The organism is Sodalis sp. RH21, assembly GCF_047324175.1.
GTDB lineage: Bacteria > Pseudomonadota > Gammaproteobacteria > Enterobacterales > Enterobacteriaceae > Acerihabitans.
The window spans coordinates 3,396,177-3,452,199 of sequence record NZ_CP178732.1; the positions used below are offsets into that span (position 1 = coordinate 3,396,177).

General features: G+C 60.3%; 54 protein-coding genes (2 of these 54 only partly in view). 22 read left to right on the plus strand and 32 right to left on the minus strand.

Going from position 1 to position 56,023, the window contains the following annotated elements:
* Window positions 1-968: the 3' portion of an NAD(P)/FAD-dependent oxidoreductase gene (locus ACL2XP_RS15530; RefSeq protein WP_413733692.1), read on the plus strand. It extends 175 nt beyond the left edge of the window; 968 of the gene's 1,143 nt are visible here — the last part of the coding sequence; the start codon falls outside the window, past its left edge; its stop codon occupies window positions 966-968.
* Here ACL2XP_RS15530 and ACL2XP_RS15535 read toward each other — a convergent pair.
* The 14 genes from ACL2XP_RS15535 to nac form a co-directional block, all read right to left on the minus strand.
* Window positions 937-2,310 (minus strand): NAD(P)/FAD-dependent oxidoreductase, encoded by a 1,374-nt coding sequence (locus ACL2XP_RS15535; protein WP_413733694.1) that lies wholly within the window; start codon window positions 2,308-2,310, stop codon window positions 937-939. The genes ACL2XP_RS15530 and ACL2XP_RS15535 overlap by 32 nt on opposite strands.
* Complete coding sequence (locus ACL2XP_RS15540) at window positions 2,303-2,635, minus strand: (2Fe-2S)-binding protein (protein ID WP_413733696.1); 333 nt, start codon at window positions 2,633-2,635, stop codon at window positions 2,303-2,305. Before ACL2XP_RS15540 ends, ACL2XP_RS15535 begins: the two co-directional genes overlap by 8 nt.
* Window positions 2,625-3,773, minus strand: a complete 1,149-nt coding sequence (locus tag ACL2XP_RS15545) for an NAD(P)/FAD-dependent oxidoreductase (RefSeq protein WP_413733698.1) — start codon at window positions 3,771-3,773, stop codon at window positions 2,625-2,627. Before ACL2XP_RS15545 ends, ACL2XP_RS15540 begins: the two co-directional genes overlap by 11 nt.
* Before the next feature lie 9 nt (window positions 3,774-3,782).
* A complete protein-coding gene (locus tag ACL2XP_RS15550) occupies window positions 3,783-4,463 on the minus strand; it encodes an amino acid ABC transporter permease (protein ID WP_413733700.1) in 681 nt (226 codons plus the stop codon).
* 9 nt (window positions 4,464-4,472) lie between these two features.
* Window positions 4,473-4,832, minus strand: a complete 360-nt coding sequence (locus tag ACL2XP_RS15555; RefSeq protein ID WP_413733701.1) for a hypothetical protein — start codon at window positions 4,830-4,832, stop codon at window positions 4,473-4,475.
* A 1-nt stretch (window position 4,833) separates the two neighbouring features.
* Window positions 4,834-5,634, minus strand: a complete 801-nt coding sequence (locus ACL2XP_RS15560; RefSeq protein WP_413733702.1) for a transporter substrate-binding domain-containing protein — start codon at window positions 5,632-5,634, stop codon at window positions 4,834-4,836.
* A gap of 269 nt (window positions 5,635-5,903) precedes the next feature.
* The gene (locus ACL2XP_RS15565; protein WP_413733704.1) at window positions 5,904-8,201 is read right to left on the minus strand and encodes a molybdopterin-dependent oxidoreductase; all 2,298 of its coding nucleotides are present in this window, start codon (window positions 8,199-8,201) and stop codon (window positions 5,904-5,906) included.
* A gap of 339 nt (window positions 8,202-8,540) precedes the next feature.
* Window positions 8,541-9,278, minus strand: a complete 738-nt coding sequence (locus tag ACL2XP_RS15570) for an amino acid ABC transporter ATP-binding protein (protein WP_413733705.1) — start codon at window positions 9,276-9,278, stop codon at window positions 8,541-8,543.
* A 9-nt stretch (window positions 9,279-9,287) separates the two neighbouring features.
* The gene (locus tag ACL2XP_RS15575) at window positions 9,288-10,043 is read right to left on the minus strand and encodes an amino acid ABC transporter permease (protein WP_413733706.1); all 756 of its coding nucleotides are present in this window, start codon (window positions 10,041-10,043) and stop codon (window positions 9,288-9,290) included.
* Between the two features lie 4 nt (window positions 10,044-10,047).
* Window positions 10,048-10,743: an amino acid ABC transporter permease gene (locus ACL2XP_RS15580; RefSeq protein WP_413733708.1), complete on the minus strand. Its 696-nt coding sequence runs from the start codon at window positions 10,741-10,743 to the stop codon at window positions 10,048-10,050.
* 31 nt (window positions 10,744-10,774) lie between these two features.
* Window positions 10,775-11,527, minus strand: a complete 753-nt coding sequence (locus tag ACL2XP_RS15585) for an SDR family oxidoreductase (protein ID WP_413733710.1) — start codon at window positions 11,525-11,527, stop codon at window positions 10,775-10,777.
* A 119-nt stretch (window positions 11,528-11,646) separates the two neighbouring features.
* The gene (locus ACL2XP_RS15590; RefSeq protein WP_413733711.1) at window positions 11,647-12,444 is read right to left on the minus strand and encodes a LamB/YcsF family protein; all 798 of its coding nucleotides are present in this window, start codon (window positions 12,442-12,444) and stop codon (window positions 11,647-11,649) included.
* Window positions 12,441-12,881: an acetyl-CoA carboxylase biotin carboxyl carrier protein gene (locus tag ACL2XP_RS15595; RefSeq protein WP_413733713.1), complete on the minus strand. Its 441-nt coding sequence runs from the start codon at window positions 12,879-12,881 to the stop codon at window positions 12,441-12,443. Before ACL2XP_RS15595 ends, ACL2XP_RS15590 begins: the two co-directional genes overlap by 4 nt.
* A 184-nt stretch (window positions 12,882-13,065) precedes the next feature.
* Window positions 13,066-13,989, minus strand: coding sequence for a nitrogen assimilation transcriptional regulator NAC (gene nac, locus ACL2XP_RS15600; protein WP_413733715.1), 924 nt, complete (start codon window positions 13,987-13,989; stop codon window positions 13,066-13,068).
* A 391-nt stretch (window positions 13,990-14,380) separates the two neighbouring features.
* Here nac and ACL2XP_RS15605 point away from each other — a divergent pair, with 391 nt between their 5' ends.
* Complete coding sequence (locus tag ACL2XP_RS15605; RefSeq protein ID WP_413733716.1) at window positions 14,381-15,583, plus strand: pyridoxal phosphate-dependent aminotransferase; 1,203 nt, start codon at window positions 14,381-14,383, stop codon at window positions 15,581-15,583.
* Window positions 15,584-15,657: 74 nt separating this feature from the next.
* Here the strand turns inward: ACL2XP_RS15605 and ACL2XP_RS15610 are convergent, their stop codons facing one another.
* From ACL2XP_RS15610 to ACL2XP_RS15620, 3 genes are read right to left on the minus strand one after another with little or no spacing between them, the layout of a single operon-like run.
* Window positions 15,658-16,644, minus strand: a complete 987-nt coding sequence (locus ACL2XP_RS15610; RefSeq protein ID WP_413733717.1) for a biotin-dependent carboxyltransferase family protein — start codon at window positions 16,642-16,644, stop codon at window positions 15,658-15,660.
* On the minus strand, window positions 16,641-17,351 hold the full coding sequence (gene pxpB, locus ACL2XP_RS15615; RefSeq protein WP_413733718.1) for a 5-oxoprolinase subunit PxpB: 711 nt from the start codon (window positions 17,349-17,351) through the stop codon (window positions 16,641-16,643). The genes ACL2XP_RS15610 and pxpB overlap by 4 nt, the downstream gene beginning before the upstream one ends.
* A 3-nt stretch (window positions 17,352-17,354) precedes the next feature.
* Window positions 17,355-18,194 carry an ABC transporter substrate-binding protein gene (locus ACL2XP_RS15620; protein ID WP_413733719.1) on the minus strand — a complete coding sequence of 280 codons (840 nt, stop codon included), beginning with the start codon at window positions 18,192-18,194 and terminating at the stop codon, window positions 17,355-17,357.
* Between the two features lie 370 nt (window positions 18,195-18,564).
* On the opposite strand from ACL2XP_RS15620, the gene ACL2XP_RS15625 reads away from it, so the two are divergent.
* Window positions 18,565-19,485: a DMT family transporter gene (locus tag ACL2XP_RS15625; protein ID WP_413739176.1), complete on the plus strand. Its 921-nt coding sequence runs from the start codon at window positions 18,565-18,567 to the stop codon at window positions 19,483-19,485.
* 34 nt (window positions 19,486-19,519) lie between these two features.
* Here ACL2XP_RS15625 and murP read toward each other — a convergent pair whose 3' ends face one another.
* The gene (murP, locus tag ACL2XP_RS15630; protein ID WP_413739177.1) at window positions 19,520-20,965 is read right to left on the minus strand and encodes a PTS N-acetylmuramic acid transporter subunit IIBC; all 1,446 of its coding nucleotides are present in this window, start codon (window positions 20,963-20,965) and stop codon (window positions 19,520-19,522) included.
* Between the two features lie 231 nt (window positions 20,966-21,196).
* Between murP and ACL2XP_RS15635 the strand changes: the two genes are divergently transcribed.
* Window positions 21,197-22,252, plus strand: coding sequence for an alkene reductase (locus ACL2XP_RS15635; protein ID WP_413733721.1), 1,056 nt, complete (start codon window positions 21,197-21,199; stop codon window positions 22,250-22,252).
* A gap of 142 nt (window positions 22,253-22,394) precedes the next feature.
* On the opposite strand, the gene ACL2XP_RS15640 is transcribed toward ACL2XP_RS15635, so the two are convergent.
* Window positions 22,395-23,417, minus strand: a complete 1,023-nt coding sequence (locus tag ACL2XP_RS15640) for an LLM class flavin-dependent oxidoreductase (RefSeq protein ID WP_413733723.1) — start codon at window positions 23,415-23,417, stop codon at window positions 22,395-22,397.
* A 356-nt stretch (window positions 23,418-23,773) separates the two neighbouring features.
* On the opposite strand from ACL2XP_RS15640, the gene ACL2XP_RS15645 reads away from it, so the two are divergent.
* From ACL2XP_RS15645 to ACL2XP_RS15680, 8 genes are all read left to right on the plus strand, one after another.
* Window positions 23,774-24,343, plus strand: coding sequence for a DJ-1/PfpI family protein (locus ACL2XP_RS15645; protein ID WP_413733724.1), 570 nt, complete (start codon window positions 23,774-23,776; stop codon window positions 24,341-24,343).
* 205 nt (window positions 24,344-24,548) lie between these two features.
* Entirely contained in the window at window positions 24,549-25,535 is a 987-nt protein-coding gene (locus tag ACL2XP_RS15650; RefSeq protein WP_413733726.1) for an ABC transporter substrate-binding protein, read from the plus strand.
* Between the two features lie 33 nt (window positions 25,536-25,568).
* Window positions 25,569-26,399: an ABC transporter permease gene (locus ACL2XP_RS15655; protein WP_413739178.1), complete on the plus strand. Its 831-nt coding sequence runs from the start codon at window positions 25,569-25,571 to the stop codon at window positions 26,397-26,399.
* A complete protein-coding gene (locus ACL2XP_RS15660; protein ID WP_413733728.1) occupies window positions 26,399-27,160 on the plus strand; it encodes an ABC transporter ATP-binding protein in 762 nt (253 codons plus the stop codon). Before ACL2XP_RS15655 ends, ACL2XP_RS15660 begins: the two co-directional genes overlap by 1 nt.
* A 17-nt stretch (window positions 27,161-27,177) precedes the next feature.
* Window positions 27,178-28,506 (plus strand): histidinol dehydrogenase, encoded by a 1,329-nt coding sequence (hisD, locus tag ACL2XP_RS15665; RefSeq protein ID WP_413733730.1) that lies wholly within the window; start codon window positions 27,178-27,180, stop codon window positions 28,504-28,506.
* On the plus strand, window positions 28,499-29,800 hold the full coding sequence (locus ACL2XP_RS15670) for a hypothetical protein (RefSeq protein WP_413733731.1): 1,302 nt from the start codon (window positions 28,499-28,501) through the stop codon (window positions 29,798-29,800). Before hisD ends, ACL2XP_RS15670 begins: the two co-directional genes overlap by 8 nt.
* Window positions 29,797-30,762, plus strand: a complete 966-nt coding sequence (locus ACL2XP_RS15675; RefSeq protein WP_413733733.1) for a zinc-dependent alcohol dehydrogenase — start codon at window positions 29,797-29,799, stop codon at window positions 30,760-30,762. Before ACL2XP_RS15670 ends, ACL2XP_RS15675 begins: the two co-directional genes overlap by 4 nt.
* 27 nt (window positions 30,763-30,789) lie before the next feature.
* Complete coding sequence (locus ACL2XP_RS15680; protein ID WP_413733734.1) at window positions 30,790-31,557, plus strand: SDR family NAD(P)-dependent oxidoreductase; 768 nt, start codon at window positions 30,790-30,792, stop codon at window positions 31,555-31,557.
* Window positions 31,558-31,679: 122 nt separating this feature from the next.
* Here the strand turns inward: ACL2XP_RS15680 and ACL2XP_RS15685 are convergent, their stop codons facing one another.
* Window positions 31,680-32,813, minus strand: coding sequence for an alpha-hydroxy acid oxidase (locus ACL2XP_RS15685; RefSeq protein WP_413733735.1), 1,134 nt, complete (start codon window positions 32,811-32,813; stop codon window positions 31,680-31,682).
* Window positions 32,814-33,120: 307 nt separating this feature from the next.
* Here ACL2XP_RS15685 and hutC point away from each other — a divergent pair, with 307 nt between their 5' ends.
* The gene (gene hutC, locus ACL2XP_RS15690) at window positions 33,121-33,876 is read left to right on the plus strand and encodes a histidine utilization repressor (protein ID WP_413733737.1); all 756 of its coding nucleotides are present in this window, start codon (window positions 33,121-33,123) and stop codon (window positions 33,874-33,876) included.
* Between the two features lie 112 nt (window positions 33,877-33,988).
* On the opposite strand, the gene alkB is transcribed toward hutC, so the two are convergent.
* The 4 genes from alkB to dtnK form a co-directional block, all read right to left on the minus strand.
* Window positions 33,989-34,636, minus strand: a complete 648-nt coding sequence (gene alkB, locus ACL2XP_RS15695; protein WP_413733739.1) for a DNA oxidative demethylase AlkB — start codon at window positions 34,634-34,636, stop codon at window positions 33,989-33,991.
* 154 nt (window positions 34,637-34,790) lie between these two features.
* On the minus strand, window positions 34,791-35,567 hold the full coding sequence (locus tag ACL2XP_RS15700; protein ID WP_413733741.1) for a DeoR/GlpR family DNA-binding transcription regulator: 777 nt from the start codon (window positions 35,565-35,567) through the stop codon (window positions 34,791-34,793).
* Between the two features lie 54 nt (window positions 35,568-35,621).
* Window positions 35,622-36,602 carry a D-threonate 4-phosphate dehydrogenase gene (locus tag ACL2XP_RS15705; RefSeq protein ID WP_413733742.1) on the minus strand — a complete coding sequence of 327 codons (981 nt, stop codon included), beginning with the start codon at window positions 36,600-36,602 and terminating at the stop codon, window positions 35,622-35,624.
* Window positions 36,595-37,896 (minus strand): D-threonate kinase, encoded by a 1,302-nt coding sequence (gene dtnK / locus ACL2XP_RS15710; protein WP_413733743.1) that lies wholly within the window; start codon window positions 37,894-37,896, stop codon window positions 36,595-36,597. The genes ACL2XP_RS15705 and dtnK overlap by 8 nt, the downstream gene beginning before the upstream one ends.
* Before the next feature lie 236 nt (window positions 37,897-38,132).
* On the opposite strand from dtnK, the gene ACL2XP_RS15715 reads away from it, so the two are divergent.
* The 6 genes from ACL2XP_RS15715 to ACL2XP_RS15740 all read left to right on the plus strand — a co-directional run bounded on the left by ACL2XP_RS15715 (window position 38,133) and on the right by ACL2XP_RS15740 (window position 44,175).
* The gene (locus ACL2XP_RS15715; protein ID WP_413733745.1) at window positions 38,133-39,269 is read left to right on the plus strand and encodes an iron-containing alcohol dehydrogenase; all 1,137 of its coding nucleotides are present in this window, start codon (window positions 38,133-38,135) and stop codon (window positions 39,267-39,269) included.
* Between the two features lie 45 nt (window positions 39,270-39,314).
* A complete protein-coding gene (locus tag ACL2XP_RS15720; protein WP_413733746.1) occupies window positions 39,315-40,202 on the plus strand; it encodes a dihydrodipicolinate synthase family protein in 888 nt (295 codons plus the stop codon).
* Window positions 40,203-40,294: 92 nt separating this feature from the next.
* Complete coding sequence (locus tag ACL2XP_RS15725; RefSeq protein WP_413733747.1) at window positions 40,295-41,713, plus strand: sodium:solute symporter family protein; 1,419 nt, start codon at window positions 40,295-40,297, stop codon at window positions 41,711-41,713.
* Window positions 41,714-41,736: 23 nt separating this feature from the next.
* Window positions 41,737-42,963 carry a sialidase family protein gene (locus ACL2XP_RS15730; protein WP_413739180.1) on the plus strand — a complete coding sequence of 409 codons (1,227 nt, stop codon included), beginning with the start codon at window positions 41,737-41,739 and terminating at the stop codon, window positions 42,961-42,963.
* Window positions 42,960-43,442 (plus strand): YhcH/YjgK/YiaL family protein, encoded by a 483-nt coding sequence (locus ACL2XP_RS15735; protein ID WP_413733749.1) that lies wholly within the window; start codon window positions 42,960-42,962, stop codon window positions 43,440-43,442. The genes ACL2XP_RS15730 and ACL2XP_RS15735 overlap by 4 nt, the downstream gene beginning before the upstream one ends.
* A 34-nt stretch (window positions 43,443-43,476) precedes the next feature.
* Window positions 43,477-44,175, plus strand: a complete 699-nt coding sequence (locus ACL2XP_RS15740; protein ID WP_413733750.1) for an SDR family NAD(P)-dependent oxidoreductase — start codon at window positions 43,477-43,479, stop codon at window positions 44,173-44,175.
* Here ACL2XP_RS15740 and ACL2XP_RS15745 read toward each other — a convergent pair.
* Genes ACL2XP_RS15745 through ACL2XP_RS15770 form a run of 6 tightly spaced genes read right to left on the minus strand, consistent with a single transcriptional unit; the run spans window position 44,172 to window position 51,187 of the window.
* Window positions 44,172-45,818: a dipeptide ABC transporter ATP-binding protein gene (locus tag ACL2XP_RS15745; RefSeq protein ID WP_413733752.1), complete on the minus strand. Its 1,647-nt coding sequence runs from the start codon at window positions 45,816-45,818 to the stop codon at window positions 44,172-44,174. The genes ACL2XP_RS15740 and ACL2XP_RS15745 overlap by 4 nt on opposite strands.
* Window positions 45,818-46,636, minus strand: a complete 819-nt coding sequence (locus tag ACL2XP_RS15750) for an ABC transporter permease (protein ID WP_413733754.1) — start codon at window positions 46,634-46,636, stop codon at window positions 45,818-45,820. Before ACL2XP_RS15750 ends, ACL2XP_RS15745 begins: the two co-directional genes overlap by 1 nt.
* A complete protein-coding gene (locus ACL2XP_RS15755; RefSeq protein ID WP_413733755.1) occupies window positions 46,633-47,577 on the minus strand; it encodes an ABC transporter permease in 945 nt (314 codons plus the stop codon). Before ACL2XP_RS15755 ends, ACL2XP_RS15750 begins: the two co-directional genes overlap by 4 nt.
* A 15-nt stretch (window positions 47,578-47,592) precedes the next feature.
* The gene (locus tag ACL2XP_RS15760; protein WP_413733756.1) at window positions 47,593-49,149 is read right to left on the minus strand and encodes an ABC transporter substrate-binding protein; all 1,557 of its coding nucleotides are present in this window, start codon (window positions 49,147-49,149) and stop codon (window positions 47,593-47,595) included.
* 43 nt (window positions 49,150-49,192) lie between these two features.
* Entirely contained in the window at window positions 49,193-50,314 is a 1,122-nt protein-coding gene (locus ACL2XP_RS15765) for a C45 family autoproteolytic acyltransferase/hydolase (protein WP_413733757.1), read from the minus strand.
* Window positions 50,315-50,320: 6 nt separating this feature from the next.
* Window positions 50,321-51,187, minus strand: a complete 867-nt coding sequence (locus ACL2XP_RS15770) for an alpha/beta hydrolase family protein (RefSeq protein ID WP_413733758.1) — start codon at window positions 51,185-51,187, stop codon at window positions 50,321-50,323.
* 300 nt (window positions 51,188-51,487) lie between these two features.
* On the opposite strand from ACL2XP_RS15770, the gene ACL2XP_RS15775 reads away from it, so the two are divergent.
* Window positions 51,488-52,108 carry a GntR family transcriptional regulator gene (locus ACL2XP_RS15775; protein ID WP_413733759.1) on the plus strand — a complete coding sequence of 207 codons (621 nt, stop codon included), beginning with the start codon at window positions 51,488-51,490 and terminating at the stop codon, window positions 52,106-52,108.
* 91 nt (window positions 52,109-52,199) lie between these two features.
* Here ACL2XP_RS15775 and ACL2XP_RS15780 read toward each other — a convergent pair whose 3' ends face one another.
* Entirely contained in the window at window positions 52,200-53,141 is a 942-nt protein-coding gene (locus ACL2XP_RS15780; protein ID WP_413733760.1) for an aldo/keto reductase, read from the minus strand.
* Window positions 53,142-53,553: 412 nt separating this feature from the next.
* On the opposite strand from ACL2XP_RS15780, the gene ACL2XP_RS15785 reads away from it, so the two are divergent.
* The gene (locus tag ACL2XP_RS15785) at window positions 53,554-54,240 is read left to right on the plus strand and encodes a DUF1847 domain-containing protein (protein WP_413733761.1); all 687 of its coding nucleotides are present in this window, start codon (window positions 53,554-53,556) and stop codon (window positions 54,238-54,240) included.
* A gap of 78 nt (window positions 54,241-54,318) precedes the next feature.
* On the opposite strand, the gene ACL2XP_RS15790 is transcribed toward ACL2XP_RS15785, so the two are convergent.
* Window positions 54,319-55,317 carry a hypothetical protein gene (locus ACL2XP_RS15790; protein ID WP_413733763.1) on the minus strand — a complete coding sequence of 333 codons (999 nt, stop codon included), beginning with the start codon at window positions 55,315-55,317 and terminating at the stop codon, window positions 54,319-54,321.
* Window positions 55,318-55,457: 140 nt separating this feature from the next.
* On the opposite strand from ACL2XP_RS15790, the gene ACL2XP_RS15795 reads away from it, so the two are divergent.
* Window positions 55,458-56,023, plus strand: partial view of a LysR substrate-binding domain-containing protein gene (locus ACL2XP_RS15795; protein WP_413733765.1) — the 5' portion only. It continues 355 nt past the right edge of the window; 566 of the gene's 921 nt are visible here — the first part of the coding sequence; it begins with the start codon at window positions 55,458-55,460; its stop codon lies off the right edge, out of view.

The following is a 56,023-nucleotide window of genomic DNA, read 5'->3' on the forward strand; positions in this document are numbered from 1 at the left end:
TGCCCTACGCCCTGGAAGCCCAAGAGCTGTGGACGCGCATGAGCGCCCGGCTGGGCTATGATATGGGATATCGCCGCACCGGCGGACTGATCGTGGCGTTGACGGAGCAGGAAGCCGCGGGCCTGGAGGAAAAGACCCTGGCGCGGCGGGCCGTGGGCGTTGACGCGGAAATGATCGCCGGCGATCGCGCCCGGGCGATCGAGCCTTTGCTGTCACAATATATCCTGGCGGCCAGCTACGGTAAAACCGACGGCTATTCGGACAGCTTGCGCACCGGCCGGGCTTTTACCGGCAAACTGCGCCAGCTCGGCGTCAGCCTGTATGAGCACTGCGGGGTCGAACGCATAGCGCCGGTCCGTGACGGCTTTGTCATTGCCGGCGCAGGGGAAACCGTCTACGCCGGCCGGATATTGTTGGCCGCCGGCGCCTGGTTAAAAGAATTATTGTTAATGCTGGGGAGCGATCTGCCGGTAAGCTATCGCCTGAACCAGGCGCTGGTGCTCGATCGCATCGGCCATCGCCTGCGGGGGTTTATCGGCCACGCCTCGGGTTTGCTGACCTTGAAACAGTCCCATTCCGGCAAACTGTTGCTCGGCGGCGGATGGCCGGCGGAAGGCTGCGCGCAGGCAGGGGAATCGGTCATGCTCAGCGACAGTATTATCGGTAACCTGCGGCTGGCCCGGCGCATCTTGCCCGCCGTCGGCGCTACCTCGCTGCTGCGGGCCTGGTCGGGATTCGAGGCGGATATGCCCGATTTTTTACCGTTGGTGGGCGCGGTGCCCGGCGTGAAAAATGCCTTTGTCATCGGCTGTATCGGCGGCGGTTATACCCTCGGCCCGGTCATGGCGCAGCGCCTCTGCCAGCAGATACTTGAACGCGGCCCGGCGGATGCGGCGTTTGATCCCGCGCGCTTTTTACCCGCCGGGGTCCGGACGGTTACGGCTTGTCCGCCAGTTGCCCAAGGGTAAGCGGTTTTATCGGGAAACGCGCGCGCATCATCCCCACCGCGTCCGGCTCCGACCCGCTTTCCCGGGCCAGGGTTTCAGTGAGCGTCAGATGGCAAAACCGCCCCTGGCAGCGCCCCATGCCGCACCGACTGATGCTTTTAAATTCATTGATTCCCCGGCCCCCGGCGTTAACGTAATCGCGCACGGCGGCCAAGGTGACGTCCTCGCAGCGGCAGATCGTCGTATCGCCATGGACCGGGATACGCAGCTCCCGGGCCGGACGGTATAACACATCCAGAAACAGGCGCAGCCGCTGCCAGCGGCGCAGCCGGCGCTTGATCTCCTTGACCTCCCCGGCCTGCCGGGCGGGGTCGATGCGGTCAAGCCGCAGGGCGATGTCCAGCGCGGCTAATCGTCCGCCAAGCAGGGCCGCATCGGCGCCGGCAATCGCGGCCCCGTCGCCGGCGAGATAGATGCCGGGATGCCCCCGCAGCGCGCCGCATTCGTCGGTCTGCGCCTGCCAGCAAAGCTGGCGCCCGGACCAGCGGTGGGGCGCCCGCAAAGCCCGGGTCAGTTGGCTATCCGGTACCACGCCCTGATGCAGCAAGACCAGGTTCGCCGGCAACGTCAGCCGGCCGGCGCCGCGGGTAAAGCTAATATGGGAAACCCTCTCGTCGCCCAGCAGCGATAATCCGCTGGCGCCGGTATACACCGCCACGCCGGCACGTTTGATATCCCACTGGATTCGCATGCCCCGCAGCAGCGTCGGCCACTGGCTTAACGCGCCGAAAACATAGGGTGCGCCGCGCAGGTAATTGCCTGCCGGCGTGGTGTCCACCAGTGCCGCGATGTCCGCCCCGGCGTGCAACAGCTGTTGGGCCAGCAAATAAAGCAGCGGCCCGCAGCCCGCGAGCACGGCCGGTCCAACCGGCACCAGACGCTCGGTTTTAAGCAGCATCTGCGCCGCCCCGGCGCCCATAACGCCGGGCAACGTCCAGCCCGGTATGGGAACGGGCCGCTCCAGGGCGCCGGTGGCCACGATGATGCGCCGGGGCCGGAATTGCCGGCTACCCTCGCCCGTGCTGGCATGGACAGCAAGATCATCATCGACTTGCCATACCCGGGTGCCGCTGAGATAGCCGGCCCCGCTGGCCAAAAAAGCCTTTATCAGGGCCTGTCCGCTATCGGCGCCCCCCGGCGCTGTCGCATGCCTGCGGTAAATCCGTCCGCCGGGGCTTTCCTGTTCGTCCAACACCGTTACCGACAACCCATGTTCCCGGCAGCAAAGCGCGGCGCCGATGCCCGCCGGCCCGGCGCCGATAATCAGGACGTCCGGGGTCGATGACGCAGTAGCGTTATTCATTGCCGCGCTCCCGGTCAGCGGGCAGATTATCGCTGCGAATCGACATCCCCGCCGTCACCTTGGCCATGCATGACTGCACGGACGACCGGCCGTCAATCTCCACCAGGCACTCAAAACACGCGCCCATCATGCACCAGGGCGCGCGCGGCGAGCCATCCGCCGCCGTGACGCGAAAGCAGGCCACGCCTTGCTCCAGCAAGGCGGCGGCGACGGTCGCATCCGCCAATACGCTAAGCGGACGCTGATTAAACTCGATATTGACCCGGCGGCGCGGCAACGCCTGCGCCTGTGGGGTGATGGCTTTGAAAAGCGGCTTATCCGCCATGGGCCTGCTCCTGAAAAAGGCTGAATCGGTCGGCCAGAAACACGCCCTCGGCTAATAGCGGCGGCATGGGCCCGACGCCGGCAAACCAGGGCGCGATACCGTGGGCATGGATCGCCGCCAGCGTCACTGCGCTATGGCAGGTGGCGACAAAAGCCCCCGGATAACGAGCCGATTGCTGATAGATAGGCAGTTTGTCGGGAGTCATCACCCGCAGTGCCGCCCAAGTGCGCACCAGGGCGGCCTGCGCCAGGGAAGGGAAGGTTTCCACCCCGCGGCGCGCCAGCTTGCTGGTCGCTTCGGCGCTGGTGCGATCGTCGAACCCCGCGGCTTCTTCCGTGGACCCCAGCATCACCGTGCCATCCGCGGTTTGCCGCAGCTTATTCGTGGTTACGGGCAACAGCGGACGCACCCGTTCCGTTACCAGGACTTGTCCGCGCAATGGCGTGACGGGGGCGTAAAGCCCCAGTTGGCCGGCCAACCGGCGATTGCCTAATCCGGCGGCCAGCACGATCTTTTGCGCCGCCACCCGCACCTGGCCATTATCGGCGCTGAACCCTGAATCACCGCAGGCGATGCGCTGCACCGCCGCGCCGCGATAAATAGCGCCCCCCTGCCGGCGGATGGCGCAATGAAGGGCATAGAGTAATAGCAGCGGATTCACATCGGCATCCAGCGGGCAGAAACTGCCGCCGATAACCGCCGGGCCAATCAATGGAAACCTGGCGCGCAGGCCGGCGTTATCCAGCATCGTATAAGGGATGCCGGCCGTGGCGCCGAGCCCTTTTAGCAATTGCGCCCGCTGCGCGACTTCGGCGGCGGAGTAACCGAACCAGAAACCGCCGCTGTGCCGTAGCTCAAGGCCGATGCCGGTGCGGCGTGTCAACTCCGCGGCAAAGCGGGGCCACAGGGCGGCGGATGCGCGGGTCCAGGCCGCATAGGCGGGCTGGGACTCCCCTTTGCCCTGTACCCAGATTTGGCCGAAGTTGCCGCGCGATGCGCGAAAGGCCACATCCCCCTCATCCAGGACGGCAACCCGGATGCCCCGCCGGCCCATGCCGTAGGCGATGGCGGAACCCACCAGGCCGCCGCCGATAATCAGGCAATCCGCCGCCGGCTCGCCGCAGCTGTGCGCTTGCATAGTCTTACCTCATTCCTGCAGCGCCCGCCGAAAGCGGATCTCAAGAAACCGCGCGGTTAACGTCAGCGGCAGGATAATCATGACAAACAGGCCAGCGACCACGGTCAGCACCTCGATGGGCCGAAAGGTATTGATGCTGATTTGCTGTCCCACATACAAAATATCCGCCACGGCGATATATCCCACCAGCGCGGTATTTTTGATCACCAGCACGCATTGGCCGATAAGCGGGGGGAAGATTTGCCGAAAGGCCAGCGGCCCGATAATCCGCTTTAATACCTGGGTGCGGGTCATTCCCACGGAATAACCCGCTTCAATATATCCACGGTCGATGGACTGAATGCCGCCGCGGAATATTTCAGCAAAAAAAGCCGAGCTATACCATGCCAGCGCCAATACCGATGTCATAAAAGCCGAGGGCGATAGCCCGAACAGCAAGGGCAGGCAATAATACATCCAGACCAGCAGTACCAGTGAGGGAATCGATCTCGTGACCTCGACCAATACCGTTACCGGCACAGACAGCCACAGCGAACCCGACGTGCGCAGCAAGGCGAACAGAATGCCGAGGGCGATGCCCAACACCACGGTTAGACCGGATAACGAGAGGGTCAAATAAACCGCGTGGCGTAATAAGTCGCGATATTCCCAGACAACATTAAAATCCCATACGTATGCGCCGGAGTGCATAGCGGCATCCTATATCTGACGAGTGAAAGTGCGGTCTGTATGTTCCTGCTGCTGCCGATAGCGTCCGGCAAAAGCGCGGGTGCGTTCACGCGCCTCGGGGCCAAAAATATAATCAGGAGTGCCGCTGTCGTAAATCGAGCCCGCTTCGAGGAAAAAAATCCGATCGCAAATCTGGTGGGCAAAACCCATTTCATGGGTGACGATGATCATGGTTTGGCCCTCATCCGCCAGTGTCCGGATAACCTGCAGCACCTCGGTCACCAGTTCCGGATCGAGGGCGGAGGTGGGCTCATCCAATAACACAATCTTTGGCTGCAGCGCCAGCGGCCCTTCGATAACATTCTCCGGCACCGTGCCATGGGGTTCCATGCTATTTTGCCTCGGGATAAAGGTATTTATCCCAAATAAGCTTGAATTCGCCGTCGGCGCGGTAATAGTCAATGGCGATATTCAGCCATTCCTTTAGCTGGGTACTGCCTTTGCGCACCGCGAAATTCGACGGCGTTGCGATCGGGTCTTTCGGCATCACTATCGTGCCCTTGCCCTTGGCTTGCCGGTAAAGCTGCAAGATCGGCTCGCTGGAAACGATGGCATCCACCCGGCCGCTTTCCAATTCCATCACCATGGCGTCATACCCTTTGACCAGCGACCAAGTCACATCGGGTATTAACCTGCGCGCCGCGATGGTGGTCGCGCCCCCTTCTATGGCGGCGATGCGAAACTGCGGCTTATTGAGCGTCGCCCAGTGGGAATAGGCCTCCGCGGGTTCGTTGAGGGTGAGTAAGCCAATCTGGATATCCGTAACCGGTTTGGTGAAGTCAACCGCCAGGGCGCGCTGCGGGGTGGCGCCATAGGCGCCAATAATATCAAATCGGCCGGATTGCAGGCCGGCCGCCGCCGAGCCCCAATCGGTGGGAACATATTCAACTTTAACGCCGATGGAAGAAAATATCAGCTCGGAGATGTCAGGTATAATACCAACCCACTGTCCGCTTTTAAGATCCTTTTTATAATTAGGAAATGATTCCACCGCCCCTATTCTTACTACTTTATCTTTAATTATGCGATCAAAGTCATCATCCGCCTGGGCTCGCACCGGGATCGCCACTAACGCTAATACCAGGGCCAGCACATAGGGAAATATAAAACTTCCGCGCCGATCGGCAGCCATAAGCTATTCATCCTTAATTTATGGATTTATTATTTATAATAATCATCGCGTGTCAGGAATATTATAAAGCATGTTGACAGTATGAATATACAGCAAATAAAACGCTCATTTGAAATGTTTTTTTTAACTTTATTAAGCTAAATAATGATTTTATTAAGCCACGCCGGCACGGCGCGCCGACGGCACGCGGCGCGTCGCCTTTGGGAGGGGGATCGGCGATGATAATAGCGGCAAAAACGCAGGCGAGCGGTTGCGGCCCGGGACGGGGTTCAGCGGCGGATAATAGGCGGCGGCACAAAGGCCCGCACCGCGGGCAAGGGGTCATCATAGCGGACAAGATCAACTACCGCGATTTGCCCGATACAGCCCTGCCCCAGCGCCGAAGTGCCGATATCCAGGGTTAATACGTTGGGGTTGCCATGCACGCAAAAAGGAATGTCATCCCGCGGATCATAGGGATCAAACCATGCGCCGGTGGGCACCTGAATCACTCCCGGCATGATGGCTTCGCTGATATCGGCCGACGCCAATATCGCCCCGAGTCCGTTGAATATCTTGATAATGTCGCCCTGGCGCACCCCTTTGCCCGCCGCATCCAGCGGATGGATTTTACACACTTCGCGTCCGCGCCGCTTAGCGTCCCCGCTATGGCGGCCAAAATCCAGTTGGCTATGCAAGCGCGTGGCCGGCTGGTTGGCTATCAGATAAAACGGGTGGGTTTCATCGCACCGCAGCCGCGGCGCCAGCCATACCGGGTGGCCGGGGCAATCCGCATAACCGAAGCGGTCGATGGTGCTGGAGAAAATTTCAATCTTGCCGCTGGGCGTCGGCAGGGGATGGCCGGCGGGATCTGTGCGAAAATTACGCAGCAGCCTGCCGCCGTCTTTAATTTGCGGCAAATACAGCGAACCTTGCGCCCAGAACGTGTCGAAATCCGGCGCCGGCGCGCCGTGCGCCGCCAGCTTGTCCGCCATTTGCCCATAGAGTTGGCGCAGCCACTGCCCGCTGGTGCGGCCCTCGCTGAAGGCGGCCTCGGTGCCGAGGCGGCGGGCCAAATCGTTGAAAATATCGTAATCATCCCTGGCCTGGCCATAGGGTTCCCGCACTTGCTGCATGGCCACCAGTAAATTGTCCGTCGCCGTGCCGCCGATATCATCGCGCTCCAGCGTCAGGGTGCAGGGCAAGACGATATCCGCATGCCGCGCGGTCGGCGTCCAGTGTATTTCATGCACGACCAGCGTATCCAGGGTATTGAACGCGCGCCGCAATCGGCCCAGATCCTGGTGATGATGAAACGGATTGCCGCCGGCCCAATAGGCCAGCGCGATATGCGGATAGGTCAGCTTGTGGCCGTTATAGTCATACTGTTCGCCCGGATGAAGCAGCATATCCGCCACCCTGGCCACCGGAATATAGGTTTTAACCCCGTTGCGGCCCTGGGGAAACGCGGGAAAAGCGACGGCATTATGATGCTTGCCGTAGTGGCCGATGGCCCCCAGCGCATAATTATAACCGCCCCCCGGCAAACCCGGCTGCCCCAGCACGGCGGCCAGCGCCAGCCCGAGCCAGACCGGCTGTTCGCCGTGCTGCGCGCGCTGCAATGAATGCGCGACCGTCACCATCAGGCGTTTGCCCGCCAGGCGCTGCGCCAGCGCGGCGATATCCGCGGCCGGCACCTGACAGATATCCGCCGCCCAGGCCGGGGTTTTCGGCTGGCCGTCGGTATGGCCCAGCACATACTGTTCGAAGATGTCCCATCCTTCACAGTAACGCGCCAGGAACCCCCGGTCCGCCCAGCCGTTGACCACGATGTCATAAATCAGCGCCAGCATCAGCGCCGCATCGGTGCCGGGCACGATGGTATGCCATTCGGCGCGGGATTCCGCCGGCATATCGGATTGCAGCGGACTGAAGTAGATAAATTCCGCCCCCCTGGCCGCCGCCTGGCGCATAAAATCGCGCTCCGTATGGCGGCTGATGCCGCCGCTGGCCACCTGGGAGTTTTTCAGCGCCATCCCGCCGAACGACAGCACGATTTCGCTGTATTCGGCAATCTCTTCCCAGCTGACGCCCCGGCGCGCCACTTCATCCAGATCGCCGAGAATATGCGGCAATAAAACGGCGGAAGCCCCGGCGCTGTAACTGTTAACCGAGCGCACATAGCCGCCCAGCGAGGTATTGAGAAAGCGATGCACCTGGCTTTGCGCATGATGAAAGCGCCCGGCGCTGGACCAGCCGTAGGAGCCGCCGAAAATGGCCTCCGGACCGTACCGCCGCTGTACCCGGCGCAATTCCTGCGCCAACAGGTCGAGCACCTCGTCCCACTCCATTTCAATGTATTCGTCGTGCCCGCGCCGGCGATCGGGGCCCGGCCCATTCTCCAGCCAGCCGCGCCGTACCGCGGGTTTTGCTACCCTGCAGGGATGGTCAAGCGCATCGACAAAGTTGTCGATGAGACGATTGGGATTGGGATCGTCCGCAAAGGGTTTTACCGTCAGGCCCTGTTGACCTACGCTTGCGGTAAATACCCCCCAATGGGAACTGTGCATTTTTTCACGACGCGTCATAAGGCTCCATCACGGTGCGGCGAGCGGCTGTCAATTGGCCCGGAAGTAAGGTTAAAAGTATAAATCGCGGCAGCGCCCAGGCTACTGGCCGTTCATCCAATCCCTAGTCCCTATCCTAGTCCCGTACCATTTTTTCCAGGCTGACGCCACCAGCGGCAATAGGCGCCGGGACAGGTTTGTAACACAACATAAACAAAAAAAATTCATTACACAACATCAATCAAAAAGATCAATTTATCCTAAGCATATGACTTATTTGCACGTTCCCCGCCGTGGCCGACAAAAGAAACGCCGCAGCGACCCCGCCGCGGTGAAAGAGGATGCGCACGGCCTGGCGATTTAGTGCTGGCGTAAATCGCTGAGGAAACGCTTGGCGCGCTCATGCTGCGGATCGGTAAAAAATTGCTCGGGCGCGGCCTTTTCCAGAATTTGCCCCTGATCCATAAACCAGACGGTGTCCGCTACGTCGCGGGCAAAGTTCATTTCGTGCGTAACGCACATCATGGTCATCCCCTCCTGGGCCAGCCCGCGCATCACGTTTAGCACTTCACCCACCATTTCCGGGTCGAGCGCGGAAGTCGGTTCATCAAACAACATCACCGGCGGTTTCATGGCTAATGCGCGCGCTATCGCCACGCGCTGCTGCTGGCCGCCTGATAATTGCGCCGGATAGGCATCCGCCTTGTTTGATAATCCCACGCGCTCCAGCAACTCGCCCGCGTGGCTGCGCGCTTCGGTTCGCTTGATTCCCAGCACTTTCACCGGCGACATCATGATATTTTCGATCACCGACACATGCGGGAACAGATTGAAGCTCTGGAAAACAAAACCGATGCGTCTGCGCAAATGATTCAGGCGCATGCTGCTGCCGTGGATATCAATGCCGTCAAACAGGATTTGCCCTTGTTCAATGGGTTCAAGGCGATTAACGGTACGAATCAGCGTCGACTTTCCGGAGCCTGAAGGGCCGCACACCACCACCACTTCGCCGCTTTTGATTTCAGCGCTCAGATTGGTCAGCGCCTGATATTCGCCATACCACTTGTTGACCTGATGGAACAATATCATTGGTCTCATTCTCTTTCCTTATTGCGATTGAGTTTTGGTCAGCAGTATGCTTTTTGCCGCTATTGTCCCTTCAGGGGGACTATTACGGCGCTTGCGCGCAATACGCTCTTCGAGCTTATTGGCCACCCAGGTCAGACTGAAACAGATGAGGTAATAACTTATCGCCACAATCGCAAAGACCTGGAAAGGTTTAGTCAGTAATTGGTTATTCACCTGGTTGGCCGCATAGGTCAGTTCCGGGACATTAATTACGTAACCCAGGGTGCTGTCTTTAATAATGGAGACCAATTGGCTGACTAAGCTTGGCAGCGTGTTGTAAAGGGCCTGGGGTAAAATGACCAGGCGGAGAGCTTTCATATAACTCATGCCCAGCGCGCGCGAGGCTTCATATTGTCCGCCCGGTAAGGCCTGAATGCCGCCGCGGACGATCTCCGCAATGTAGGCGCTCTCATAAATAACCAGCGTACATAACATGGTCGAGAAGCCGCTAATATTATGGCCGATCAGCAGCGGCACACAGAAATAGGTCCAGAATACGACCATCAGCAACGGGATGCCGCGCAGCAGATACACCCAGCAGGCGGCGGGCCAACTCAGCCAGGGAAACGGCGACAGCCGGGCCAGGCCCAGCAATACGCCCAGCGGCAAAGCCAGCAGCACCGCCAAACACGAAATCAGCAAGGTACAAAGAAGGCCGCCCAATGCCCCGTTCGGATACTGCCCCATGAGAAACAACATTCCGTTATCATGCACAATGGTGAAGATATCAGACATGGGATTACCTCGCGTAGGCGCGCTGGAAACGACGGGCCAGCAACGCGCCGGCGGCCATCAACAACAGTGAAAAGAACAGATAGCCGGCGGATGCCACCAGGTAAGATTCAAATGTCCGGAAGGTCTTGTTTTCGATGTCGCGGGTGACATAGGTCAACTCGGCCACGCCAATCACCATCGCCAGGCTGGTATTTTTGAATAACAGCACCGTATGGTTAAGCAGCGATGGCAGCGCATTGCGAATGCCCTGCGGCAACACCACCGAACGCATCGCCCGGATATACCCCATGCCCAAGGACCGCGCGGCTTCGTTCTGGCCGTCGGGAATAGCGCGTAAACCGCTGCGGATATCCTCGGAAAAATAAGCCGCCTGGCACAGACCCAGGGCGAACATGGAGAAAATGAATTCGGCATCGAAATCATTGATCCACATCTGCACTGATTCCGGGAACAGCGTGGGTATGGCGAAATACCACATCATTAACTGAATCAGCGTCGGCACATTGCGATGGTATGAAACGTAAGCCTGCACGGCGAACACCGCCGCGCGTTTGTGAGTCAAGCGGATGACCACGAGCAGTAAGGCTATCAACATGGCCAACAGCCAGGAACCCAGCGCAAGCTTTAGGGTGACGACCGTACCGTCGATTATCATCTGCCCAAACTGGCCGGTCATGACGGCGCCAAAATCGAGTGTCATCGCGGATTCACCCCTCTAGGATTGACCATACTTATTGCGCGCGGTCGCCGGGACGCATGGTGGAAAGCCCCCCCGGCACCTGCAACGTCGGCGTAATCTCGATATTGCCGATATTGACCGCCACCGGGGCCGCCAGAGCAAAGGCGACGCAGTCGGCGATATCCTTGGCCTGCGGGAGCTCAAAACCATCGATAAAGCGGCGGCGTGCTTCCGCCTGGTCGCCCATCACGTTGCCAAAAATATCCGTTGCCACGCGGCCTGGGCAAATCTCGGTGATGCGGACGCGTTTGCCGTAGCAATCAACGCGCAATTGGCGAGAAAGCGCATGTACGCCCGCTTTGGTGGCGTGATAAATGGAGTTGCCATTGAAGTTATAAATCGCGGCAATCGAGGTAATATTGATAACGTGGCCGCAATCGCGGGCAACCATTCCCGGCACCAGCAGGCGGCAAAGATGCAAGACCGCGCGCAGATTGACATCCACCTGGGTATCGATGGCCTCTTCATCAGCATCCAAAATAGAACCCGGACGCGATACCCCGGCGTTATTGACCAGAATATCGACATCGATTTCCCGGCACAGGCGCGTCAGGGCGTCCAGATCGCCGACATCGATAGCGTGCGGGATACAGCCAGTGCGGGCGGCCAGCGCGGTGAGCTGCGCTGCGCGCCGTGCGAGAGCATGTACCGTGATGCCTTCCTGGCACAGGCGCTCGACAATGGCTTCACCCATCCCGGCGGATGCCCCGGTGACCAATGCGGTTTTGTAATCTGCGAACGGCATTTATCTCTCCTGTAAAGGCTTCGGCTCAGTTATTTTGCCGATTTGGATATGTCATCTGACTTTATCCAGTTATCCCCGACCGGCATAAGACATAAACGGTTTGAGGCGATAAGGGGGGCTTATAACACCGTGGTTTCCCCCGGCGGCAGGCTCAACTGCCGGGAAGGCGGCACCAGGGGGATGCCGAGTTCGGCGATAATATCGCGCAAGATATCAATCATGGCGATGGATTCAGGGGTATCGCCATGCACCAGAATCGAAGACGCATCAACGGGTAAAGTGGCGCCATCAATGCTTTGCACCGTACCTTGCGTCAGAAGCTGGCGCACCCGGGCGCGAACCCGGCTGGCATCATGGATAACCGCGCCCGGCTTTGACCGGCTGACCAGCAGGCCGTTGCTTTCATAGGCGCGATCGGCCAAAAAGGTACAAACCACCGGCAGATCCAGCCGGCGCGCCGCGCGTTCAACGGCATTTCCCGGCATGGTGCTGATGATCATGCGCGGGTCGAGATGCTTAACCGCCCGCAGCAGCACCTCTGCGAGCGCGTCATCCTCCGACACCATATTGCCCAGCGCGCCGTGAAAACTCATATGCGTCAGGGGATAGCGCGCGGCGCAAGCGAATGCCGACAGCGCGCCCAATTGATAGGTAACGTAATGGGCCATCACCGCCGGCTCGATTTGCATGCGCCGGCGGCCAAAACCCAGTAAATCGGGAAACCCCACATGCGCCCCCAAATCGACCTGGTTTTTCTTGGCCAGCGCCACCGTGTTGGCCATAATGACCGCATCGCCGGCGTGAAAACCGCAGGCGACATTGGCGGAGGTGATGCGCGCCATCAGGGCGGCGTCGTTCGCTATCTGGTAATCCCCGAAGCCCTCGCCGATATCGGCATTAAGATCTATGTATTTCATGCCGCCATCTCCGCGCTGCGTAACAGGATAATTTCGCTGCCGTATTCCACGCTGTCGCCTTGATCTACGGCCAGCGATTCAACCGTGCCGTCCACCGGACTGCGCAGCGGCAAATAGAGCAACCCGACTTTCAACAACGCCAGCATGGCGTTTTTTTGTACTTCGGCGCCCGGTGACGTAAACGGCAGTCCATTGGATGGATGATGCAATAACACGGTCCCCGGCATCGGGGCGCATAGCGCCGCGGTGGCGCCCACCGGCACCGGGTTCGCGTCAGTCACGATAGCCTCGCCAGGGAACGGTATGATTTGCGCGGCCGCCGGCGCATATTGCAGGCGGACATGATAATTGTTGCCGCTGAATTCGATACTTCCCAAGCCTGATGCGCGCATTTTTTGTGCGATTTGCCGTAAATCTTGTAACGCTTTTTTATCCATATTCATCTTTCACGGGTGGTCGAAGTGGGAATGCCCCTGCGTCATGACGACGGCAAAGCGTTCCGTCAGCCGGCATGCGGCCACAGCAAGAGTTAAGCGGCCCGGGCAGACGGTAATAACACTCTATCGTGCCATTCTCCGCCCCGGTAAGAGGGTTTAGCTTTGCGGTAATAAGGGGGACTTATTACCCCACTAACGTCAGCGGCCGGTTATCGACCGTGCGCTTTGACATTAATGCCAGCAGTATCTTTTTCACTTCTTCAGCGGGCTGCGACAGCGGCAGATGATCGGACATGCAAAATGAGAGGGATACCTGTACATCGGGATCAATGATTTTCGCCATCCAGGCATTGGCGGCCGGCAACATCATCCTGGCGGCGGACTCGGGCATGATCGTACAACCTAGCCCTGCTCCCAGGGCGGCATTCAACGTGGTCTGGGATTCAATTTCACATTTTACCCGATAGGCCAGCCCCGCATGGATAAAGGCATCGTCTACCGCTTTACGCATGATGTTATAGATGCGCGGCAAGAACAGGTCATAGCGCGCCACCTCGGCCAGGGTGATGGTTTTAGCCGCCTTGGCCAGCGGGTATGGGCAGACAAAACACAGATGTTCTTTCATCAGCGGCATGAAACGCAGGCCGTGAATCTCGCGATTGCCATAGATGACCGCCATGTCCATGCGGCCATTCATAATCAATTCGCTGAGCGTCGTGCCGAAGTTCTCGTTAAAATAGAGCACGATGCCCGGATGCCGGCGCTGCACCTCTTCCATCAGCGGCAGCGCCAGCTGCTGGGCCGCGGTGCCCGGCGCCAGGCCGACGGAAACGCTGCCGGAAAGCGCCAGCGCGGAGCCATCGACGTCGCTTTGCGCCTGATCGCATTGACGCAGAATCACCTGCGCATGGGTATACAGTATCTTCCCCGCTTCGGTGGGCGTCACGCCGCGCTTGGTGCGTATCAGCAGTTGCTGCTTAACCTCGCCTTCCAGCGTCGCTAGCTGCTGGCTCAGGGCTGGCTGGGCGATATGCAAAATATCGGCGGCTTGGGTCAGGCTGCCGACATCGACAATTTTAATGAAATACTTCAGCCGACGGAGATTCATATGCTCTTCCTACCAACAATACGCATAACCTGATTGAAGCAATATCAGTGCCAATACGCTGAATTCCGGCATAATCTTTTAAGATCCAAACATTTATGTTTAAAAAACAGTACGGCGGGCGCATAAATCCGTGGGGGCGCCATAAAAGGTAAAAAACCCGGTGCGCACTGTTTGGGTGCAAAAAAACGTAACAAGCCGTTATCTTCAGATATTGTTTTGTGTTATGCCGCCACAACAAAGCGCTATTGGATTGTTTACCCCTTTCGTCATTACTCTTCTCCTGGACACCGCGTCTTCGCGCTAATTATCACTGACTCACGCCGCTGTTTGGTCTACATGCGCCGGTTACATGGCGGCGGTCTGTTACTCTGACTTTTGGAATCCCAGGACCATGCCTGATATCGCCGATCGCTTAAAGAATGTTGCCGTTTCCGCCTCCGTCGCCATGACCCAAAAGGCGCGGGATCTTGCTGCCCAAGGCATACGTGTCGTCGGCCTCTCCACCGGCGAGCCTGACTTTCCGACACCGGGACATGCGATAGAAGCCGCCTATGCCGCGGCACTCGCCGGCGATACGCGCTACCCGCCCACCGATGGCACGCCGGCGCTGCGCGCCGCTATCCAGCGCAAATTCAAACGTGATAATCATCTGGACTACGACATTAGCCAGATCCTGACGGCGGGCGGCGCCAAGCAGATAATCTTTAATGCGATCCTGGCCACCATCAATCCCGGCGATGAAGTGGTGATCCCCACCCCGTCCTGGATTAGCTATGCCGACATCGTCAAATTCGCCGGCGGTATCCCCGTCCCCGTAGCGTGTTCGCAAGCCAATGGGTTTAAGCCTTATCCCGCCGATTTAGAGGCGGCGATTACGCCTAAGACCAAGTGGCTGCTGCTTAATTATCCCAGCAATCCCACGGGTTCGGTCGCCACCCGCGCCGAGATTCAGGGGATCGCCGACGTTATGCTGCGTTATCCGCAAGTGTGGATAATGACCGACGATATCTACGAACATTTGATTTACGACGGCGTCGCGTTTTACACGCTGGCCGAAGTTGAACCGCGCCTTTTTGATCGGGTATTGACGGTCAACGGCGTATCAAAGGCCTATTCCATGACCGGCTGGCGTCTTGGCTTTTGCGGCGGGCCGCAAGACTTGATCAAAGCCATGAGCAACGTCAATACGCAAAACAGCGGCGGCGTCACGACCTTGACCCAGGCGGCGGCCGTAGCGGTGCTTGACGGGCCGCAAGATTTGCTGAAAGAACGGGCGGAAATTTACCGCCGGCGCCGTGATTATGTGCTGGAACGTCTGACCTCGGTGGAAGGGCTTAGCTGCCATAAACCCCAGGGCGCGTTTTATCTTTTCATTAATATCGCCGCGTTTATCGGCAAGACCAGCCCGGGCGGACGTCCGATTATCCATGATGCGGACTTCGTGATGGCGCTGATTGAAGAGCAGCATGTGGTGACCGTCCAGGGCGCGGCTTATGGCATGAGCCCCTATTTCCGCCTGTCCTACGCCACCAGTATGGCAATGTTGCAAGAGGGATGCGACCGGATCGCGGCTTTCTGCGCCGGCATTCATTGAGGATCAAACCATGCCCGCCACGGCCGTATCGACGCCCTGGTTAACTGCGCCGGCGTCAATCCGCGCCGTACGGGTCAAAGACCGGCGGCTTTTTTCAGAGGCGGACAACTGTTATGCAGGCGCATAAGCCAGCGGCCGATCTCTCCTGCGACGCTAATCGCCTCGCGCGCATCGCTTTTAATCAGCTGGATATACTGGCCGGGCTGGACTTGGCCAAGGCGCCATAAATCCTCTTCGATGATGCCTGCAATCTTTGGATAGCCCCCGGCGGTATTCGCATCGCTGAGCTGGATGATCGGTTCGCCCGCCGGCGGAACTTGCACGATTCCCGGCACCAGGCCATAGGAGCGCATCTCGATAATCTTTGATGGCATAATCGGCTCGCCGGACAAGCGGTAGCCGGTGCGGTTACTTTGCCGGGAAACCCGCCATAGCTGTTGCCAGAAGCGGTCGTGATCGTCGCGGAAGAGTTCGTATTCCCCCGAGGGAATGGCCCGCAGCTGGATAACCCCGCCGGAAGTACAGGGAAAGGCCCCCGCCATGGCGACCGCAGGCGGTTCGATACCCATGCCGCTTTCGGGCAAGGGCAACGCCGGTGTTTGACCAAAAGGCAAACGATCCCCCGGTTGCAGCGAACGTCCCTGGTGGCCGCCAAAGGCGCCGCGCAACGCGGTGCTGCGCGACCCCATCACCAGCGGCACATCGATGCCGCCAGCCACGCAGAGATAGCCGCGGGCGCCGTTGCGGGGAAAATTGATTTCCAGCTCCTGCCCCGGTTTCACGCGGCAGCCCCACCAAGGCGGCAGCGCCTCGCCATCGAGGTATGCGCGACAATCGGCTCCGGTCAGGGCAATGCCGGCGTCCGTCAAAAAACGAACCCGGAAGGGAAACAGCTGGATTTCCAGGCAAGCGGCATTCTCGTCATTGCCCAGCAAAATATTGCCCGCCCGCAGGGCCAGCGAATCCATTACCCCGCTCACCGACACCCCCATATGGCGATATCCGCAGCGTCCTAAATCCTGGACGGTATTCAGCGCACCGGTTTTGATAATTTCAATCACAGCTCAATCCTTTCGGGTAAAAACCGCACGTTGTCCCCCGGAGCCATCAATGCCGGGTGCTCCGCCCATGGATCAAAAACCGTTAATTCGGCAAAACCTATGGCATTCCAGCCATTGGGTCCGGTCAAGGCCGACACCCCCGCCTGTGCGCCGCCGATGGTGACGGTGCCTTTCAGCATATGCAGCGAAGGCACTTTTTTGCGCGGCGTGGCGATGGTCGGGTCGAGGCCGTGCAGATAACCGAAACCCGGCGCGCTGCCCAGCGCAAAAACCGTGTAGCAGCCCTGCGAGTGACGGCGGATGACTTCTCGCGCCGGCAACCCGGTGTGCCGGCATACCGCATCCAGATCGGTGGCGTGTTCGCCGCCGTAAATCACCGGGATTTCGATCAACTTGCCGTTCGGCGCCACCCCTTGCGCCTGCGCCCATACCTCCTTTAATCCTGCGAGCGTGGCATCATAATCAACGGGGGTTTGCCGGAATAAGACCAGGAGGTTGGTCACGCCGGGAATGACGGATTCCACATCGTCCCGCGCACCGAGTAAAGCGGCCAGGGACCATATGCGCCGCTGGGCCGGCAGAGCAAAATCCCCCGGCGCTTCGATCAGCCATGCGCGGCTGCCGATGGTAGAAATTTTCACCTTATCGCCGCGCTCGGCCAGAATAAAAGAGGCGCGGGGATGCGCCTCGCCAGACAGCATCGTCATCAATTATTCCAAAGGTTCGAATTTAAGGCTGGCTAAAGGCTGCACCCTATCTTCACGAACCATTTGGTATTCGGTGTCGGGTCCAATCCATTTATTCCAGATTTTGTCGATGGTGCCGTCGTCATCCATCCCTTTTAGGCTGGTATTGACCTTCGCCAGCAGCGCCGGTTCGTCTTTGCGCATGCCGACGCCGATAGGTTCCAGCGCCATCGGCTCTTTGATCATGCCCAGCTCGATACCATCTTTTTTGGCCTGCGAAATCATTTTGATGCCGGTCATGGTATTCGTGACAAAACCAACGGCTTTGTTCTGCTCCAACGCCAGGAAAGCGGAGGCCGCGTCCTGGAAGGTCACCGCTTTCGCCCCCGCCAGATAGATAGATTGCTCCGATGTGGTGCCTTTGGTCGCACTGATACGCTTGCCTTTAAAGTCCGCTCGGGTTTTATCGACATTGGGTTTTTTCACCAATAACATTTCTTTAGCGACATAATAGGGATCGCTGAACTGAATTTGTTTGCCGCGGGTCTTGGTATAAGCCAGGTTGGCAATCAGGACATCGGCGCGCCCGGTAGCAATAACCGCAATACGCGCCTCGATGGACGTCGGCATCAAATTGAGCTTCAGCCCCATTTTGTCCGCCAGCGCCCCGCACAGGTCGACATCCATTCCCGCCAGTTGGCGGGTTTGCGGATCGGGGGACGAAAATGGGGGCACATCCGAATAGACCGCGCAGTTTAACTCACCGCGCGCCTGGATATCAGCAAGGGCATCCGCTTGCGCCCCAGAGCAGGTCATCATCAATGGCAGAGCCAGTATGGTGCAAGACAGTAACTTCAGTTTCATCAATATTTCCCCGGCATTTTTATTTAACAGCGTGTGGCAGGGATATCCCCGGCTCATCCAGCGCAATGCTGGCGAATGAAGCAATGCAATATAGAAACAAAGAGATAACTCACTACCCTACCTGCGCCACCCCAGTATCCCGACTATATAAGTTCCAATTTGGCTTGTATAAGAGGTAAACCCTGTATGGCGATATGCATTTTGTATGACTGAAAAAACCGCGGCGCGGGTGAAACTGGCTATAAGCAAAAACTATCCAGGCAGAACAAAATTATCTTAACCCCCGCCCGGCATACCGCTTTAGGGTAAGGCAGGCGTCCAGGGTAATGGGAAGATAATTCCAGTGATAAAGCGAGATTGAAGGTTGAAAATAAATTCCAGAATGGGGATTCTGCTTAAAATAATGGCAGCCTTGTGTGCAACATTAATGCTGGCCTGCGTCAAGGGCTTGGGCGGCGGGATACCTACCGGGGAAGTTATTTTTTTCCGCTCCTTTGTCGCCTTATTTCCTTTGCTGATTTGGTTAAAATTCCAAGGCAATATCCTGGCGCTGATCAAAACCAAAAATATCTTCGGCCATTTAATCCGTGGTTTTTCCGGCACTGGCGGAATGTATTTCAACTATCTGGCGTTAGTCTATATCTCTCTGGCCGATGCCACGGCTATCAGTTATGCCGCGCCTTTATTTACCGTGGTGATGGCGGCGATTTTGCTGAAAGAACATGTCCGGTTTTCCCGCTGGCTGGCGGTTATCGTCGGGTTCTCCGGCATCTTGGTGATGCTTTCGGCGCATTTGAATGCCACGGAGTCTTTTTTCTCCGGTGACGCCGCGCGCGCCACATCCGGTATTGGGATTATGTTCGCCCTGCTCGCCGCATTTTGTTCCGCAGCCTCCTCGGTGCAGATTCGTTTTCTCAATGGGGTGGAAAAACCGGGCGCCATTGTTTTTTATTTCTCGTTAATGACCATGCTGATTGGTTTGGCCACGATATTCCTCGGTTGGCGTATGCCCGATGCGCTACAGCTCCTGCTACTTATCGGCTGCGGATTCTTTGGCGGAATGGCGCAAATCCTGATCACGCTCAGTCTGCGCTATGCCGACGCGTCGCTGCTGGCGCCTTTTGATTACACCACGCTGCTTTGGTCGATGCTGATTGGTTATTTCTTTTTAGACAACCTGCCCACCTCCACCACTATCATTGGGGCGGCTATCGTTGCGACCGCGGGTATTTTCACCATCTGGAGCGAACGGCGCCTGCGCAAGCCGCGTATCGTACGCGGCATAAATTAAGCAGGAATCGGCGGCCGGACGCGGGCCGTCCGGCTTAACTCAAATCAACATTCCTGCTGCCGAACAGCCAGGTGATAATGAACCCCGCGGCGTAAGAGACCAGCAGCCCGGCGACGTAAACCAGGATGCCGGCATAAATGCCCCGGGCCGAGGTCATCAGCGGAATGGACACGATGCCGGAGGGGCCGAAAACGGTATTGAGGCCCACCGGCAGGCCCAGATAAGCCACCATCCCGAGGAAGAAGCCGCCGACGGCGCCGCCCAGACAGGCGGTGATAAAGGGCTTCACCCTGGGCAGCGTCACGCCGTAAATCAGCGGTTCGCCAATGCCGAGAATGCCTGGAACGATCGCGCCCTTGATCTGGGCACGCAGCACCGAGCCGGCCTTGGCCCTGGCGAACAGCGCCATCGCCGCCCCCACCTGGCCCCCGCCGGCCATGGCCAGGATGGGAAACAGCGAATTAAACCCCTGGGCGTCCATCAAGGCGAAATAGACCGGGACAAACCCCTGATGGATGCCGAACATGACCGCCAGCAGGAACAAACCCGCCAGTACGGCGCTGCCGAACGGGTTGCCGTTGAGATGTAAAAACAGCCACGACATGCCTTTAAACAGCGCCCCGCCGGCGGGCATGATGACCACAAACGTCACCGCCCCCATAATCAGGAGGGTGACGACCGAGGTGAGTATCATATCGAGATTATCGGGCATGCTCTTGCGCACCGTGCGCTCGACCCAGGCGCCCAGGATCGTGGCGATCAGCACGCCGATAATGCTGCCGCGGGGATCGATGGGCAGGCCGAAGAAGCTGTCGATGCCGGCATAATAACCGACCTTGGCGTCCGGGACGTAGCCCAGCACAAACAGCGAGGCGATGATGGCGCCGTTCACCCCCGTGCCGCCAAACGCCTTTTGCGCGTTATGGCCGATCAAAATGCTCAAAAAGGCGAACAGGCCTTTACTGAAGACTTTCATATAGCCAATCATGCCCACCAGCCAGGCATTGGGCGACGTTACGCCGATCACCATGCTTTGTTCCAGCAGGGTGGCGATCCCCAGCAGTAAGCCGGCGGCGATAAAACCGGGGATCAGCGGGGTAAAAATGGTGGCGAACTTGCTGAAAAACCGATGAATGGCGCTGCCCTGCTTCGCTTTGACCCGCTGTTTATTCCCGGCGGCGATAGCGCGCAGATCCTTGGGGGAGGCCGCGCGGCCCGGTTCGGGGCGGTCCAGCGCGGCATTGATCGTTTCGGCGGCGGTTTGCGCTTTGCCGGGGCCCAAAACAATCTGCAACTGATGGTCCCCTTCGATAACGCCCAGCACGCCGGGAATGGTTTTCAGCGCCGCGCGGTCGATCCGCGTGTGGTCTTGCAGGGTAAGACGCAGCCGCGTCATGCAGTTGCCGCAAACCGCGACGTTATCGCGGCCGCCGACAAAACCTAAAATCTGTTCGATCGTTGCTTCAGTGATTTTCGCCATCGGATTGACGTCCTGTACGTGACTGCCCGGATAGATTGCTGCGTTGTGTTGGAACATTGCCCGCGCCGGCGAGCGGAAGGCGCGTCGTAGAGTGTATCCGCCATGCGCCGGTTATGCATCGCGTATCATTCGATCCCTTATAACGTCACCGCACGGGCAGTAACACCGGCGGCGAAAAAAGAGGTCTAGAATAGGACCCCTAAACGCTTAAAATAATGACAGGAAAAAGGTATGCCCACATTGTATGAGCCCGTTAATATCGGCGCCCTTGAACTGAGCAATCGTATCGTCATGGCCCCCTTGACCCGGATGCGCTCCGTCGACGAGCGCAGCCCCGGCCCATTGGCCAAAGAATATTATGTTCAGCGCGCCAGCGCCGGTCTAATCCTGACCGAAGCCACCTCGGTGTCGCCGCAGGGCGTGGGGTATCCCAATACCCCGGGAATCTGGTCGGAAAAACAGGTGGCCGCCTGGCGCGAGGTGACCGACGCGGTGCATCGGGCCGGGGGGAAAATCGTCATCCAGCTATGGCATGTGGGGCGTATATCCGATCCGGTCTATCTCAACGGCGAATTGCCGGTGGCCCCCAGCGCCATCGCGCCGGAAGGCCATGTGTCCGTACTGCGGCCGCTGAAACCCTATGAAGTGCCGCGGGCGCTGGCAACGGAAGAAATCCCGGGGATCGTCGAAGATTATCGCCGCGGGGCCGAAAACGCCAAGCGCGCCGGTTTCGACGGGATTGAAATCCATGCGGCAAACGGCTATCTGTTCGATCAGTTCCTGCATGACGGTTCGAACCAACGCACCGATCGATACGGCGGTTCCATCGCCAACCGGGCGCGTTTCCTTTTGGAAACCGTGGATGCCTTATTATCCGTCTGGCCGGCGGACCGGTTCGGCGTGCATCTCAATTTGATGTCCAGCTCCTATTCAATGCATGATTCCAATCCCCGGGACATGTTCGGGTATGTGGTCAAGGAACTCGATAAACGCCGGCTGGCCTTTATCTTTGCCCGCGAAGCGCTGGATTTCCCGGACCGCATCGGGCCGCAGGTCAGAAAGACCTTCTCGGGGGCCTGGATTGCCAACGAGGGGCTGACCCAGGCGTCCGCCGAAGCGTTGATTAGCCGAGGCGAGGCCGATGCGGCGGCATTCGGCAATCTCTATATCGCCAATCCGGATTTGGTGCGGCGGTTTAAGCAGCACGCCGAGCTCAATGCCCTGAATACGGAGACGATTTACGCCGCCGGCGGCACCGGTTATACCGATTACCCCGCTCTTCCCTGACGGGCCTGGAGCCGGCGCCGGGGGTAGCGACCACGCGGCCCGGGTCCCCGGGCGCTGCTTGGCGGCCTATTGATCAAGGCAAAGCCCGCTTCGGTTATTGAAGCGGGCTTTTTTTGCCGTCAGCGGCCCCGCACGCGGCTATTCAGCGCCAGCCCAGGGCGGGAGCGATCTGGGTCAGGATGGCCTCTATCACATGGGCGTTGTAGTCGACGCCCAGCTGGTTGGGCACGGTCAACAGCAGCGTGTCGGCCTCGGCAATCGCCTCGTCCTGCGCGAGCTGTTCGATCAGCACATCCGGTTCGGCGGCGTAGCTGCGGCCGAAGATCGCCCGGGTCTTCTCGTCGAGAAAACCGATCTGGTCGCCCTCACGGCCGCTGTTGCCGAAATAGGCGCGATCCCGCTCATCCACCAGCGCGAAAATGCTGCGGCTCACCGACACGCGCGGCGCCCGGGCGTGGCCGGCGTCCCGCCATGCCGCACGGTAGGCCCGGATCTGCTTGGCCTGCTGGATATGGAAAGGTTCCCCGGTTTCATCGTCCTTGAGCGTCGAACTTTGCAGGTTCATCCCCAGCTGCGCGGCCCAGACCGCGGTGGCATTCGAGCCCGCGCCCCACCAGATCCGCTCGCGCAGGCCGGCGGAGAATGGCTCAAGGCGCAAGAGGCCGGGCGGGTTCGGGAACATCGGCTGCGGGTTGGGCTGGGCGAAACCCTCGCCACGCAGAACATCGAGCAGCGCCTCGGTATGGCGCCGGGCCATGTCGGCGTCCGTCTCCCCCTCGGCGGGCTGGTAGCCGAAATAACGCCAGCCCTCGATCACCTGCTCTGGAGAACCGCGGCTGATGCCGAGCTGCAGGCGCCCGCCCGAGATCAGGTCGGCCGCGCCCGCGTCTTCGGCCATGTAAAGGGGGTTTTCATAGCGCATATCGATAACGCCGGTGCCGATCTCGATACGGCGGGTCCTGGCGCCGACGGCGGCCAGCAGGGCGAAGGGCGAACTGAGCTGGCGGGCAAAATGATGCACCCGGAAATAAGCGCCGTCCGCCCCCAGCTCCTCCGCGGCCACGGCGAGATCGATGGATTGCAACAGCGCGTCGGCGGCCGAGCGGGTTGCCGATTGCGGCGAAGGCGTCCAGTGGCCAAACGACAGAAATCCAATCTTCTTCATGGCGTATTTATCCTTCTATTCAGGATGGCGGACCCATAGGTCGCCAAGATCGTCCGGCAGTGCCTGGCGGACGCGGATATCACTACTTGCAAACGCTATAATAACCCCTTCTGGGTTTTTGGCATCCACCGCGGCGAAAAACCATGCCGGCCACGCCGCCGGCGCCCCCATATTCCCCATGGCGTGATTTTCCGCGGTCTGAAGCGTGGTTCGGCCCGTGGTATTTTATCCGCCGATAGGCTATTTTTATCACAGACTGCCTGGTTTATAACCGTATCCGCTTCATGTCGTCGGCAGCCTATCTGGCATGGTTTGTACGTCAATGCCCCCCTGCACCTACCCAGAGAACCCTCATCATGACCAACAAAAAAATACTGATGCTGATCGGCGATTACGTTGAAGATTACGAAACCATGGTGCCTTTCCAGGCGTTGCAGATGGTCGGCCATCGCGTCGATGCCGTCTGTCCCGATAAAAGTAAAGGCGACTATGTGTTGACCGCGATTCATGATTTCGACGGCGCGCAGACCTACAGCGAAAAACCCGGACATCGTTTTGTACTCAATGCCGACTTTGCCCACACCCGGGCCCGGGACTATGACGCCCTGGTGATCCCCGGAGGACGGGCGCCGGAATATCTGCGTTTGAATCCGCAGGTCATCAAACTGGTGCAGGATTTCGACGCCGCCGGCAAACCTATCGCCGCCGTCTGCCACGGTCCGCAGATATTGGCGGCGGCCGGCGTGCTCAAGGGGCGAACCTGCAGCGCCTACCCCGCCTGCGCGCCCGAAGTGCGCCTGGCCGGCGGTGAATTCGCCGAAATCGGCATCGACCAGGCTTATGTCGACGGGAACCTGGTCACGGCGCCGGCCTGGCCGGCCCATCCGCAATGGCTGGCAAAATTCCTTGAACTGCTGGACAAATAACCCTCTTCCCGTCAATCGGGACGAGCGGCATTAACGCACAACAACGGTGCTACGCACCGTTTTCGCGCACCCGGACCGCCCCGGTTCCAGCCCGCCGCCCCTGCCGCCGCGAACCGTCGATTGGCATCGGTCTTGCATACGCTTGTATATACAAGGACAGACATCAGCATCTTTTTTCCCGCACAACCTCTTGAAGGAAACCGCCATGATTTCATACCGAGCTTTGCAAAAATCCCTGGTCGTCACGTTCTGTTCCGGGCTGCTGATGACATCAATGAGCTTTGCGGCCGCGCCGGAGCCCGGCGCCGTCAAAATGGGGGTCGAACCCTGGCTGGGGTATGGCCAGTGGCATGTGGCCAATCATTACGGCATGTTTAAAAAACACGGTCTTGAACAGGTTGAGGTGATTAACTTCGCCGAAGATAAAGATATCAATGCCGCATTGGCCAGCGGCCAGATCGATGCCGCCAATATCGCCACCCATACCGCCATGGGGATGATCGCGGCGGGGCTGCCGGTTAAAGTGGTGCTGCTGCTCGATCAAAGCCGAACCGCGGATGCCATGCTCACCGGCAGCGGCATCGACGGCCTTAAAGATCTCAAAGGCAAAAGCGTCGCGTATGAGGAAGGCACCACCAGCGACATCCTGCTGCACAGCGCCCTTGCCTCCGCCGGCCTGACCATCAAGGATATCAAGCCCGTTCCCATGCCCGCCTCGTCCGCCGGCACCGCCCTGATTGCCAAACGCGTCGATGCGGCGGTGACCTATGAGCCCTATCTCTCGGTGGCTAAAAAAAATGACCCCTCGGTGCGGATGCTGTATAGCGGCCAGAACGATCCCGGCTTGATCAGCGATGTCCTGGTGGTGCGCGATGACGTGCTGAAAAGCCGCCCCGGCCAGGTCGCCGCCCTGATCGCCACCTGGGACGAGGCGCTCGCCCACTACAATGGCAACACCCAAACCGACCGGGCGATTATCGCCAAAGAAGTGGGCGCCACCGCGGACGATCTTAACAGCGCCTTCGACGGCGTTAAATATTACACCCTGGCGGAAAACAAACAGGTGCTGGGCAATGAGTTCAGTAACGCGACCTTCCAGCACGTACTGAAAGCGGCGACGGACGCCGGCATTATCACCGCCCCCGTGACGGCCGCCCAGGTGATTGACGCCAGCTTCGTCAACGCGGAATAAATAAAAGGTTCCGGGCTCATGAGTGTATCCAAAATGACCGGCGCAGCCCCTGCGCCGCGGCCGCGTAAACGCCGGCTGGGTTTGCTGACCATCGGGCGCGCGCCGACGCGCGGGCAGTTTGTCGGTATCTCGGTCACGGTGTTTGTGCTGCTGATCGCCGCATGGTGGGCGGCCACCAGCAGCGGCGCCATACCGGCGCTGTTTTTACCGGGCCTCGATCGGGTATGGCAACGCATGGTGGCGCTGGCGACCGAGGGAACCCTGGCCAGCGATATCAAAAGCAGTCTGTACCGCATCGCCATCGCTTTTGTCATCTCCTCGGTGATGTCCATCGTCATCGGCGCCCTGGCCGGCTGTTACGGCCTGTTCAAAGCCATCGTCGAACCCCTGGTGGATTTTATCCGCTATATGCCGGTGGTGGCGTTCGTGCCGCTGACCATCCTGTGGACCGGCACCGACGATTTCCAGAAATTCCTGGTCATCTGGATCGGCACGTTTTTCCAGCAGGTATTGATGATGATCGATGCGGTTAAACGCGTGCCGTCCGATTTTGTCGGCCTGGGGCGCACGCTCGGCATGCCGGATCGCGCCATTATGCTGAAGATCGTGCTGCCCGCCGCCATGCCGGCGATCTGGGACGCATTGCGCATCAGCCTCGGCTGGGCCTGGACCTGGCTGGTGCTGGCGGAATTGGTGGCCTCCACCTCCGGCCTGGGCTATCGCATCGTGGTGTCGCAGCGCTATTTCCAGACCGACACCATTATCGGCTACATCCTGCTGCTGGGTTTCCTCGGCCTTATTACCGATCAGGTGATGCGGGCCGCGGAACGCGTGCTGTTTCGTTACAACCGGAGGCGCGGCTAATGGCGACGCTATCGCTGCATCAATTGGAAAAAAGTTATCCGCTGGGGAAAAGCCGCCACCAGGTGATCAAGGGTATCGACCTGACGCTCAACGACAATGAATTCGTGTCCATCGTCGGCTCGTCGGGCTGCGGCAAAAGCACGCTGTTGTCCATAGCGGCCGGATTGGAGGAGTTTGACGCCGGCGATGTCCGCGTCGACGGCCGATCCATCACAGGCCCGGGGATTGACCGCGGCGTGGTGTTTCAGTCCTATACGCTGCTGCCCTGGCTGACCGCCCGCCAGAATATCGAGTTCGCCTTGAAGGCGGCGGGCACGCCCGCTCGCCATTGCCGCGATATCGCCCAGCAACACCTCGAACTGGTCAAGCTGGGCCAGTCCGGCGATAGCTGGCCGGGTGAATTGTCCGGCGGCATGAAGCAGCGGGTGGCGATTGCCCGCGCGCTGTCCTATCGGCCGAAAATTTTGCTGATGGATGAACCGTTCGGCGCGCTGGATGCGATGACCCGTCATCAAATGCAGCAATTGCTGATCGAGATCTGGGAAAAACATCGCCTGACCGTGATGTTTGTGACCCATGATATCGAAGAGGCGGTCTGGTTATCGGATCGCATCGTGGTGATGGGGCAAGGCGTGATCGACGATGCCTTTGATGTCAGGCTGGCGCGGCCCCGCCACGAAGAAATGAACCGCGACCCGGAGTTTATCAATTTGCAACATCTGGTGCTGGATCGCATCCGCCATCCGGCCATGTCCGTCTAAGTCAGGGAATTATTGCCATGTCCGTTATCTTTCACGACCTCTCCGGCAGCGATGTATTACCGGATGCTTTATTTAAACGCACTGAAACCGATCTGTCCTTTTTCAGCGAACGGGTCGCGCCCATTATCGAGGCGGTAAAAACCGAAGGGGACGCCGCGCTTATCCGTTTTGCCCGCAGTTTTGACGCGGTAGTGCCGGAAACCTTCGCCCTGCGCGCCGAAGAAAGCGAGTTCGAACAGGCCTTTGCGCGCATCGATCCGGAGGTGATCGCGGCCATCCGTTTTGCGGCGGGCAACATCCGCGCCTTCCATGAAGCGCAGAAACCGGAAGAGATGTGGCTCAAGGAGATGCAGCCCGGCGCTTTTGCCGGCGATCGCCATGTGCCGATCGATGCCGTCGCCTGCTACGTACCGCGCGGCAAAGGGTCGTTTCCCAGCGTGCTGTTGATGACCACCATTCCCGCCATCGTGGCCGGCGTACCCCGGCCGATAGTGATCACCCCGCCGGGACCGGACGGCAAGGTGGATGATGCGACGCTGGTGGCCGCCCGTATCGTCGGCATCAGCGAAATCTATAAATGCGGCGGCGCCCAGGGGGTAGCGGCCGTGGCCTACGGCACCGAAACCGTGCCCAAATGCCTGAAGATCGTCGGCCCCGGCAGTCCGTGGGTGGTGGCCGCCAAGCGCCAGCTGACCCATCTTATCGACCCCGGCGTGCCCGCCGGTCCCAGTGAAAGTATTATTCTGGCCGACGACAATGCCAACGGCGCCCTGGCGGCGCTCGATCTGATTATCGAATCCGAGCACGGCCCCGATTCGTCCGCCTGGCTGGTGACCTCCAGCCGGCGCGTCGCCGAACAGGCGATCAAGGTATTGCCGACGCTTTGGGCCAAGCTGGATGCGCAGCGTGCGGACTTCTCGCGCCGGGTATTGTGCGGCGAGCACGGGGGCATCGTCCTGACCCGCGACTTTGAGACCGCCGTCGCGTTCGTCAACCGCTATGCGCCCGAACATCTGGAGATCCTGGCCGATGAACCGATGGCGGTCATGGCCAAGATCCGCAACGCGGGGGAAATTCTGCTGGGCAACCATACGCCGGTCACCTTGGGGAATTTCGTGCTCGGGCCCAATGCGGTGCTGCCCACCAACGGCGCGGCCAAAACCGCCGGCCCCCTGTCGGTCTTCGATTATATGAAGCGCATCTCCATTGGTTACGTGACCGCCGCCGGCTATGACAACCTGGCCGTCAAGGCCAAGCGTTTCGCCGAATATGAAGGTTTCACCGGCCACGCGCTGGCCGTTTCCGCGTTGAGGCAACAATTCCTCAAGGGTGAAACCGATGTCTGAAGACGCGAAAGCGCCGTACGCCGCCCAGGCCAGGGCGTTGGCCAAAGCCGGCGACTGGCAGGGGGCCGGCGAACGGCTCAGCCGGTTGATCGCTGAAATCACCGCGACGCCGGTGCTGGGCCTGAAAATCAACCGCGATCAATATAGCCTCAATTCCCTTAACGGCCAGGTGCGGCTGGCGGACAACCGCACGCTGTTTTTTAAGTATCACCATGAAGACGGCGAAGATCAGACCATTGAGGAGTATTACCGCGCCGGCTTGTTGCGCGATGCGGGGTTCCGGGTGGACGTGCCGCTTTATGCCTGCGGCGAGCCCGGCCGGCAAATTCTGCTGTATGCCCTGCGCAGCGATAAGCGGCTGGCGGAAGTCTGCCACGATATCGAAGATCGCCTGGACTGGCGGCATATGGACGCGGTGGTGGACGCCCAGCAGCGGGCGGATTGGGCGCTGTGGGCCTGTTGCCGGCCGACGCTGGTACCGGGCAGCCGGGAAAGTGTGGTCAAGGAACCGATACACCAGCTGTTTTATCACCGGCTGGTTTCCCCGGGCGAACCGGCGGGCCTGGGCGGGCGGGTAAAGCAATTTTACGTCGATAAAGATTTTCAGCTGGCGCAGGAATGCATCCCCTGGCGGGACCTGGGCCGCTTGCAGTGGGAAATCAACGGCGTGGTTTATCCCCATACCCTGGAGCAATTGTTCCTGGAAGCCGGCGCGCGGCTGGAACCGGCGGCCCTGGCCGGACACGGGGCGCTCACCGCCCATGGCGATGCGCATAATGCCAACGTCTGGTTCGATACCTGCGGCGGGCAACCCGAGCTGGTGAGTTTCGACCCCGCCTTTGCCGGCAGCGCGATCCCGGCGCTGCTGGCCGAAATCAAGGCCACCTTCCACAATATTTTCGCCCATCCCTGCTGGCTGTATGAGCCGGAACGCGCGGCGCAGCGCTACCAGGTATCGGTGAGCCGGCAAGGGGATCGGCTGAAGGTCACCCACAACTGGCAGCTTACGCCGCTGCGCCGGGCGTTTCTCGCGAGCAAAGGGACGTGGTACTGGCGGCCCCTGCTGGCGGAACTGCAACAACGTGGCTGGCTGCCGGGGCATTGGCAGCGCATCGTCAGGCTGGCGATGTTCTGCTGCCCGACCCTGGTGCTGGATCTGCGGGCCGGCGGCCATAGCGGACATACGCCGGTCAGCTCGGCCCTGGGCCTGGCGCTGGCGGTTATGTTGGGCAGCGGCGGCGAGGATGATTTCACCCGCTGGCTCGACGATCTCGTGGGGGAGGCGCAACCATGAAGGCAGTAAGATTATACGGTATCGGCGATATCCGTACCGAAGAGATGCCGTTACCCCGTCCCGGACCGGGGGAGATCAGGCTGAAAGTGCTGGCGGCCGGCATCTGCGGCTCCGATGTGCACAACCTGCGAACCGGCCAATGGATATCCCGATCCCCCGCCACCCCGGGCCATGAATTTTGCGCCGAGGTCCTGGAATGCGGCGATCGGGTCAGCGGTTTCGCCCCCGGCGATCGGGTGGTGGCCGATTCCCGCGTATGGTGCGGCCGCTGCCCGGCCTGTGAACGAAACGACTTTAATCTATGCGACCAGTTGGGTTTTGTCGGCGAGGTCTGCGACGGCGGGTTCGCCGAGCAAGCGGTACTGCCGGCCCGCAACCTGATCAAGGTTGCCGCGGATCTGCCGCCGGCCATTGCGGCGTTAAGCGAACCGCTGGGGGTCGCGCTGCGGGCGGTTAACCAGCTGGCCCCCGCCCCGTCCGCCGTCGTGCGGGTCACCGGCGGCGGCACCATCGGCGGGCTGGCGGCCCTGCTGCTGCATGCCGTCCACGGCTGCCGGGTACAGCTTATCGAACCGAACGCGCAGCGCTATGATCTGATAGCGCGTATCGTGCCCCTGGCCGAACCGGGCGAATTCAGCCTGGCGGTTGAAGCCACCGGCGTAGCCAGCGTACTCAATGCGCTGGTAAACGGCATCACGCCGGGCGGGCGTATCGCCTCGGTAGGTATTTTCCATGGCGACGTGACGCTGAATGTTAACCGCCTGGTGGAACGTGAGCTGTCGCTGGTGGGGTGCAGCGTGTTTCGCGACGAGCAGCGCCAGGCCGTTGGCTTATTGCCCGGCCTGATGGCGCCGCTTATGACCATCAGCAGTCCGCCCATCGGCCTCGACGCGGTGCCGGCGGCGTTCGCCGCCCTGCTGGCCGGAAACAGTCCGTTCCTGAAAACGCTGATTGTTCCCTGAACCGATCGAACCCTGAAAGGAGATCATATGACCCCAGCACTCCCCGCCTTCTCCCTGGAAGGAAAAACCGCGCTGATCACCGGCGCGTCCCGCGGTATCGGTTTTACCCTCGCACGGGGGCTGGCGCAGGCCGGGGCCACGGTGGTCGCCGCCGGACGCGACGCCGCGACGCTCGACGCCGCCGTTAGCCGGCTGAAGCACTGGGATGGGGGCGCCACCGGCCTGCTGCTGGATGTCAGCCGGGGCGAAAGCATTACCCGCGCCTTTGGCCGCTTCGAGCACGCGCCGCTGGATATCCTGATCAATAACGCCGGGACCGAACAGGTCTGCCCTTCCCTTGACGTGGACGAGGCGTTATGGCGGCGCATCGTGGATACCAACCTGAAGGGGGCGTTTTTCTGCGCGCAGGCGGCGGCGCGGCTGATGGTCGGCCGCCATGGCGGCTCGATGATCAATATTTGTTCCCTGACCAGCCGGGTCGGCGTGCCCGGCGCCGCGGCCTACGGCGCCTCCAAATCGGGACTGGTGGGACTGACCCATACCCTGAGCACCGAATGGGCCGGGCGCGGCATTCGCGTCAACGGCATCGGACCGGGCTATTTCAGCACCGACCTGACCCAGGTGTTTTACCAGGACCCGCAGTGGTGCGACGCGATGCTGGGCAAGATACCGCTGGGCCGTTTCGGCGAACTGGATGATTTGATCGGCGCGGCGGTATTTCTCAGCTCCGATGCCGCACGCTACATCACCGGCCAGGTGCTCTACGTCGACGGCGGTTATCTGGCCTCCGTCTGACGCCATGGCTCTTTACGGCCATGCGGCATCCGTTTGCCTACACTAAGCAACGCCGCCGGCCCGTATTTATTTAGCCGGCTCATCCGCTCAGCCGTGGGACTTTTGCCTCGGGCCGCCGGCCATCAGGTTTCGCGCCGGCGAAGTAAATGCGGCCCCAGTTCGTCCAGGCTGCGGCAACCGAGCTGCGCCAGGGTGCGATCGATTTCCTGCGTCAGCAAGCTTATCGCCCGGGCCACCCCGGCTTCGCCGTCCACCGCCACCGCATAAAGCATCGGCCGGCCGACCAACACCGCATTGGCCCCCAGCGCCAGCGCCTTGATGATATCGGTGCCGCGCCGGATGCCCCCATCGATCAGAATCCTGGCCTGCGGGCCGCACGCCTGCCTGACGGCGGGCAGCACCGCCAGCGGGCTGGCGCTGCCGTCCAGCTGGCGCCCGCCGTGATTGGACAACATCAAACCGTCAGCCCCCAGCGCCATGGCCGCCTGGGCGTCCTCGACGGTCATAATCCCTTTCACATATAATTGGCCCTGCCATAACGACCTGATCCACGCCAGGGTTTGCCAATTCAGCGCATCATCCATCTGCTGGGCAAAATAGGTCGCCCCGCCCACCCCGCGCTGGTATGGCGGCGGAAGATAGGGGCGCAGGTTGCCGAAGCCCGGCATGCCGCCGGGTGCCAGCGTGCGCAATACCCAGCCGGGATGGCGCGCCACGTTCAGATAACTGGCCAGGGACAGTTTCATCGGTTTGCGGTAATGGCGCTTATCGCGCTCGCGGTTGCCGAAATGAACGGCGTCCACCGATACCACCAGGTTGGTGCAGCCCGCCGCCCTGGCGCGGCGCAGCAAATCGACGGTCACCCGGCGGTCTTTAAGGACGTACAATTGAAACCAATGCGCCCCGCCGGCCATGTCCTCCAGCGACGCGGTGGACACGGTGCTTTGTATCCAGGCGATACCGGCGCGCGCGGCCGCCTGGGCCAGCATCCGATCCGCCCCGTGGCGCAACATGCCGTTATAGCCGGTAGGCGCAATCAGCAACGGCGCGGCCAGCGCGGTATCGCCCAGCCGTACGGCAAGGCTGCGGACGCTGGCATCCTTGAGCACCGGCGCGACGAATTGCCAGCGGGCGAACGCCGCGCGGTTATCCGCCAGGGTCAGCTCATCGTCCGCCCCGCCGTCGACGTAATTAAAGGCAAAAGCCGGCAAAACGCGCCTGGCCCGCCGGCGGTAATCTTCCAGATTCACGATCATCTCGGTACCCTGTTTAGAACACGCCGCGGACGCGGCCATGGCGCCTGGCGCGGTATTTGCTTGTATATACAAGTAATGCAATGACTATGCCACATCAGGCAGCGATTTTCACCAGGCGCCGCCGGCGATAGCCGCCGGCCGCGGACAAGCGCAGCGCGCGTTTCCCCTTGCCGGGGCAGCAACCGCACCGGGTTTGTGCAGACCTGATTGGTCGTGTAGACAGGATAGCTCCGCCTGGTGCTTGTATATACATCTACAATTGTTACCAGTACACTAAACTTAACGTTGAAAGTGATGAGGTGGCGGGATGACCGGGCCGACAAAGATTACGCAACTGACCGAATCGATGGGGGTGCAACCGGCGCCGCTGTATCAGCGGGTAAAACAGGCCATTATCAGCCAGATCGCCAACGGCGCCTGGAAACCCAACCAGCGCATTCCCTCCGAAAACCAGCTGGTGGATGAACTGGGCGTAAGCCGCATGACGATTAACCGCGCGCTGCGCGAGCTTGCCAGCGAAGGCTATCTGCTGCGGATGCAGGGGGTGGGGACCTATGTTGCCGAACTGAAGGTCCATACCACGATTATGGAAGTGCATAATATCTCGGACGAGATCGCCGGCCGGGGCCATGCGCATACCAGCAAAGTGGTAACGCTCAGCGCCGCGCCCGCGGACGATGCGCTGGCGGAGACCTTTGCGATTACTCCCGGGAACCCTCTGTTTCACTCCCTGATAGTGCATTATGAAAACGCCATCCCGGTCCAGTTGGAAGAGCGCTGGGTCAATCCCGCCATGGCGCCGGATTATTTGTTGCAGGATTACGTACGACAAACCCCCTATATCTATCTTAACCAGGCCGCGCCGCTCACGTCCGGCGAGCATATTATCGAAGCCGTGGCGCCCACGGCCGCGCAATGCAAGCTGTTGGCCATCAAGAAAAGCGATCCGTGCCTGCTGATCAGCCGCCATACCCGGCACCAGAATACGCTGGTGACCTATACCAAACTGCTGTATCCCGGCGCGCGCCATCAATTGCACGGCAGTTTTATCCGGCATGGCTAATCCCCGCCATGATGCCTACATCCAGGTGATTATATGGAGCGTGCTGGGCCTGCTGTCCGGCTATTTAACCGAACGTAGCCTCCAGGCGAGCGCGGCGGCGAAACGGCCGCGGCTAAAGCGCCTTGCGCAAGGTGATGTTGATGCGGTGCGGCCCGACCAGCGAATGGTAGCCTTCTTTGACCGGCAGGATGCCATGGAAGCACAGCCGCGACGGGCCGCCCCACACCACCACATCGCCGTGCGCCAGCGGGATGCGCTGCGTTTTATCGCCGCGCTGCAATCCCCCGAACTGGAACACCGCCGGCAGGCCGAGCGACACCGACACAATCGGCGCGCCGAAATCATGCTCATCTTTATCCTGATGCAGCGACAGCTTGCTGCCCGGATCGTAGCGGTTCATCAGGCAGGAGTCGGGCACAAACGGCGCGAAGCCCGCCTGCTGCGCCGCTTCGTCCGCCAGCGCCATTAAAATATCGGGGATGGGCGGCCAGCGTTTGCCGCTTTGCGCGTCCCGTTCCGAATAGCGATAGCCGCGGCGGTCGCTGGTCCAGCCGTTGCCGCACCAGCTCATCGCCACCGACATGGTGTAACCTCCCGGCGTGGTCATGTGCCGCCACGGCACCCGGGCGATCACGCCGTTCACCGCCGCCAGCAGTTCCGGCCCGTGATTGCGCACAAATCCGTGCATCACCACCGCCCCCGGGGCGATTTGTTCACGCCACGGCGCGGGCATGGCGTCTTCAAAAAGATCGATGGTCATAGCAACCCCTGTATAGGCATACAGTTTTATTTTAGCTATTCGGCGCCGATTGTCCAGCATACGCCGCGCCGCTGATCCTACAGACGCGCCCCAGCGGGCGGATAAGTTAAACCGCCAGGGGGGATAAAGGGAAATGCCGGTCCGGCCCCGGCGTTTATCTTCTGGAGGCGCTGCCCGCCAGCACCAGTTTAGCGGGCAGCTGGCTCAGCTGCTCCACCGCTTCCGCGCTCAGGCCGTTATCGGTAACGATATCGGTGAGTTCCGCGAGCTGCATGGCGCAAAACAGCGAATAAGCGCCGTATTTGCTGCTATCGGCCAGCAGGATGCGCCGCGCCGCATGGGCGGCCAGATCCGCTTTAAGCGCGGATTTATCTTCCGTGGGGGTGGTTACGCCTTTTTCCAGGCTCCAGGAGTTGCAGCTGATAAACGCCACGTCCGGGTAGATTTTGCGCAGCATCAGGCGGCCGTGCTCGCCGATGCACGATTGGCTGGTGTCATCGATACGCCCGCCGGTCACGGTGACTTCGATTTGCTTGAATTCGGATAAAAACAGCGCGATATGCAGATCCGAGGTGATGACCCGCAGCGGCAAATGCGTCAGGTGGCGCGCCAGTTCCAGCATGGTGGTGCCGGCATCCAGCACCACCGCGTCCCCGGCGCGCACGTAGCTCGACGCCAGTTCGGCAATCACCTGTTTTTCCATGAGATTGCGCTGCTGTTTTTCGTTGGTGGTCGGCTGGAAAGGAATAAACCGGTTGAGCGTGACGCCGCCATGGGTGCGGCTGATAACCCCCTGCTCGTCGAGTTTGATCAGATCGCGGCGGATGGTGGCCGGCGAGGCGGCAATCGCCGCGACCAACTGTTCCACGGTAACCAGATTATGGCTTTTAAGGAAATCCATAATCTGATCCAAACGACTTTGTCCTGTCATAGTGTCCGTTTAATGATATGGGTTAACGCGATATTCATTAACTCTGGCCGCGCATCAGGCCAACTGCATGGCTAATTTTATTGATATCGCCATGCTGTCAGACTTGGCCTTGCCTGTCCAGGCAATATCAAACGCCGTGCCGTGATCGGCCGAAGTGCGGATAAAAGGCAGCCCGGCGGTAATATTGACGCCGTCATAAAACCCCAGCAATTTCAGCGGGATGTGCCCCTGATCGTGATACATCGCCACCACCATGTCGTATTGCCCTTCATAGGTTTGCAAGAACACGGTATCGGGCGGACAGGCGCCGGCCACATTCAGTCCCTGGGCGCGCATAGCGGCCACCGCCGGATTGACGATATTAATCTCCTCATCGCCAAACAGGCCGTGTTCGCCGGCGTGCGGATTAACCCCGGCCACCGCGATGCGCGGATGGCTGAAACCGACGCGTTTGAGAAAGGTATCCGCCATCCGGATCACCGTTTCTATACGTTCGCGGCTCAGGGTGTCCAGGAATTTGCGCAAGGCGATATGGGTGGAGACATGAATCACCTTTAGCCGATCGGTATACAGCACCATGGCATAATCGCGGCTATGGGTCAGCTTGGCCAGCAGTTCGGTATGCCCCGGATAAATATGGCCGGCGGCATGCAGCGCCTCCTTATTGAGCGGCGCCGTGGCTATCGCCTGCACCTCCCCCGCCAGCGCCAGCTCCGCGGCGCGCTTCACGCAGCGATAGGCCAGATCCCCCGCCTGCGCCTGCACGACGCCGGGTTTGAGACCCTCCGGGTCTCGCAGCGGCTCATCGATAACATTCATTACGCCGGGGGCGAAATACGCTTCATCGGGACGGCTGATAATCCTGAGCTCGGCGGGAGGCGTGATGCCCAACGCCAGAATGCGCCGCAGGGTAAACGCGCACCCCACCACCACCACCGGCGCACCGGAAAATTCGCCTTCGGCCAATGCCTTGATAATAATTTCCGGCCCGATACCCGCCGGGTCTCCCATAGTTACTGCAATAATTTTAGTCACGCGGCATCTCCTCAATAAAACGTATAATGTCTGATAGCGTGGTTTCGCTGCCGAAACCTCCCGCTTTGGTCATAACCGGTATCTTCTCCGCCACGCCGCCCAATAAACGGCCGTAGGGCGCACAGGAGGCGATTTGCCCCCCGATCGCAAAACCGGTGGCCCCAAGTTCGCTCGCCACGGCGATGGCGACATCGCCGCCGCTCAAATAAAGCCCGCCGATGGTTTTCCCATCACTGGTTTGCCGGTCGATAATCCGCCGCGTTAACCGGCCGAGCATCAGGCAAATCCCCTCCCCCAACTGCTGGCGGCTGACGTCGTTTTGCCGGCAAAAGTCCTCTATCCGCCGGCGCTGGCCGCCATCCTGGCAGGTGCTGATCACGCAATGCCGGCCCTGGGCCAGTACGGCGCTGACGGCGGCGGCGCATTGGTCGATAAATAACGTCTGGTCCCGGCCGAATACGCGCAATACATCGATATCCACCCGTTGGGCCGAGGTGTGGCCAAGGGCATGATCGATTTGCCGCCGGGCGACCTCGCTCATCGAACCAATAACCGCCAGCAACGGCGGCGGCGGGGTAAAACAAAAGTCCCGCGCCAACTGCTCGATCAGGCCTGCCGACCCCACCAGCAGCGGCTTAAAAGGTAATTGCGGCAATACCGCGGCGATCCGGCGCAAATCCTCGTCGGCGACGGCGTCGAGCACCGCCAGCCGGCATCCCTGCTCCGCCAGGGCGGCCAGCCGCAGCGCCAGTCCGCCGCCGCGCACCGCCGCCAGATCCAGTTGAGCCAGCGGCAGGGAGCTTTGCTGCTTGATGCGTTCGGCGATGGATGAAGTGGCTACGGGGGTTTTCGGATCGCTGGCGAACTCGGTATCAGTCAATAATTGGCCGTGGATTTCGCACTGGCCGCGGCGGGTCACCCGGCCCATGGCGGGGGTCGCCGCGGCGATAATGGCCAGCGGCGCGTCCGCGGCAGTCAGCGCCGCTTCTATTTCGGCCCCCAGGTTGCCGCGCAGGGTGGAATCTATCTTCTTATATATCCAGCCGGCAGGGGCAGCGGCGCGCCATTGCCGCACCGCATCCCCCACCCGTTCCGCCGCCTGCGCCGCGGGCAATGCGCGGCTATCGGTGCTGATGACCCAGGCATCGGCCCGGCCGCCGGCGGGTAAGCGGCTATTCAAGAACAGCACGTTGACCCGCGCCCCGCGGCGGGTCAGGCCGACGCCGGCGTCATTCGCACCGGTAAAATCATCGGCAATCACCAGAATTTCTGCTTGCTGTAGCCTGGGCGGCATACTTTTTCCTTGTGTCGGTATCGCATGGCTATCAATCGAGATTACGATTATATTTAATCATACTTGATTATCTGTGAGCAACTTCAAATTATCTTAAGCGTAATTATCTTATAAAATAGCCCATGAGCGGTTTTAAAGTAACGCATTGTGATTGAATTTACGCAATTGGCCTTGGCAACGGTCAGAATAACACCCTGCCGACCGCCACATGCATATAGAGAGGTAAGGCAAGCGAGATGAATATCGACAGCACTATCATCAGCGGTTACGGGGCGTTAAACGATATCGGTTATCTGCTGGCGGGGAAACGCCGGGTGCTGGTGGTCACCGACAACAATATCGTCGGTTTGCCCGCGGCGGCCCGCTTACTGGCCCAGGTGCATGCCAACGCCGCCGGGGTGACGTTAATCGATAGCGTGCCGCCCGAGCCAAGCCGGCAGGATGTGGCGCGCATCGTCGCCGGGCTGGGGGAAACGCGGGCGGATATGGTGATTGGCATCGGCGGCGGCAGCGTGCTGGATGTCGCGAAATTACTCTCTTTATTATGCGCCGGCGACGCTGAGATTACCCTGGACAGCCTGCTGGCGGGCGTAAAACCACGTTATAAAACGTTAAGCCTGCTAATTCCCACCACCGCCGGCACCGGGTCGGAAGCGACGCCCAATGCCATCCTGGCGATTACGGAACAAGAGACCAAAATCGGCATTATTTCTCCGGTGATGATTCCGGATTATGTGGCGCTGATCCCGGAGCTGACCACCAGCATGCCGGCGCGCATCGCGGCTTCAACCGGTATTGACGCCCTGTGCCACCTGCTGGAATGCTTCACCGCCACCTGCGCCAATCCGGTCAGCGATAATGTCGCCCTGACCGGCATGAAAAAATTATTCGCCAATATCGAAACCGCGGCCAGCCAGCCGGATAACCTGGAAGCGCGCCTGAATATGCTGTGGGCGTCTTACTACGGCGGGTCGGCCATCGCCCATGCCGGTACGCACCTGGTCCACGCCATGTCGTATCCGCTGGGGGGGAAATACCATATCGCCCACGGCATCGCCAACGCGATTTTACTGGCGCCGTGCATGGCCTTTGTTCGCCCGTCCGCGGTGCAAAAATTCGCCCGGGTCTACGATCTGCTGGCCGACGGCGACGCCACGCTTGATGACGATCAAAAATCCCGCGCGCTGGTGGATTACCTGGCCGCGTTGGTCCAACGCCTGGATTTGCCGCTGAAATTGTCGCAGCTGGCTATTTCGCCGGATGATATACCTTATCTCGCCCAATCGGCGATTGACGTCCAGCGGTTGATTAAAAATGTGCCCGCGGCGGTGACCCGGGAACAGATTTTCAGCATTTATCACGCGATTCGCTAAACAAACCGACGCTATTGACATTCGAACCTATTACACGAAGAGATGATGATGACAAAAATAACCGGAGTATATACCGCCATAATTACTCCCTTTGACCCACAGGGAAAACTGGCCGTTGCAGCCCTGCGCCAGCAGGTTAAACGCCAGGCCGCCGCCGGTAATAATATCTTTTGCAACGGCACCAACGGCGAGTTTTTCGCGTTGAGCGAACGGGAAAAAATCACCGTGACCGCCACCTGCCTGGAAGCGGCCGCCGGCGCCGCGGGGGTGATGACCCATATCGGCGAAATATCCACCGCCGCCACCATCCGCCTGGGCAAGCAGGTGCAGGATCTGGGGATCGCCGCGGTGTCCGTAATCACGCCCTGGTTCGCGGCGCTGCGCCCGGCGGAGCTGATAAACCATTACCGCCAGGTGGCCGATGCGCTGACGGTGCCGGTATATCTTTATAATATTCCGGCGCGCACCGGCAATACCATTACCCCCGAGATTGCCGCGGCGTTGGCGGATCATCCCAATATCAAAGGCATCAAGGACAGCGCCGGCTCCTGGGAAAGCCTGGACTGTTTTCACCAGGTCAGCAGGCAATTTAATGATTTTGACGTACTGACCGGGCCCGACTCGTTAATCCTCAAGGGCTTTGTCGCCGGCAGCGCCGGTTGTATTTCCGGTATCGCCAATATTATCCCGGATAAAGTCAACGCCGTTTACCGCAATGTGATTGATCACAATCAGGCGCGGGCGGAAGAAATACAAAACCAGATCAACCAGATCCGTACCGATTTATACAGCATCGCCTTTTCACCGGCGGTGGTGAAAAAAGCGGTCGCCCTGCTGGGCTTCGAGGTGGGCGACAGCCGTTATCCGGTGGCGTTTACGCCGGAGGATACCGCCAAAATCATCGAGGTGATAAACCGCTTCGCCCTGCAATGAAATAGCGTAAATGTAGCTGATTTTGCAAGATAAACATACCGCCTGGCGTCCGGGGCGGTAGGGATTTCATTACCCGTTTCGCGAGGAATAAAATGAAAGAATTTACCGCCGCGGATACCCTGATAATCGTGGGTATCGTTATTGCCTATATCCTGTTTACCACCTGGCTGACCTATCGATTAAGAAGTAAAACCAATGCCGATTTTATGCGGGGTTCGAACGTAATGCCCGCGTTTATCGTCGGCGTGCTGTTAATGTCCGAATACATCGGCGCCAAGTCCACCGTCGGCACCGCCCAGGCGGCGTTTGAAGATGGTTTTGCCGCCTCCTGGTCGATATTGGGCGCGGCCATCGGCTTCCCCATTTTTGGTCTGCTGCTGGTTAAACGCATTTATAATACCGGTAAAATCACCATCTCCGCCGCCATCGCGGAAAAGTACGGCACCACCACCAAAAATATTATTTCCATCATCATGATTTATTCGCTGTTCCTGGTGAATGTCGGCAACTATGTCAGCGGCGCGGCGGCAATTTCCACGGTGTTAAAAGTCAATCTGCCCGTGGCCGCGATTATCACCGCGATTGTCAGCACCTTTTATTTCGCCTTTGGCGGCATGAAGGGCATCGCCTGGGTGACGATGCTGCACAGCGGGATGAAATATATCGGCATCATGATTATTCTTGGCATGGCGCTGTATATGACCGGCGGAATTTCGCCCATGATCGAAAAAATGCCCCATTACTACTGGACCTGGGACGGTAATTTTGGCGCCAGCACCATTTTTGCCTGGCTGATCGGCACCATCGGCTCCATCTTCTGTACCCAGTTCGTGATCCAGGCCATCTGCTCCACCAAAAATGCCCAGGCGGCGAGGCGATCCACCTGGGTGGCCTTCTTCTTCTGCGTGCCGATTGCCCTGGCCATCGCGATCATCGGCGTCGCGGCGAAATTCCTCCATCCCGACATTAAGAGCCTGTATGCCCTGCCGGTGTTTTTGCAGGATATGAACCCCTGGCTGGCCGGCGTGGTGGCCACCTCGCTTATCGCCTCGATCTTTGTCAGCGTCAGTACCGTCGCCCTGGCCATTACGTCGTTAATTATCAAAGACTTTTACGTGCCTTACCGCAACCCGAACCAGCAGCAGGAATTTCATATGACCCGCTGGGTATCGCTGCTGATTGGCTTTCTGCCGCTGATATTCGTGCTGTTCGTGCCCGAGGTGCTTAAACTGTCGTTCTTCACCCGCGCCATTCGCCTGTCGATTTCGGTGGTGGCGATGATCGCGTTCTATCTGCCGTTCTTTCGCAGCGCGCGCGGCGCCAATGCCAGCCTGATCGGCGCCTGCGTGGTCACCTCGGTATGGTATGTGCTCGGCGATCCCTTTGGTATCAACAACATGTATATCGCGCTGGCCACCCCGGCGATCATTATGGCCATAGATAGCCTGATTCCGAATAAAGCGCTGAAAAAACCGGGTAGCGACTCCCTGATCCAGAAAACCGGGGTGTAATAATGAGTGCAATGACGAGTGCAATGATGAGCGAAACGACGATGGCCTTAAACGGCAAAATTGCCCCCGCCGCGGAAGATGCGCAGCGCCGGGAGGCGATGCTGCCCTCCCCCTGCGTACAGAATCATGCGGCCAATCTGCTGGCGCTGCCCGACGGCGACGTGCTCTGCGCCTGGTTCGGCGGCACCCAGGAGGGAATAGCGGATATTTCCATCTACCTGTCCCGGCTGGACGCGGGCGGCGATTGCTGGACGGCGGCGGAAAAAGTCTCGGACGACCCGACCCGTTCGGAGCAAAACCCGGTGCTGTTCCTGGCGCCGGACGGCGTGCTGTGGCTGCTGTACACCGCGCAAAAAGCCGGCAATCAGGACACCGCCATCGTCCGTTACCGGCAGTCCCGCGATAACGGCCATACCTGGGGGCCCATCGGCGTCCTGTTGGATCGGCCGGGCACCTTTATCCGCCAGCCGATTACCGTACTGGCCAACGGCGACTGGCTGTTGCCGGTGTTCTATTGCCGCAGCCGGCCGGGGGAAAAATGGCTGGGTAATTTTGATGACAGCGCGGTAAAAATCTCCCGCGACCAGGGCAAGAGCTGGCAGGATTGCCCGGTGCCCGCAAGCCTTGGCTGTGTGCATATGAATATCACCCCGCTGGCCGACGGCAGCCTGCTGGCGCTGTTCCGCAGCCGCTGGGCGGATTTTATCTACCAGAGCCATTCGCTGGACGGCGGGCAAAGCTGGTCGGCGCCGCAGCCCACCGCGCTGCCCAATAACAATTCATCCATCCAGGTGATCACTCTGGCCAACCAGCATCTGGCGCTGGTATTTAACGCCATGAGCGCCGCGGATGCCCGCGATCGCCGCCTTTCGCTGTATGACGAAATCGAAGACGATGGCGATGACTATGACGCCGGCGGCGAGGCCGGGGACGACACCGCGGCCATCGCCCCGGCGGCGGCGGGCAAAAGCGCCTTCTGGGGAGCGCCGCGCGCGCCGATGACCCTGGCGATTTCCGCCGATGGCGGTCAAAGCTGGCCCTGGCAGCGTAACCTGGAAGAGGGCGACGGCTACTGCATGACCAATAACTCCCGGCACAAGCTCAATCGGGAATTTTCCTACCCCAGCATCAAACAGGGTATTCACGGCGAATTGCATATTGCCTTCACCTATCACCGCCAGGCGATTAAATATGTCTGCGTTAATGAGCAATGGGTAACCCGGGCCGGCTTAGCGAGGGAAACATTATGATAACCGGCAACCTTAATGCCCTGCCGCTGGCGACGCTGCCGCCGGCGCTATCGGCCATACTGGAGCGGCCCGAGCTGGGGTTCGACGCGCTGTGCGCCATGCCTGACGGCCGCTATCAGCCGGCGGACGCGGCCTGGTTCGTGAATATCGGCACGTCGATGACCGAGCCGCCGGAACGGCGCCATACCGAATTCCACCGGCATTACCTGGATATCCAGGTGGTGCTGGCCGGCGAGGAAATTATCGGTTTCGACCTGGCCGACGCGCGCACGGCGGCGGCCGAGGAACGCAAGCCCGACCTGTATATCGTCGCCGACCCGCGGTTGGCTAACCAAATCCGCCTGCGGCCGGGGGATTTCGTCACCTTCTACCCCGGTGAAGCCCATCAGGCGCTGTGCGCGGCGGGGCAGCCGGCGGCGGTCAGAAAAGCGGTATTTAAAGTGCCGCGGCGATTACTGAACGATAACGGCCGGGCGTAGCGCCGGGCTTCTTCTTGTGAGCTGAATTTATCCTATGGACACCATTAATACAGGGCACCAGCGCCATGCGGTGATCACCGGTACCAGTTCGGGGATCGGCGCGGCCATCGCCGGCCAATTGCTGGCGCAGGGATGGCGCGTTACCGGCCTGGCGCGCACGCCGGCGCCACACTCCCATCCGGCGTTCCGGGGGATCGCCGTGGATGTCACCGATACCCCGGCGCTGATCCGGGTACTTGCCGGGATTAACGGCGTCGATGCGGTGATCCATGCCGCGGGCATGATGTGCGCGGCGCCGCTGGGCGAGCTGGATGCGGCGCTCAGCCAGCGGCTATGGCGGTTGCATATCGAGGCGGCGCAAATCCTGGCCGATCGGCTGATGGCGAAATTGCCCCGCGGCGGGCGCATCGTGCTGATCGGCAGCCGGACTTCGTCGGGCGCGGCGGGACGCAGCCAGTATGCGGCCACCAAATCCGCGCTGGTAGGCATGGCGAGAAGCTGGGCGGCGGAGCTGGCGCCCAAGGGCATTACCGTAAATATCGTCGCGCCGGGCGCCACCGACACCCCGATGCTCAACCGGCCGGAGCGGCGGGCATCGCCCCCCAGGCTCCCCCCCATCGGCCGCTATATCCGTCCGGATGAAGTGGCGGATCTGGTCGGCTACCTGTTGTCGCCCGCCGCCGATGCCATTACCGGCCAGCAATTGACGATCTGCGGCGGCGCGTCGCTTTAACTCTCGGCGGGCGCCGCCAGCTGATAACCGCCGTTCGCCAGCAGTTTAAGCTGGGGCAGGCAGGTGAGCAGCCGCCGGGTATAGTCGTGCTGCGGCCGATCCAGCACGTCGTCGCTCCAGCCGTTTTCCACCAACTGGCCTTTTTCCATCACCATGATGCGATCGGCAATCTGTTCCACCGCCCCCAGGTCGTGGGTGATAAACAGGCAGGCGAAACCATAGCTGGTCTGCAAACGCCGCAGCAGCGTGAGGATTTGCTTTTGTACCGTCATATCCAGCGCCGAGGTCGGCTCGTCGGCGACGATAAAAGCCGGTTTGCGGATCACGGCGCGGGCGATGGCCACGCGCTGGCGCTGGCCGCCGGAGAGCTGATGGGGATAACGGTCGATAAAAAAGCTTTCCAGGCCGACTTCGGCCAGCACCTCTTTGATGCGCGCCAGGCGCTGCGCGCGGCTGGTATCATTAAATACCCGCAGCGGCTCCTCCAGGATCTGGCCGATTTTCATGCGCGGATTGAGGGAGGAATAAGGGTCCTGCTGAATAATCTGGCAGGCCAGGCGCCAGCGGCGCTTTAACTGCGGGTCATGGCCGTTGACGTCATGGCCCTCGAACAGCAGCGAGCCGCCGCTTACCGGCAGCATGCCGGCGATGGCTTTGCCGATGGTGGTTTTTCCCGAACCGCTGGCGCCCACCAGCGCCACCGTTTCCCCGCGGCGCACATTAAAACTGACGCCGTTGACCGCGCGGATCACGCGGCCCGGTTTAAACCATTTTTTCTGCCCCGGATATTCGATAACCACGTTGCTCAATGTCAGCACCGCCGCGGCGGACAGCAATGACCGGCGATCGGCGGGCGCTTTCCTGATCGGCATCGCGTCCAGCAGCCGGCGGGTATAGGGATGGCGGGGTTCGGCCAATAATTGCCGGCTCTCGCCCTGCTCCACCAGCGCGCCCTGTTCCATCACCATGATGCGCGACGCGTAATTGGCCACCATCGACAAATCGTGGCTGATCAGGATTACCGCGCTGCCCTGCTCGGCGGTCAGGGACAGCATCAGGCTCATCACTTCGTGCTGCACCAGCACATCCAGCGCGGTAGTGGGTTCATCGGCGATAATCAGCCGCGGCTCCAGCAGCATCACCGAGGCGATCATCACCCGCTGGCGCATCCCGCCGGAAAATTCATGGGGAAAGCTGGCCAACAGCGCTTCGCCGCCGTCCAGCCCCACGCGATGCAGCATGGCGATAATCTTTTGTTTGCGCTCCTGCGGCGTCAGCGCGGTATGCAGCGCCAGGCCTTCATCCAGTTGGCGGCCGATATTCATGGCCGGATTGAGCGAGGTCATCGGCTCCTGGAACACCATGCCGATACCCGCGCCGCGCACCCGGCGCAGCTGTTCGGCATCCAGCGCCAGCAAATCCTGGCCGCCGAAGCGCAGGCGTTCGGCCCGGCGGACAATATTGGACGGCAGCAGCCCCATCAGCGAACGCATCGCCAGGGTTTTGCCGCTGCCCGATTCGCCGACCACCGCCAGCACTTCCCGGGGCTGGAGGCTAAAGGAGATGCCGTTCACCACCGTGCGATCGTGCACCGCGATGGTCAGGCCACTGACTTCCAGCAGAGGCTGCGCAGCGTTATTCATTATTGCATCCTCGGGTCAAGATAATCGCGCAGCGCGTCGCCCAGCAAGTTGACGCCCAGCAGCGCAATGGAAATACAGCACCCCGGCAGCAGCGCCAGATGGGGCGCCTGGGAAAGATAGGTGCGGCTGGCCGCCAGCATATTGCCCCAGGTGGGCTCCGGCGGCGGTACGCCGAGTCCGAGAAATGACAGGGCGCTTTCGGAAATCAGCACCCACCCCAGCATGGAGGTGGCCAATACCGTCAGCGGCGCGATGCAGTTGGGCAGAATATGATGCAGCAGGATAAACCCTTCGCGATGGCCCATGACCCGCGAGGCGTGGACAAAATCGGTCTCGCGCAAGCCCAGCACCGTGCCGCGCACCACCCGCACCACCGAGGGCGTATAGGCCAGCCCCAGGGCGAGGATAATGCCGTAGCGGTTGCTGCCCAGAATGCTCAGCAGGCCGAGGGCCAGCAGGATGCCCGGAAACGCCAGCAGCGTGTCGGTGATCATCATGATGACCCGGTCGGTAATACCGCGCAGATAGCCGCTCAGCAAACCCAGCACAATCCCCGCCAGCAGCGCGAAAAACACCGTCAGCACCGAAATGCTGATACTGGCGCTGGCGCCGAGCATGATGCGGCTGAGCACGTCGCGGCCATATTCGTCGGTGCCGAACCAGTGCGCGGCGCCCGGACCTTGCAGCCGGGCCAGGATATTGATCCGGCTGGGGTCGAACGGCGTCCAGAAAAAGCCGACGACGCTGGCGCAGACGATAATCCCGATCATCAATCCGCCCAGCAGGGCGTTGGGCGCTAAAAATATTGAGCGTTTCACGAAGCGACCACCCTGGGATCAAATAGCGGATAAAGGGCGTCTATCACCAGATTGGTCAAGACATAGATCCCGGCGATAAATAGCATGCATCCCTGGATAACCGGATAATCACGGGCATAGATGCCGTCCACCAGCAGCCGGCCCAGCCCCGGCAGGCTAAAGACCGTTTCGGTCACCGCCACGCCGCTCAGCAGATTGCCGAGGGTCAGGCCGATCAGCGTCCAGGTCGGCCCAAACGCATTGGGAAACACATGGCGGGAAAGCACGGTGCGCTCGCGCAGCCCTTTGGCGCGGGCGTGGGTAACATAATCCAGCCGCAGCACTTCAAGGGTGCTGGCCCGCATCATGCGCACCAGCGCGCCGACTTCCACCAGCACCAGGGTCAGCACCGGCATCAGCAGGTAAAGCACGCCCTGCCCGGCGTTTTCCCGGATTGAAACATACCCCACCACCGGCAGCCAGCCGAGCTTAAGGCCGAAAAACATCAGGATCAGCAGCCCCATCCAAAAGCTCGGTATCGACAACAGAAACGTCGAGAACATCACCAGGCCGACGTCGAGGCGGGTGTTTTGCTTCCAAGCCGCCAGCATGCCGAAGGGCACTGCCGCCAGCGAGGCCGCCACCACCGCCGCCAGCACCACGCTCATGGTGACGGAGAACCGGTCGAGGATCAGCGGCAATATCGCCTGGCCGCTCTGAATGGAATGGCCGAAATTGCCGTGCAGCACCTGGCCGAACCAGATAAAGAACTGCGTGAACAGCGACTGGTCCAGCCCCATGCTATGCCGCAGATCCGCCAGGCTGCTTTCGGTGGCCAGATCGCCGAGCATCAGCAGGGCCGGATCGCCGGGCACCAGCCGGGTAAGCAGGAACACGATCACCGTTACCAGCAGCAGCGTCGGAATCGCCGACGCCACCCGCCTGAAAATAAAACTCAGCATGACGTCTCCTTGCCGCTATGACTTCAGGGATACATTCCACAGGCGGGCGGCGGCCGCCAGCCAGGGTTTGTAGCCTTCGACAACTTTGCGGTGCGCGATGATATCCAGGCCCGGATAGAAAATAATCAGCGGCACCTGATCGATCATCATCCGGTGCAACCGATCGACGATATCCTGCTGCTGTTGGATGTCGCTGACATAGGCCAGGCTGTCCACCAGTTTGTTGGCCTGGGGATCGTCCCATACCTTGCGCGGCTGCTTGGCCTTGTCGCCGTTGATTTGCTCGAACGCCAGCGCCGGTTCGAAGCGCGCCGAATAGGTAAAGGTCATCATCTGGTAGCGGCCGGCCTGGTAGCGTTCCAGCTGGGTCGCCCACTCCATGGTGGTGATTTTGGCATTGATGCCGGCGGCCTGCAGCATCGCCTGCACGATCACCGCCATATCGAAGCTGGGCACGGTGGAGCGTTTATTGGCGATGATTTCAAGCGTCTCGCCTTTATAACCGGCTTCTTTCAGCAGTTGTTTGGTGCGCGCGGGGTCATATTTATAGCCCTGCTTTTCCGCCTCTTTATAATAACCGGAGGCCACCGAGATATTGGAATTGCTCGGCGTGGCCAGCCCTTCGCTGGTGCCCAGGGCAATCTGTTCGGTATCCAGCGCCGAGGCGATCGCCTGGCGCAGCTTCACGTTTTTCAACAGCGGGTCCGCCGTTTGGATCAGCAGCGCATGGCGCTGGGCGTTGGGGGCCACCGCCACCGCCACATTCGGGTCGGTTTTCAGGTCCGACGCGTCAATGGGGCTGACCTGGGCGACATCCACCGCCCCGGAGCGCAGCCCGGCTTTCACCGTGGCGGCGTCCGGCACGGCCATAAAGCGCACTTCGTTCACCAGCGCCCGTTTGCCGCCCACAAACCCGTCCGGCGCGCCGGCGCGGGAGCTGTAGCCGTCAAAGCGCTTGAGCGACACGTATTCGCCGTGCTTCCAGTTATCAAAGGTGAACGGGCCGGTGGCGACAGGTTTGATCCAGTTGCCCTGCCCGTCCACGGATTTGGGGCTTATCACCGCCGCGGCGCCGCAATCGGTGCGGGCCAGCGTATCGAGGAACAGGGCCACCGGCTGCGCCAGCTCCATCACCACCGTGCTGTCGTCCGGCGCGCTCACCGCGGTAACGTTGATCTGGCTGCTGCCGTCGAATTCCCGCAGACATCGCCACTGGGTTTTCGGGTCGTTCCAGTGCCGCCAGCTCCACAACACGTCCTGGGCGCCCACGGTATCGCCGTTATGGAATTTGATATTCTTGCGCAGGTGAAACACATATTTTTTGCCGCCGTCCTGCACGTCCCAGGAATCGGCCAGCATCGGGCCGACGGTGCCGTCTTCCCGGTAGCCCACCAGCCCTTCCACCACGTGCATCAGCACGTCGTCGGTATTGCCGTCGCGGTTGACGCCCGGCTGGCTGCTGCGGATGTCCTGGTTCAACGCAAAACGAATGACGCTATTGTCGGCCGCACTGGCCTGGGCCGCCATCATTCCCGGCAGGAGCATAACGATACACGCAATTATCTGCTTCATAGTATCCTCAATGGGTCGTGAACTTTCGTTTGAACGGCGGCTGTCAGGACAGGGCCAGGGAATAACGGGTAAATTCGCGGTTGATGGCCGGCAGCGGCGCCACGTCCATCGTGCCCTCCGTGGAGTTCATAATGATCATCGCCACGGTGGCCGACAGATCGCTTTGAAAACCGGGACGCGGCGGCCGGCATACCGAATACGGCGAACCGAAGTCGTCGAAAAAGGCGTTTTTCAGATCGTCGGCGCTCAGTTTGGGTTTGTCGCGCAGCAATTGATTCACCCGCCAGGAACGGTACAGGGTATCGGGGGAGGTGCCGACGCCCAATTCGCGGATCTTGCTTTTCGCCGTCTCGCTTTCCCAGTGATTGGCGTGCACCAGAATGCCGTCGGTGGGATAAAGGGTGAAAGACTCATCCGGCGCGCATTCAAAATCGATGGCGAAACCCTCGCGGGTGCTGAGCATCATATTGTTGGAGCAGGATTTCGGCGTGACGGCCACCACCCGCATCGCCAGCGCCATATGCCGCTGTTCCAGCACCTTGCGGCGGATCAGCGAAATCGGCACGCCGAACTGGCGGTAGTCGCGCTCGCAGCGCAGGTAGTTGGCGGTGATGGCCAGGCCCGCCTGGTTCACGCCGCTGCGCGCCAGGCCGCCGGCTTCAACGAAGGTCAGATAATCCGGGCCGTCCTCGCGGTGCACTTTCAATACGATGGAGCTCTCGGCGCATTCGGCGCGCCAGTCCCAGTTCTGCCCGTGGATTAACTGCCCGCTGGCGCTGCGCTGCGGCAAAATCACCGCGCCGCTGCAACCGTCCTTGATATTATCGTCATGGGCTTCGCGCCGCTCTTGCAGCAGCCGGGCCTTGGCGATCGTTTCGGTGCGGGCGTTAATCATCACGATACCCTCCAGCGGCACGCCGGCGCCGGCGGCGATACCGGTCATTTCCGTCAGGTAGTCGGCGTCGAAATCGCTGATGATGGCGCTGAAGGCGTTAATGAGTTCGGCACGCTGCGCGTTGCTTAATCCCAGCTCCTGGAGCTGATCGCCGTAGAGCTCGACGCTCAGGCGGATGCGGTCGCGGGCGATTTCGCCGTACTGCAGCCCGCGTTCATGGGCGTTGCCGGATACGGTTACCAGCGGGAAAGGGGTAGTCTGCGACATCATGTCTCCTTAACGGGGTTCAAACGCGGGACGATTGCTGCGCAGCACGCGCAGAAAAAAATCTTTAACGGTATCGAGCACTTTCATCCCGTCGTGGCCGACGTTGGGCACAATGTCCTGCCGCGCATCGACGCCGTGCCCGAGCAGGCTGTTATACAGCGCGGTATTGCGCTCAATGCGGGTCGCCCCGGCATCATTGCAGCCCGGCATATAATATTTGCCCCCCGGCCGGTGGGTAATTTCCCAGGTTTCCAGATCCACCTTGCCCACCACCAGCTGCACCGGCACCTGGCGCAGGGCGGCATAGTCCAGCGGCTTGCCGAACATTTGTTCAAAATTGCGCACCCCTACCCACCAGTCCTGTTGTTCATCAAGCAGGGTGACGGAACCCGGCGCGCCGATGGAGACGCCCAGCAGGCGTTCGGGATGGATATAAAGGAAGCGGTGCACGAAATGGCCGCCGCCGGAATAACCGAACAGCAAAAACCGTTCGAACGGGGCGCCAAGGGATTCGGCGACTTCATCCACCATCGACAGCAGCACCTGGTCGTAGCGGATCTCCTGTTCGATGATGTACTTGAAACCATGGGAGTTGCCGTCCCGCAGCGGTCCCACCGGGAACAGCGGCGCCAGGATCACGCAGCGGTTGTAGCGGCCGAATTCGGCAAAGGCATCGCGGTAGGCGGTCATGCTGCGCCCGGTGCCGTGCATCACCACCGCCAGGCGGTGGCCGGCGGGATCTTCGTCAAAATCGGGCGGAACATACATGCAATACGCAAAACGGGGGTCCTGCCTGCTGGCGAAAATAGTGGTCTGGCCGCGCTGATAGAGCGCCCGGCCGCGGGTCTCCGCCAATTGGGTGTCGTCGAGAGCCATTTTTTACCTGAAGAAATTACCGGGTGAAGAGTGATTTTCATTCAAACATAAAACCAAAATTGGCGCCAATTTAATTGGATAAATATGCGCAAAAACTATCGCCGCCGTCACAGTTATCGGTAATATAGGGTGGACTGCTGCGGGAATACCCGCCTAACCCGCTGATTTTCGGCCACAACGCACCGGTAATAGCGCCCGTTTATCCATAGCGTTTTATTATGCCGGCGGTGTTTCAGGTTCCGCAAAAGTACTTATAATGCTGGAAGTCGCCGACAGCCCGGTCATTAAGGACGTAAAACCATGAAGCAAAGCAAGCCCGGCGCATCCGCCAATGTCGCCAACGATATCGCCAAGGATATTAATACCGGCGAATTTACCGCAGGCATGTGGCTTAAACAGGCGGAGCTCGCGGAACGTTATGGCTGCACGCGCGCCGACGTGCGCCGCGCCCTGGATCAACTGGTGATTGAACGGCTGGTGCAGCATGAGCCCAACAAGGGTTATCACGTCTATGCCCCCAATATGCAGCAGCGCAAGAATATTTCGGCCATCCGCAGCATTCTGGAATGCGCCGCCGCGCCGGATATCGTCGACAATATCAGCGAGCAGGGCATCGCGCGGCTGGTGGACTGCGCGCAGGCGTTCGCCGACGCCACCTGGAAGGGCACCCTGCTTGAGCAGTACGAGGCCAATATGGCTTTTCACCGGGCGCTGCTGGCGCCTTGCCTGAATCAGGATATGGTGGAGCTGATTTTTGATTTGCGCAGCCGGGTGCCGTCCGCGCCGCTGGGGCAATGGAGCTCACATGCCAGGATCGAGCAATCCTCCAGCGAGCATTTCGCCATGGTGGACGCCATTCGCGGCCGGGATGCGCCAAGGCTGGCGGCGCTGATCGCGCAGCATATCCTGCAGCCGGAATAAGCCAGGCGATAGCGCCGGCCAGCGGCTGGGCCGGCTGCCGCGGCGGGTGATTACGCTGGAATCATTACGCTGGAATAAAGGCCGCCAAACATCAGGCGAATGCGAGAAGCGCCCGTATCTGCTGCGGCGTCAGCGCCGGTCCGGTCGCAGCCGCCGCGTTTTCCGCCATATATTGCGGATTGCCCGTGCCCGGTATCACGCAGGTTATGGCCGGATTGGCCAGGATGAACTTCAGCGCCAGCTGCGCCCATGACGCCGCGCCCACGTCCTTGGCCCACGCCGGCAGCGGTTGCGGCGCCAGGCGGCGCAGCAGGCCGCCCCCGCCAAACGGCGTATTGCAGATAACCGCCACCCCCCGGTCCCGGGCCACAGGCAGCAGCCGCCGTTCGGCTGCGCGATCGTCCAGCGCATAGTTGATTTGCAGGAAGTCCAGCGGCGTGGACTTGAGCACGGCCTCAAGCTCATCATAAGCCGCGGAGGAATAATGGGTGACGCCCACATAACGGATGCGGCCCGCCGCCTTCATGTCCCGCAGCGTCGCCAGGTGCGTTTGCCAATCCAGTAAATTATGAATCTGCATCAGGTCGATGCGCTCGGTTTGCAGCAAACGGAATGAATCGTTCATCTGCCGAATGCCGGCCGCGCGGCCGGTGGTCCAGACTTTCGTCGCGATAAATACCGGGGGCCGGGGCTGGCGGACGGCCAGTAACTCCCCCAGCGTGCGCTCCGCCCGGCCATACATCGGGGAACTATCCACGACGCTGCCCCCTGCGGCCAGCAGCGCATCCAGCACCCCCGGAAGCCGGGCATAAGCGGCGCTGCCGGGATCGGCATCAAAGCCGCGATAGGTTCCCAGCCCGATTACGGGCAGCGCTTCGCGCGAGGACGGGATGAGTCGGGTCGGCATCGGCGGCGCTCCTGGCGTAGGTTGCGGGATTGCGGCATCGGCCCCGTAGGGGAACCAGCCGCCGGCGCCCAGAATCCCGCAGGCGGCGCCGAAGCGCAACAATCGGCGGCGCGTCAGCATCGGCATCTTAAGCCCTCCCCGCTTGAAGACCAACAACCGCGGCTTGAGAGATTAATATAGCCGATACCGGCCGATAAAACGGCGATCGGACGCAGCCATAATAGCGAATAAGCGCGCAAAGTCCGTTCCCCCTCTTCTTTGGTATTATTACCAATAACGTTATGCGGTAATTATCTTTATCACTCTGCCGCTGCGCAATGGGGTATTTCCGCATTGATCCGGATCATATTATCCGGCGGCGATCCGGAGAATAACGTCAATTACGCAACCGCATGACCTGCCTGATAGGGCGCCACTGATAGCAGCCAGCCGATACCCATTATTTTACTACCTTTATGCGTTATAGTTGGTTTATTCACCCCAGGGAATTCTTATAGTTGTGAGGGAAAGGTGTTGGCATAACTATCAGGAAGCCGCGATGGCAAACAAATTTACCTGTACAGAATGTAACTTTCTTAACTGTCAGACCCGCGACAGCGAATTCCCCCGCAAGTGCCTGACCACCGCCGCGGGCAACGGCGCCGTTTTACGGCAAAGCCTTGATACCTATGATAACGATCCGTGGGTAAATAAAATCATGCTGGCATCCGCCCAAGTGGAAGGCCAGTATTATGGCCAATTAACCCGGGTGGAAGAAATCGTGGTTTTCGCCAAGAAAATAGGCGCAAAAAAAATCGGCATCGCCTCATGCGCGGGGCTGATTCAAGAGAACAGGATTTTTGCCGGCATTTTGCGGGCAAATGATTTGGCCGTGTTCGGCGTACTGTGCAAGGTCGGTTCCCAGGATAAATGCAGCGTCGGCATCGCCGAGCGGGATAAAATCAGGCCGGGCGGTTTCGAGGCCATGTGTAATCCCGTTATGCAGGCCAATTTATGCAATCAAGAAAAGACGGATTTGAATGTTATCAGCGGGCTGTGCGTCGGCCACGACTCGCTGTTTATGAAACACTCCGACGCGCCGGTAACCTATCTTATCGTGAAAGATCGGGTGCTGGCCCATAATCCCATCGGCGCGCTTAATACCGGTCATTCCTATTATAAACGCCTGCACGAGGGCGTTAAATTGAATGACGCCGATAACACGGCCTTGCCGCCCCGCGGCTAGGCCGGCGCTTTAGCGGCCAGGAATGCGCCATACCCCGGCATGGGTGCTGCACTATCGCTTTGCGGGGCGGCGGCGGCGTTAGCCGGCCGCGGGTTCCTGCGCCATCAGCCCCGCCACCGCGGCGCACAGGCAAAGCGCCGCCAGCAGGCCGAAGGCGCAGGCATATCCCCGGGCGCCGGGATAAAGGGTCAGCACAATCACGGTAATGCCCGCCGCCGCCGCGCCGCCGGCATACTGCATCGCGGCCAGCAGGCGGACGGCCGCCGGGCGCAGTTCGGGGGCGCTGCGCCCGGCAACCGCCAGCGGCAGCGTACGTAACGTTATGCCGTGCCCCAGCCCGAGCAGCAATTGCGCCGGCAGCAGGCTAAACCACCCCTGCGGATAATCCATATTCAGCCAGAGGATACCGACGCCCAGTGCGCAGCTCAGCAGCCCGCGGTTGAGCAAGGTCGCCGCCGCGTTCCGGCGCAGCCAGGCTGCGCTTAACCAATACCCGGCCGCGGCCGCCAGCGCCAGCGGCGATAGCGACGATAGCGCCGGGGTTCCGCCCGCGGGTCCCGGCGCGATTTCCCTGGCTAACCCCGGCTCGCGCATTAACACCGGCAACAAAAACAGCGCCGCGCCCGCGCCCGCCGTGTAAAACGCGCCGGCCCAGCACCAGGACAAGGCTTGCCGCTGGGCGCGCAGCGTCCGCGCCACCCACGGCCGCGGGCCGTATTTTTCATTCAGCCCCGCCAGCAGCAGCAACAGCGCCGCAATACCGTTGCCCGCGTGGGTCAGCGGATGGTTCAACCCCCGCTGCGCCCAGCAGCCCAAGGCAAACAGCAGGCCCAGCGCCGCCAGCGCGGCGAGCAGGGAAGAATAGCGGGCCGATCCGGTCCGCGCGGGCGCGGTTTGCGCTCGCTGGCTCAGCCAAAGCAGCGCCAGCCCCGCCGCGCCGCCGCCCCCATAGATCGCCGGCCAGAATGAGGGCGCGTACAGCATTCCCGCCAGCGCCATCAGCGCCAGCGGGTAGATCGTTTCCGGCAATAAAACCGGGCGGCGGCGACCGTGATTTTCGTTCAGCATTCGCATCATGGTGGTGGTTCCTGCACTGGACATCGGGGGGACGAAGATAAACTGAGTTCATCTATCCCGCTATTGCAAATGCAGCTTACACGGCTTATTTTGGCCTTATCAACGTCATAGATTTCAGTCAAGGATGAAAATATCTCAGCATGAAAAATAAACGCCTGCCGCCGCTGGGCGCACTGAAAGCCTTTGACGCGGTCGCCCGCCACGGCAGCTTCAAACGGGCCGCGGATGAGATTGGCGTCACGCCCACCGCGGTCAGCCACCAGATACGCGTGCTGGAGGAATCGCTGAATACGCCGGTGTTCGCGCGCAGCGCGCGGGAAGTGACCCTGACCGCCGCGGGCGGGCGCTTACGGCAGGCAACGCAGCGGGCCTTCGCCGACTTGCAGGCGGCGGTCAACGACATTTATGCTGCCCAGCAGCCCCCGGCCCTGACGCTGACCACCACCTCAAATTTTCTCACTCATTGGCTGGTGCCGCGCCTGGCCCGGCTTAAAACCAGCTGTCCGTCTTTGGATTTGCGTTTGCATACCGGCACCGAGCTGGTCGATCTGGCCCAAAATACGGTGGATGCGGCCATCCGCTACAGCATGGCCGCCGATGACGGCCTGGATGCGACGTTGTTGTACGAGGACGCTTTCGTGCTGGTGGCCAGTCCGGCGCTTGGCCTGACCCGACTGGCGGAGTTAACCGCCAGGCCGCTGTTTCA

Excerpts from the sequence above, each read along its gene's own strand:
- ACL2XP_RS15535 (WP_413733694.1), bottom strand. The coding sequence starts at position 2,310 with ATGAATAACGCTACTGCGTCATCGACCCCGGACGTCCTGATTATCGGC.
- ACL2XP_RS15540 (WP_413733696.1), bottom strand. The coding sequence starts at position 2,635 with ATGGCGGATAAGCCGCTTTTCAAAGCCATCACCCCACAGGCGCAGGCG.
- ACL2XP_RS15545 (WP_413733698.1), bottom strand. The coding sequence starts at position 3,773 with ATGCAAGCGCACAGCTGCGGCGAGCCGGCGGCGGATTGCCTGATTATC.
- ACL2XP_RS15550 (WP_413733700.1), bottom strand. The coding sequence starts at position 4,463 with ATGCACTCCGGCGCATACGTATGGGATTTTAATGTTGTCTGGGAATAT.
- ACL2XP_RS15555 (WP_413733701.1), bottom strand. The coding sequence starts at position 4,832 with ATGGAACCCCATGGCACGGTGCCGGAGAATGTTATCGAAGGGCCGCTG.
- ACL2XP_RS15560 (WP_413733702.1), bottom strand. The coding sequence starts at position 5,634 with ATGGCTGCCGATCGGCGCGGAAGTTTTATATTTCCCTATGTGCTGGCC.
- ACL2XP_RS15565 (WP_413733704.1), bottom strand. The coding sequence starts at position 8,201 with ATGACGCGTCGTGAAAAAATGCACAGTTCCCATTGGGGGGTATTTACC.
- ACL2XP_RS15570 (WP_413733705.1), bottom strand. The coding sequence starts at position 9,278 with ATGAGACCAATGATATTGTTCCATCAGGTCAACAAGTGGTATGGCGAA.
- ACL2XP_RS15575 (WP_413733706.1), bottom strand. The coding sequence starts at position 10,043 with ATGTCTGATATCTTCACCATTGTGCATGATAACGGAATGTTGTTTCTC.
- ACL2XP_RS15580 (WP_413733708.1), bottom strand. The coding sequence starts at position 10,743 with ATGACACTCGATTTTGGCGCCGTCATGACCGGCCAGTTTGGGCAGATG.
- ACL2XP_RS15585 (WP_413733710.1), bottom strand. The coding sequence starts at position 11,527 with ATGCCGTTCGCAGATTACAAAACCGCATTGGTCACCGGGGCATCCGCC.
- ACL2XP_RS15590 (WP_413733711.1), bottom strand. The coding sequence starts at position 12,444 with ATGAAATACATAGATCTTAATGCCGATATCGGCGAGGGCTTCGGGGAT.
- ACL2XP_RS15595 (WP_413733713.1), bottom strand. The coding sequence starts at position 12,881 with ATGGATAAAAAAGCGTTACAAGATTTACGGCAAATCGCACAAAAAATG.
- nac (WP_413733715.1), bottom strand. The coding sequence starts at position 13,989 with ATGAATCTCCGTCGGCTGAAGTATTTCATTAAAATTGTCGATGTCGGC.
- ACL2XP_RS15605 (WP_413733716.1), top strand. The coding sequence starts at position 14,381 with ATGCCTGATATCGCCGATCGCTTAAAGAATGTTGCCGTTTCCGCCTCC.
- pxpB (WP_413733718.1), bottom strand. The coding sequence starts at position 17,351 with ATGACGATGCTGTCTGGCGAGGCGCATCCCCGCGCCTCTTTTATTCTG.
- ACL2XP_RS15620 (WP_413733719.1), bottom strand. The coding sequence starts at position 18,194 with ATGAAACTGAAGTTACTGTCTTGCACCATACTGGCTCTGCCATTGATG.
- murP (WP_413739177.1), bottom strand. The coding sequence starts at position 20,965 with ATGGCGAAAATCACTGAAGCAACGATCGAACAGATTTTAGGTTTTGTC.
- ACL2XP_RS15635 (WP_413733721.1), top strand. The coding sequence starts at position 21,197 with ATGCCCACATTGTATGAGCCCGTTAATATCGGCGCCCTTGAACTGAGC.
- ACL2XP_RS15640 (WP_413733723.1), bottom strand. The coding sequence starts at position 23,417 with ATGAAGAAGATTGGATTTCTGTCGTTTGGCCACTGGACGCCTTCGCCG.
- ACL2XP_RS15645 (WP_413733724.1), top strand. The coding sequence starts at position 23,774 with ATGACCAACAAAAAAATACTGATGCTGATCGGCGATTACGTTGAAGAT.
- ACL2XP_RS15650 (WP_413733726.1), top strand. The coding sequence starts at position 24,549 with ATGATTTCATACCGAGCTTTGCAAAAATCCCTGGTCGTCACGTTCTGT.
- ACL2XP_RS15655 (WP_413739178.1), top strand. The coding sequence starts at position 25,569 with ATGACCGGCGCAGCCCCTGCGCCGCGGCCGCGTAAACGCCGGCTGGGT.
- ACL2XP_RS15660 (WP_413733728.1), top strand. The coding sequence starts at position 26,399 with ATGGCGACGCTATCGCTGCATCAATTGGAAAAAAGTTATCCGCTGGGG.
- hisD (WP_413733730.1), top strand. The coding sequence starts at position 27,178 with ATGTCCGTTATCTTTCACGACCTCTCCGGCAGCGATGTATTACCGGAT.
- ACL2XP_RS15670 (WP_413733731.1), top strand. The coding sequence starts at position 28,499 with ATGTCTGAAGACGCGAAAGCGCCGTACGCCGCCCAGGCCAGGGCGTTG.
- ACL2XP_RS15675 (WP_413733733.1), top strand. The coding sequence starts at position 29,797 with ATGAAGGCAGTAAGATTATACGGTATCGGCGATATCCGTACCGAAGAG.
- ACL2XP_RS15680 (WP_413733734.1), top strand. The coding sequence starts at position 30,790 with ATGACCCCAGCACTCCCCGCCTTCTCCCTGGAAGGAAAAACCGCGCTG.
- ACL2XP_RS15685 (WP_413733735.1), bottom strand. The coding sequence starts at position 32,813 with ATGATCGTGAATCTGGAAGATTACCGCCGGCGGGCCAGGCGCGTTTTG.
- hutC (WP_413733737.1), top strand. The coding sequence starts at position 33,121 with ATGACCGGGCCGACAAAGATTACGCAACTGACCGAATCGATGGGGGTG.
- alkB (WP_413733739.1), bottom strand. The coding sequence starts at position 34,636 with ATGACCATCGATCTTTTTGAAGACGCCATGCCCGCGCCGTGGCGTGAA.
- ACL2XP_RS15700 (WP_413733741.1), bottom strand. The coding sequence starts at position 35,567 with ATGACAGGACAAAGTCGTTTGGATCAGATTATGGATTTCCTTAAAAGC.
- dtnK (WP_413733743.1), bottom strand. The coding sequence starts at position 37,896 with ATGCCGCCCAGGCTACAGCAAGCAGAAATTCTGGTGATTGCCGATGAT.
- ACL2XP_RS15715 (WP_413733745.1), top strand. The coding sequence starts at position 38,133 with ATGAATATCGACAGCACTATCATCAGCGGTTACGGGGCGTTAAACGAT.
- ACL2XP_RS15720 (WP_413733746.1), top strand. The coding sequence starts at position 39,315 with ATGATGACAAAAATAACCGGAGTATATACCGCCATAATTACTCCCTTT.
- ACL2XP_RS15725 (WP_413733747.1), top strand. The coding sequence starts at position 40,295 with ATGAAAGAATTTACCGCCGCGGATACCCTGATAATCGTGGGTATCGTT.
- ACL2XP_RS15730 (WP_413739180.1), top strand. The coding sequence starts at position 41,737 with ATGATGAGCGAAACGACGATGGCCTTAAACGGCAAAATTGCCCCCGCC.
- ACL2XP_RS15735 (WP_413733749.1), top strand. The coding sequence starts at position 42,960 with ATGATAACCGGCAACCTTAATGCCCTGCCGCTGGCGACGCTGCCGCCG.
- ACL2XP_RS15740 (WP_413733750.1), top strand. The coding sequence starts at position 43,477 with ATGGACACCATTAATACAGGGCACCAGCGCCATGCGGTGATCACCGGT.
- ACL2XP_RS15745 (WP_413733752.1), bottom strand. The coding sequence starts at position 45,818 with ATGAATAACGCTGCGCAGCCTCTGCTGGAAGTCAGTGGCCTGACCATC.
- ACL2XP_RS15755 (WP_413733755.1), bottom strand. The coding sequence starts at position 47,577 with ATGCTGAGTTTTATTTTCAGGCGGGTGGCGTCGGCGATTCCGACGCTG.
- ACL2XP_RS15760 (WP_413733756.1), bottom strand. The coding sequence starts at position 49,149 with ATGAAGCAGATAATTGCGTGTATCGTTATGCTCCTGCCGGGAATGATG.
- ACL2XP_RS15765 (WP_413733757.1), bottom strand. The coding sequence starts at position 50,314 with ATGATGTCGCAGACTACCCCTTTCCCGCTGGTAACCGTATCCGGCAAC.
- ACL2XP_RS15770 (WP_413733758.1), bottom strand. The coding sequence starts at position 51,187 with ATGGCTCTCGACGACACCCAATTGGCGGAGACCCGCGGCCGGGCGCTC.
- ACL2XP_RS15775 (WP_413733759.1), top strand. The coding sequence starts at position 51,488 with ATGAAGCAAAGCAAGCCCGGCGCATCCGCCAATGTCGCCAACGATATC.
- ACL2XP_RS15780 (WP_413733760.1), bottom strand. The coding sequence starts at position 53,141 with ATGCCGATGCTGACGCGCCGCCGATTGTTGCGCTTCGGCGCCGCCTGC.
- ACL2XP_RS15785 (WP_413733761.1), top strand. The coding sequence starts at position 53,554 with ATGGCAAACAAATTTACCTGTACAGAATGTAACTTTCTTAACTGTCAG.
- ACL2XP_RS15790 (WP_413733763.1), bottom strand. The coding sequence starts at position 55,317 with ATGATGCGAATGCTGAACGAAAATCACGGTCGCCGCCGCCCGGTTTTA.